47 protein-coding genes and 1 riboswitch (2 of these 48 cut by a window edge) are annotated in these 57,671 nt (G+C 62.2%); of the genes, 27 read left to right on the top strand and 20 right to left on the bottom strand.

What is annotated here, in order from left to right; translation table 11 throughout:
- A protein-coding gene (locus BM364_RS02365) for a DHA2 family efflux MFS transporter permease subunit (RefSeq protein ID WP_092420409.1) crosses the window boundary here: on the bottom strand, positions 1-434 show its 5' end (the start). Its footprint begins 1,048 nt before the window's first position; the window shows 434 of its 1,482 coding nt (coding positions 1-434); the start codon lies at positions 432-434; its stop codon lies off the left edge, out of view.
- A 191-nt stretch (positions 435-625) separates the two neighbouring features.
- On the opposite strand from BM364_RS02365, the gene ilvA reads away from it, so the two are divergent.
- The 3 genes from ilvA to BM364_RS02350 all read left to right on the top strand — a co-directional run bounded on the left by ilvA (position 626) and on the right by BM364_RS02350 (position 4,376).
- Positions 626-2,143, top strand: coding sequence for a threonine ammonia-lyase, biosynthetic (gene ilvA / locus BM364_RS02360; protein ID WP_092420405.1), 1,518 nt, complete (start codon positions 626-628; stop codon positions 2,141-2,143).
- A gap of 166 nt (positions 2,144-2,309) precedes the next feature.
- Complete coding sequence (locus tag BM364_RS02355) at positions 2,310-3,533, top strand: hypothetical protein (RefSeq protein ID WP_092420402.1); 1,224 nt, start codon at positions 2,310-2,312, stop codon at positions 3,531-3,533.
- Between the two features lie 162 nt (positions 3,534-3,695).
- Complete coding sequence (locus BM364_RS02350) at positions 3,696-4,376, top strand: pyrimidine 5'-nucleotidase (protein WP_092420399.1); 681 nt, start codon at positions 3,696-3,698, stop codon at positions 4,374-4,376.
- Here BM364_RS02350 and BM364_RS02345 read toward each other — a convergent pair whose 3' ends face one another.
- Positions 4,377-4,745: a VOC family protein gene (locus BM364_RS02345; RefSeq protein WP_092420397.1), complete on the bottom strand. Its 369-nt coding sequence runs from the start codon at positions 4,743-4,745 to the stop codon at positions 4,377-4,379.
- 239 nt (positions 4,746-4,984) lie between these two features.
- On the opposite strand from BM364_RS02345, the gene BM364_RS02340 reads away from it, so the two are divergent.
- From BM364_RS02340 to BM364_RS02325, 4 genes are all read left to right on the top strand, one after another.
- The gene (locus BM364_RS02340; RefSeq protein WP_092420394.1) at positions 4,985-6,862 is read left to right on the top strand and encodes an ABC transporter ATP-binding protein; all 1,878 of its coding nucleotides are present in this window, start codon (positions 4,985-4,987) and stop codon (positions 6,860-6,862) included.
- A gap of 75 nt (positions 6,863-6,937) precedes the next feature.
- Positions 6,938-9,601: an outer membrane protein assembly factor BamB family protein gene (locus BM364_RS02335; RefSeq protein WP_244542746.1), complete on the top strand. Its 2,664-nt coding sequence runs from the start codon at positions 6,938-6,940 to the stop codon at positions 9,599-9,601.
- 69 nt (positions 9,602-9,670) lie between these two features.
- The gene (locus tag BM364_RS02330) at positions 9,671-10,426 is read left to right on the top strand and encodes a cytochrome c oxidase assembly protein (protein WP_244542745.1); all 756 of its coding nucleotides are present in this window, start codon (positions 9,671-9,673) and stop codon (positions 10,424-10,426) included.
- The gene (locus tag BM364_RS02325; RefSeq protein ID WP_092420389.1) at positions 10,423-10,926 is read left to right on the top strand and encodes a CopD family protein; all 504 of its coding nucleotides are present in this window, start codon (positions 10,423-10,425) and stop codon (positions 10,924-10,926) included. Before BM364_RS02330 ends, BM364_RS02325 begins: the two co-directional genes overlap by 4 nt.
- Here the strand turns inward: BM364_RS02325 and BM364_RS02320 are convergent.
- Positions 10,904-11,461, bottom strand: coding sequence for a DUF2231 domain-containing protein (locus BM364_RS02320; protein ID WP_092420386.1), 558 nt, complete (start codon positions 11,459-11,461; stop codon positions 10,904-10,906). The two genes, BM364_RS02325 and BM364_RS02320, sit on opposite strands and share 23 nt — an antisense overlap.
- Here BM364_RS02320 and coxB point away from each other — a divergent pair.
- Genes coxB through BM364_RS02305 form a run of 3 tightly spaced genes read left to right on the top strand, consistent with a single transcriptional unit; the run spans position 11,444 to position 14,936 of the window.
- Entirely contained in the window at positions 11,444-12,139 is a 696-nt protein-coding gene (gene coxB / locus BM364_RS02315) for a cytochrome c oxidase subunit II (protein ID WP_342028834.1), read from the top strand. The two genes, BM364_RS02320 and coxB, sit on opposite strands and share 18 nt — an antisense overlap.
- Positions 12,136-14,628 carry a cytochrome c oxidase subunit I gene (gene ctaD, locus BM364_RS02310; RefSeq protein ID WP_092420380.1) on the top strand — a complete coding sequence of 831 codons (2,493 nt, stop codon included), beginning with the start codon at positions 12,136-12,138 and terminating at the stop codon, positions 14,626-14,628. Before coxB ends, ctaD begins: the two co-directional genes overlap by 4 nt.
- Positions 14,625-14,936, top strand: a complete 312-nt coding sequence (locus tag BM364_RS02305) for a hypothetical protein (RefSeq protein ID WP_092420377.1) — start codon at positions 14,625-14,627, stop codon at positions 14,934-14,936. The genes ctaD and BM364_RS02305 overlap by 4 nt, the downstream gene beginning before the upstream one ends.
- On the opposite strand, the gene BM364_RS02300 is transcribed toward BM364_RS02305, so the two are convergent.
- Positions 14,933-16,168 carry a TIGR03862 family flavoprotein gene (locus tag BM364_RS02300; protein ID WP_244542744.1) on the bottom strand — a complete coding sequence of 412 codons (1,236 nt, stop codon included), beginning with the start codon at positions 16,166-16,168 and terminating at the stop codon, positions 14,933-14,935. The genes BM364_RS02305 and BM364_RS02300 overlap by 4 nt on opposite strands.
- Before the next feature lie 130 nt (positions 16,169-16,298).
- On the opposite strand from BM364_RS02300, the gene BM364_RS02295 reads away from it, so the two are divergent.
- The 3 genes from BM364_RS02295 (at position 16,299) to BM364_RS02285 (ending at position 20,114) form a co-directional block, all read left to right on the top strand.
- Positions 16,299-17,213 (top strand): ROK family protein, encoded by a 915-nt coding sequence (locus BM364_RS02295; RefSeq protein ID WP_092420374.1) that lies wholly within the window; start codon positions 16,299-16,301, stop codon positions 17,211-17,213.
- Positions 17,210-17,941: a copper homeostasis protein CutC gene (locus tag BM364_RS02290; protein WP_092420371.1), complete on the top strand. Its 732-nt coding sequence runs from the start codon at positions 17,210-17,212 to the stop codon at positions 17,939-17,941. The genes BM364_RS02295 and BM364_RS02290 overlap by 4 nt, the downstream gene beginning before the upstream one ends.
- 169 nt (positions 17,942-18,110) lie before the next feature.
- Positions 18,111-20,114, top strand: a complete 2,004-nt coding sequence (locus BM364_RS02285; protein WP_092420368.1) for a methyl-accepting chemotaxis protein — start codon at positions 18,111-18,113, stop codon at positions 20,112-20,114.
- A 31-nt stretch (positions 20,115-20,145) separates the two neighbouring features.
- Here the strand turns inward: BM364_RS02285 and BM364_RS02280 are convergent, their stop codons facing one another.
- Positions 20,146-21,567, bottom strand: coding sequence for a nucleotide-binding protein (locus tag BM364_RS02280; RefSeq protein ID WP_139232457.1), 1,422 nt, complete (start codon positions 21,565-21,567; stop codon positions 20,146-20,148).
- A 241-nt stretch (positions 21,568-21,808) separates the two neighbouring features.
- Here BM364_RS02280 and BM364_RS02275 point away from each other — a divergent pair, with 241 nt between their 5' ends.
- Together BM364_RS02275 and BM364_RS02270 are read left to right on the top strand one after the other, a co-directional pair.
- Positions 21,809-22,876, top strand: coding sequence for an AbrB family transcriptional regulator (locus BM364_RS02275; protein ID WP_092420362.1), 1,068 nt, complete (start codon positions 21,809-21,811; stop codon positions 22,874-22,876).
- 33 nt (positions 22,877-22,909) lie between these two features.
- Positions 22,910-23,206 (top strand): hypothetical protein, encoded by a 297-nt coding sequence (locus BM364_RS02270; protein WP_092420359.1) that lies wholly within the window; start codon positions 22,910-22,912, stop codon positions 23,204-23,206.
- Here the strand turns inward: BM364_RS02270 and BM364_RS02265 are convergent.
- From BM364_RS02265 to BM364_RS02255, 3 genes are all read right to left on the bottom strand, one after another.
- The gene (locus tag BM364_RS02265) at positions 23,200-24,036 is read right to left on the bottom strand and encodes a transglutaminase family protein (RefSeq protein ID WP_092420356.1); all 837 of its coding nucleotides are present in this window, start codon (positions 24,034-24,036) and stop codon (positions 23,200-23,202) included. The two genes, BM364_RS02270 and BM364_RS02265, sit on opposite strands and share 7 nt — an antisense overlap.
- 3 nt (positions 24,037-24,039) lie before the next feature.
- A complete protein-coding gene (locus BM364_RS02260) occupies positions 24,040-24,990 on the bottom strand; it encodes an alpha-E domain-containing protein (protein WP_244542743.1) in 951 nt (316 codons plus the stop codon).
- Between the two features lie 106 nt (positions 24,991-25,096).
- The gene (locus BM364_RS02255) at positions 25,097-26,521 is read right to left on the bottom strand and encodes a circularly permuted type 2 ATP-grasp protein (RefSeq protein WP_092420350.1); all 1,425 of its coding nucleotides are present in this window, start codon (positions 26,519-26,521) and stop codon (positions 25,097-25,099) included.
- A 221-nt stretch (positions 26,522-26,742) separates the two neighbouring features.
- On the opposite strand from BM364_RS02255, the gene BM364_RS02250 reads away from it, so the two are divergent.
- A complete protein-coding gene (locus BM364_RS02250; protein WP_092420347.1) occupies positions 26,743-27,672 on the top strand; it encodes a 2-hydroxyacid dehydrogenase in 930 nt (309 codons plus the stop codon).
- Positions 27,673-27,804: 132 nt separating this feature from the next.
- Here the strand turns inward: BM364_RS02250 and BM364_RS02245 are convergent, their stop codons facing one another.
- Complete coding sequence (locus BM364_RS02245) at positions 27,805-28,143, bottom strand: cupin domain-containing protein (RefSeq protein WP_092420344.1); 339 nt, start codon at positions 28,141-28,143, stop codon at positions 27,805-27,807.
- Positions 28,144-28,196: 53 nt separating this feature from the next.
- Complete coding sequence (locus BM364_RS02240; protein ID WP_092420341.1) at positions 28,197-28,793, bottom strand: IMPACT family protein; 597 nt, start codon at positions 28,791-28,793, stop codon at positions 28,197-28,199.
- 208 nt (positions 28,794-29,001) lie between these two features.
- Between BM364_RS02240 and BM364_RS02235 the strand changes: the two genes are divergently transcribed.
- Positions 29,002-30,636, top strand: coding sequence for an alpha-glucosidase family protein (locus BM364_RS02235; protein ID WP_092423773.1), 1,635 nt, complete (start codon positions 29,002-29,004; stop codon positions 30,634-30,636).
- Positions 30,637-30,757: 121 nt separating this feature from the next.
- On the opposite strand, the gene BM364_RS02230 is transcribed toward BM364_RS02235, so the two are convergent.
- Complete coding sequence (locus tag BM364_RS02230) at positions 30,758-32,950, bottom strand: heavy metal translocating P-type ATPase (RefSeq protein ID WP_092423771.1); 2,193 nt, start codon at positions 32,948-32,950, stop codon at positions 30,758-30,760.
- 68 nt (positions 32,951-33,018) lie between these two features.
- Here BM364_RS02230 and BM364_RS02225 point away from each other — a divergent pair, with 68 nt between their 5' ends.
- Positions 33,019-33,444 carry a MerR family transcriptional regulator gene (locus tag BM364_RS02225; protein WP_092420338.1) on the top strand — a complete coding sequence of 142 codons (426 nt, stop codon included), beginning with the start codon at positions 33,019-33,021 and terminating at the stop codon, positions 33,442-33,444.
- 115 nt (positions 33,445-33,559) lie between these two features.
- Here the strand turns inward: BM364_RS02225 and BM364_RS02220 are convergent, their stop codons facing one another.
- The 9 genes from BM364_RS02220 to nrdH all read right to left on the bottom strand — a co-directional run bounded on the left by BM364_RS02220 (position 33,560) and on the right by nrdH (position 45,154).
- Positions 33,560-34,225, bottom strand: a complete 666-nt coding sequence (locus BM364_RS02220; protein ID WP_092420335.1) for an epoxyqueuosine reductase QueH — start codon at positions 34,223-34,225, stop codon at positions 33,560-33,562.
- A 185-nt stretch (positions 34,226-34,410) separates the two neighbouring features.
- Entirely contained in the window at positions 34,411-35,322 is a 912-nt protein-coding gene (gene prpB, locus BM364_RS02215) for a methylisocitrate lyase (RefSeq protein ID WP_092420332.1), read from the bottom strand.
- A gap of 156 nt (positions 35,323-35,478) precedes the next feature.
- Positions 35,479-36,621 carry a bifunctional 2-methylcitrate synthase/citrate synthase gene (prpC, locus tag BM364_RS02210; protein ID WP_092420329.1) on the bottom strand — a complete coding sequence of 381 codons (1,143 nt, stop codon included), beginning with the start codon at positions 36,619-36,621 and terminating at the stop codon, positions 35,479-35,481.
- Positions 36,622-36,677: 56 nt separating this feature from the next.
- Positions 36,678-38,192, bottom strand: coding sequence for an MmgE/PrpD family protein (locus BM364_RS02205; RefSeq protein WP_092420326.1), 1,515 nt, complete (start codon positions 38,190-38,192; stop codon positions 36,678-36,680).
- Positions 38,193-38,472: 280 nt separating this feature from the next.
- Positions 38,473-40,725, bottom strand: a complete 2,253-nt coding sequence (metE, locus tag BM364_RS02200; protein WP_092420323.1) for a 5-methyltetrahydropteroyltriglutamate--homocysteine S-methyltransferase — start codon at positions 40,723-40,725, stop codon at positions 38,473-38,475.
- A 166-nt stretch (positions 40,726-40,891) separates the two neighbouring features.
- Positions 40,892-41,084: riboswitch (cobalamin riboswitch) on the bottom strand.
- Between the two features lie 235 nt (positions 41,085-41,319).
- Entirely contained in the window at positions 41,320-42,294 is a 975-nt protein-coding gene (gene nrdF / locus BM364_RS02195; RefSeq protein ID WP_092420320.1) for a class 1b ribonucleoside-diphosphate reductase subunit beta, read from the bottom strand.
- A gap of 16 nt (positions 42,295-42,310) precedes the next feature.
- Positions 42,311-44,485 carry a class 1b ribonucleoside-diphosphate reductase subunit alpha gene (gene nrdE / locus BM364_RS02190; protein ID WP_425284864.1) on the bottom strand — a complete coding sequence of 725 codons (2,175 nt, stop codon included), beginning with the start codon at positions 44,483-44,485 and terminating at the stop codon, positions 42,311-42,313.
- Positions 44,467-44,871 carry a class Ib ribonucleoside-diphosphate reductase assembly flavoprotein NrdI gene (gene nrdI, locus BM364_RS02185; protein WP_092423769.1) on the bottom strand — a complete coding sequence of 135 codons (405 nt, stop codon included), beginning with the start codon at positions 44,869-44,871 and terminating at the stop codon, positions 44,467-44,469. Before nrdI ends, nrdE begins: the two co-directional genes overlap by 19 nt.
- A 61-nt stretch (positions 44,872-44,932) precedes the next feature.
- A complete protein-coding gene (gene nrdH / locus BM364_RS02180) occupies positions 44,933-45,154 on the bottom strand; it encodes a glutaredoxin-like protein NrdH (protein ID WP_092420316.1) in 222 nt (73 codons plus the stop codon).
- 822 nt (positions 45,155-45,976) lie between these two features.
- Between nrdH and BM364_RS02170 the strand changes: the two genes are divergently transcribed.
- The 9 genes from BM364_RS02170 to BM364_RS02130 form a co-directional block, all read left to right on the top strand.
- A complete protein-coding gene (locus BM364_RS02170; protein ID WP_092423765.1) occupies positions 45,977-46,885 on the top strand; it encodes a metal ABC transporter substrate-binding protein in 909 nt (302 codons plus the stop codon).
- Positions 46,882-47,775, top strand: coding sequence for a manganese/iron ABC transporter ATP-binding protein (locus tag BM364_RS02165; RefSeq protein ID WP_092420310.1), 894 nt, complete (start codon positions 46,882-46,884; stop codon positions 47,773-47,775). Before BM364_RS02170 ends, BM364_RS02165 begins: the two co-directional genes overlap by 4 nt.
- Before the next feature lie 36 nt (positions 47,776-47,811).
- Positions 47,812-48,633: an iron/manganese ABC transporter permease subunit SitC gene (sitC, locus tag BM364_RS02160; protein WP_280140641.1), complete on the top strand. Its 822-nt coding sequence runs from the start codon at positions 47,812-47,814 to the stop codon at positions 48,631-48,633.
- Positions 48,630-49,475, top strand: a complete 846-nt coding sequence (locus tag BM364_RS02155; protein WP_092420304.1) for a metal ABC transporter permease — start codon at positions 48,630-48,632, stop codon at positions 49,473-49,475. Before sitC ends, BM364_RS02155 begins: the two co-directional genes overlap by 4 nt.
- Positions 49,476-49,720: 245 nt before the next feature.
- Positions 49,721-50,638 (top strand): cellulose biosynthesis protein BcsN, encoded by a 918-nt coding sequence (bcsN, locus tag BM364_RS02150; RefSeq protein WP_092420301.1) that lies wholly within the window; start codon positions 49,721-49,723, stop codon positions 50,636-50,638.
- 20 nt (positions 50,639-50,658) lie between these two features.
- The gene (gene bcsA / locus BM364_RS02145; protein WP_092420298.1) at positions 50,659-52,827 is read left to right on the top strand and encodes a UDP-forming cellulose synthase catalytic subunit; all 2,169 of its coding nucleotides are present in this window, start codon (positions 50,659-50,661) and stop codon (positions 52,825-52,827) included.
- Positions 52,824-55,067, top strand: a complete 2,244-nt coding sequence (locus BM364_RS02140) for a cellulose biosynthesis cyclic di-GMP-binding regulatory protein BcsB (protein WP_092420295.1) — start codon at positions 52,824-52,826, stop codon at positions 55,065-55,067. The genes bcsA and BM364_RS02140 overlap by 4 nt, the downstream gene beginning before the upstream one ends.
- Positions 55,067-56,119 (top strand): family 8 glycosyl hydrolase, encoded by a 1,053-nt coding sequence (locus BM364_RS02135; RefSeq protein ID WP_092420292.1) that lies wholly within the window; start codon positions 55,067-55,069, stop codon positions 56,117-56,119. The genes BM364_RS02140 and BM364_RS02135 overlap by 1 nt, the downstream gene beginning before the upstream one ends.
- On the top strand, positions 56,116-57,671 hold the 5' portion of the coding sequence (locus BM364_RS02130; RefSeq protein ID WP_092420289.1) for a tetratricopeptide repeat protein. Its footprint extends 700 nt past the window's final position; 1,556 of the gene's 2,256 nt are visible here — the first part of the coding sequence; the start codon lies at positions 56,116-56,118; the stop codon falls past the right edge of the window. Before BM364_RS02135 ends, BM364_RS02130 begins: the two co-directional genes overlap by 4 nt.

Raw genomic sequence — 57,671 nt, 5'->3', positions numbered from 1 at the left:
GAAAACGCCTGCCCGCGCTCTTCCGCCGGAAAGGTCACCGTTGCGATGGCCAGCACCTGCGGCGCCATCATCGCGCCGAAGAGACCCTGGATGACCCGGGCCGCAATCAGCATCTCGATCGAGCCGGAAAGCCCGCACAGGGCCGATGCCGCAGTAAAACCGATGGCACCCCACAGAAACATCTGCGTGCGCCCGACAATGTCGCCCAGCCGGCCGAAAGGCAGCAGACCAAGCGCGAAGGCCAGCACATAGGCTGCAACCACCCACTCGATCTGGCTGTCGCTGGCGCCCAGCCCCTCGCGCATGGAGGGCAGCGCCACATTGACGATGGTGACATCGATCAGGTTCATGAAATTGGCGATAAGCAGCACGAAAAGGGCGATCCAGCGACGAGGATCGGGCTCAGCTTGCGGAGCGGAAGTGGCGGCGGACATGGATTGAACCTTGAAACGAGGCGGGAAGCTGCACGAGCCCGGACGCACCAGGATCGCGAGACATGCCCGGCGGGCGTATCAAACAAGGGAGGTGGCCGCGACCATGTTTGGCGCATGACGTGTTTGCTGACAAGCTCGGTTGACATTTTCTGTCAGCAGGCGTCCACCACCCCTAACCGCGGGAGCCTTCCATGACCGATTATGTGCGCAAGATCCTCACCTCCTCCGTCTACGAGGTGGCCGAGCAGACCCCGCTCGATCCGATGCGGCTGCTGTCCTCGCGCCTGGGGCGGCCGATCCTGCTCAAGCGGGAGGATCTGCAGCCGGTCTTTTCCTTCAAGATTCGCGGCGCGCACAATCGCATGAGCCAGCTTTCGCCCGATGAGCGCGCGGCTGGCGTGATCTGCGCTTCGGCGGGCAATCACGCTCAAGGGGTGGCGCTTTCGGCAACCCGGCTCGGCATCCGCGCCATCGTCGTGATGCCGACGACGACACCGGCGATCAAGAGCGATGCGGTGCGGCGGCTCGGGGGCGAGGTCGTGCTGTTCGGCGACAATTTCGATTCGGCGCGGGTGCATGCGACCGCCCTGGCCGAGCGGCATGGCTATGTGTTCGTGCATCCCTTCGACGATCCCGACGTGATCGCGGGTCAGGGCACGGTGGGGCTCGAGCTGATGCGCCAGCATCCGGGGGAGATCGGGGCCATCTATGTGCCGATCGGCGGAGGCGGGCTGGCAGCGGGGATCGCCAGCTTCGTCAAGTTTTTGAGACCCGAGATCCGGGTGATCGGGGTCGAACCCGAAGAGGCTGCGAGCATGAAGGCAGCCATCGCGGCGGGTCATCCGGTGCCGCTCGACCAGGTTGGGCTTTTTGCCGATGGCGTCGCGGTGCGCCAGGTGGGCGAGGAAACCTTCCGGCTTTGCCGGGATCTGCTCGATGACATCGTCACCGTTTCGGCCGACGAGATCTGCGCTGCGATCAAGGATATCTTCGACGATCAGCGCGCCATTGCCGAGCCGGCGGGCGCCCTCGCCCTTGCCGGATTAAGGCGCGATATCGAAAGCGGCACGGCGCCAGCGGGGCCGCTTATCGCGATCAATTCAGGCGCCAATGTCAATTTCGATCGCCTGCGCTATGTGTCCGAACGCGCCGAAATCGGCGAAAGGGCCGAAGCGCTGCTGGGCGTGACCATTCCCGAACGCCCGGGCAGCTATCGCGCCTTCATCCGCCTGCTCGGCCGCCGTGCGATCACCGAATTCAACTACCGCTACGCTCCGGGCAGCCAAGCCCATATCTTTGTCGGCATCAAGCTTGTCGAGGGCGACCGGGAGAAGCACGAGATCATAGAGACCCTGCGCTTGAACGGGCTTGCCGTCATCGACATGACCGACAACGAGGTTGCCAAGCTGCACGCGCGGCACATGGTGGGCGGACGGGTCAGCGGCCTCTCGGGGGAAATGGTGTTCCGCTTCCAGTTCCCCGAACGGCCCGGAGCCCTTCTCAAGTTTCTCGAAGGGCTCAACGATGGGTGGAACATTTCGCTGTTTCACTACCGCAATCATGGTGCCGATTATGGTCGGGTTCTGGTGGGCGTCGAGGTGCCCGAAAGCACCCGGGCCGACTTCCACGCCCATATTGATGCCATAGGGTTTCCCTATTGGGATGAGACGAAAAATCCCGCCTATCAACTATTTCTCGAAGCGCATTGAACCCATTCGGGTGGGGTGAGTTCGACATGTGGGCGATACATAGGCTCTCTATGCTCGGACGCAATTCCGCCGCTATCAGTTGCAATCCACGCCCAAGGGCAATCACAGGGGGACGGCGCCAGCACATGCCCGGCGCACCTTCACAACATCAAGGAAGACGCAGACCATGATGAGTTCGACCACCAGCCGCAGCCTGATGCTGGCCACTGGCCTTGCCACTCTGGCAATGATGCAGCCGGCCATGGCGCTCGATGCGCAGACCTTCGTCGACCGGATCGCCGCGGTCTATGAGGTGGGTGGCTACAACATCACCTTTGGTCCCGCAACGCTTGAGGGCGACACCGTCACGGTCGATGGCGCCACGGTTTCCCTGCTTGGTCTGGAAGACGAGAGCTGGACGATCGACACCACCCTGACCTTTTCCGGTGTGGCGGAAACCGAGGATGGCGGCTTCACTGCCGAGAGCCTGACCATTCCCGATATCGACACCGAATTCGCCCAGGATCCGGTCGGCCACCTGACCATGACCGATGTCGAGGCAAACGACATCTATCTGCCGCCGGCCGACGCCATCAACAACCTGGCGCTTCTTGAATCCGTGGGTTCGATCACCACCGGGCCCCTGACAGTGACGCGCGACGGCGAAGATTTCTTCTCCATCCAGTCCATCTCGGCCGTCAATGAGTTCACCTATGACGATGCCGACACCCTGATCGACATCGCTTCGACCTTTGATGTCGCCGGCATTTCGGCCAATCTGCAGACCATGGCCGAGGAAGACCCGGAAGCCGGTCCGGTGATCGAAGCGCTCGGGCTAACCCAGATCAATGGCAGCATCTCGCAGATCATGACCTGGGACATGACCGACGGCCACCTGGTTATCGAGGAGTTCCTGTTCGACTTCGACGAAGTCGGCGCGCTCGATATCACGGCCGATATCAGCGGGTTCACCCCGCAGGTGCTCGATAAGGTCGCTGCCATGCAGAGCCCCACGATCGACTTGACGAGCGAAGAAGCGCAGGCCCAGCAGATGATGGTGGGCATGGAACTGCTGCAGGCCCTGACCCTGACCAGCGCCAGCGTGCGCTACGATGACGACTCGCTTGCCGGCAAGCTGCTCGACCTGTTCGCCGCCCAGTCCGGCGCCGACCGCGCCCAGTTCGTCGAAGGCCTCAAGGCCATGGCGCCGCAGATGATCGGCCAGGCCGGCATTCCAGCCCTGACCGACATGGCCATACCCGCCATCAACGCCTTCCTCGACGACCCCCAGAGCTTCGAGATCGCCGTGCGTCCTGCAACCCCGACAACGCTTCTGGTGCTGAGCGCCGCTGCCGCTAACCCGGCCGGATTGATTTCGGCGCTGGGCCTGTCGATCACGGCGAACCAGTAAAATTCTGGCAGGCCCTTCCGGTTGGGAGGGCCTGTTTTTTCGAGATGAAGGCCCGCGCCTCTCCGGGGAGAGGGTTAGGGTCAGGGGCGGCAAGCGCTATCAGTTCGGCGCGCCCGAAGCTTCCCTCATGCATTTCCCGGTTTTTTCTGGCATTCTCCGGCCATGACCAGCCTTAGCCATATTACCGACTGGGTGTTCGATCTCGACAACACCCTTTACCCGCGCGAATGCAATCTGTTTGCCCAGATCGACCGGCTCATCACGAGCTATGTGATGGATGTCACCCGGCTTGAATTCGAAGAGGCGCGGCTCCTTCAGAAGACTTATTACCGGGATTTCGGGACGACGCTGAACGGCCTGATGCATCGGCATGAAATCGACCCCGATCATTTCCTCAACACCGTCCACGCCATCGACTATTCTCCCGTTGCGGCGCATCCGGACCTGATGGCAGCCATTCGCGCCCTGCCCGGCCGCAAGTTCATCCTGACCAACGGCGATACCGGCCATGCCCGCTCGGTGCTCGGACGGCTGGGGGATGCAAACCTTTTCGAGAATGTCTACGACATCCGCTCGATGACCTTCGTGCCCAAGCCGCACCGGCAGGCCTATGAAGGTTTTTTCAAGCATCATGACATCGACCCGCAGCGCGCCATCATGTTCGACGATTTGGAAAAGAACCTCGTCGTGCCGCATGAAATGGGCATGGCAACAGTCCAGGTCGTGGCCGGCGAGGACTTCACCCACGACCAGGTGGAGCCGTGGGAAATCGGGCGCTCGACAGGCCCACATGTGCACTATGTCACGAGCGACCTTGCAGGTTTTCTGCGTAATCTCGACTGACTACATGCTGTTGAGATGAAGGAAATTGCCGTCGGGATCCCTGAACCAGACCATGCGGAAATCGCCGGCTCGGTGAATGCCCTCGCTATATTCCATGCCGTCGAACTGCTCGAACTGGACCCCCTTGTCCCGCAGGCGTGAAACGATGGCTTCGAGATCATCGCCCACGCCCCAGACCACGGCATTGGCCTTGTTGGTTCCGGCGAACTCGGAAACGTAGACCACGAGCGTGGTAGCACCGGTGCGAAACTCAAGCACCTGATCGTTGTCGGCAACCAGATCGAGCTCGAGTACATCGCGGTAGAAACGCTTGGCGCGTTCGATATCCTTGACCGCGACAATGGCGGCGCTGTCTTTGTCTTTGAGCATGGTATCCTCCTCAATGGCGGGCGGAACGCGCGGCGGATGGTGGGGGTTGCTGGGGGTGTCACTTGTCACAGTGCACCCCCTCCTAGCCCCCTCCAGAAGGAGGAGGGATCTGCCGGTGGCTCGAGGCAAACTCGATCTGTCCCCCCCTTCTGGAGGGGGAGGTTAGGTGGGGGTACGACTTCTGCCTAAACACCGCCCCCCCTGTTCCCGGCCACTTAGCCTGACGATAGAATGACGCCATGACCGATCTACCAGGCCGCAGGCCGCCCCCCACGCCGGATGGCGCACCCACATTCAGGCAGCGGCTGGACAATCTCAGGCATCTGGGCCGCTTGATCCAGCAGATCTGGCGCACCAGTCCTGGGCTGACTGCCGCCAGCATCGGGTTGCGGCTGATCGCGGCGCTGCAGCCGATCGCCGTGCTTTATGCGGCAAAGCTCATCGTCGACGAGGTGGTCTATCTCAGCGGGGTCGCAGCGCCGGGGCCGGGCGTGATCGACTGGTGGGAAGCCGGGCTTCTCAACACCATAGCGCTTTACCTGCTGCTCGAACTCGGGCTGGTCCTCGTCAATGACGTGATCGGCCGGGCGACGGGGCTGGTCGATTCCATTCTTTCGGAACTGCATTCCAACCAGGTCAGCGTCGAGCTGATGGCCCACGCCGCGCGCCTTGATCTCATGCATTTCGAAAGCGCCGAATATCAAGACCGGCTGGAGCGCGCCCGCCGGCAGGCAGCGGGGCGCAATGCGCTTTTGAGCCAGCTCTTTGGCCAGGCGCAGGACATGATCACCGTGCTCACGCTGGCCGCGGGTCTCTTCGTTTATGCACCGTGGCTGATCCTGCTCCTGCCGCTTAGCTTCATTCCATCGATCTGGGGCGAAACGCGCTTCAACACCATGGCCTATATGGTCAGCCGCTGGCGCACCCCGGAGCGGCGGGAGCTCGAATATCTGCGTTACATCGGGGCCAGCGCCGAAACAGCCAAGGAAATCAAGCTCTTTGGTCTCGGCAGCTTTCTAATCGAGCGGTTTCGCCGGCTGGCGCAGGGGATTTTCCTTGAAAACCGCCGCATCGCCATTCTGCGCAATAGCTGGGGTGCCGTGTTCGCTGCCATCGCGACCCTTGCCTATTACGCGGCCTATGCCTTTATCGTGTGGCGCACGGTGACGGGTGAATTCACCATCGGCGATCTGGCTTTTCTTTCGGGCTCGTTTCTGCGGCTGAATGGCCTCTTCCAGAAGATCCTCCTTGGCTTCACCCAGATTGCGGGCCAATCTATGTATCTTGACGATCTCTTTTCCTTTTTCGAGATCGAACCCACTGTGCTGGCGCCAGCACAGCCCAAGCCGTTTCCCTCGCCTATCAGGCAAGGAATCCGGTTCGAAAATGTCGGCTTCCGCTATCCCGAGACGGATGGTTGGGTGATCCGCAACCTCAGTTTTACGCTGGCCGCCGGAGAGACGCTGGCGCTGGTGGGCGAAAACGGGGCGGGCAAGACCACGATCGTGAAACTGCTCGCCCGGCTTTATGACCCAAGCGAAGGGCGCATCACGGTGGATGGCACCGACCTCAGGGACATGGCGCCGGGCGATATCCATGCCCATCTCGGTGTCATCTTTCAGGACTTCATCCGCTACAGCTTCACCGCGCGCGACAATATCGGAGTCGGACGGATCGAGGATGGCGCCGATCAGGCCCGGATCGATCTGGCCGCCGAGCAGAGCCTTGCCGATGGCGTGATCCGGCGCCTGCCGCGCGGCTACGATCAGCAGCTGGGCCGCCTCTTCAAGCAGGGGCGCGATCTCTCGGGCGGGGAATGGCAGAAGATTGCCATTGCCCGATCCTACATGCGCGATGCCGAACTGATCATTCTCGATGAACCGACCGCAGCGCTCGATGCCAAAGCCGAAGCCGAAGTTTTCGCCCGCTTCAAGGGGCTGGCAAGCGGCAAGACCGCCGTGATCATCTCCCATCGCTTCTCGACCGTGCGCATGGCCGACCGCATCCTCGTGCTCGAACACGGCGCAATTCTCGAAGCCGGCACGCATGAGGAACTTGTGGCGCGGCAGGGGCGTTATGCCGAGCTTTTCGAATTGCAAGCCGCCGGCTATCGCTAGGCGCGAGAAAAAGGCCACCATGGCGGAACTGTGGCGGCTCCGAGGCGTTGCGCTCCAGACTAACTGGAGGGCGACATGGCCGAACACACCACATCCGCAACACGACATAGGGGGCTAGGCTTTTGGTGGGCCATGTTTGTGGGGGTGGTGTTGCTGGTTTTCGGCCTGCCCATCGCCGCCGGCGGCGCCTGGCTGATCGCCTTGGGCGGCTCCTGGTACTACCTTTTTGCAGGCATCGGCCTTCTTGTTACCGCATGGTACCTCTTTCGCCGTGAAATCCTGGCTTTTTGGGCTTACCTGCTGACCTATGTGGGCACCGTCATCTGGGCACTCTGGGAAGTGGGATTCGATGGCTGGGCCCAAGTGCCACGCCTTATCGCGCCGACCGTCATTCTGCTTTTGATGCTCCTGACCCTGCCGGTCCTTCGCGGCACCTCCCGTCGCATCGGCTCGGGAGCTGTCGCTGCCGCGATCACCGCCTTTGGCGCGATCGGCGCCATGGCCGTGGCGCAAAACAGCGTCAATTCCACCATTGCCCAGGAAACACCCTCCCCCGCACCCGATAGCGCCACGCCGGGCACGGCTGGCGAACCGGCCACTCCGCAACCTCCTGCGGAACAGCCCAACGCCCCGCTCGGCACGCCCGGAACATCGGTGATCGAGCCCGCCCCCGAGACGACGCCTCCTGCCGAGGACGCAACCCCGCTGCCCCCCATCGAGCCTGCGGAAGAAGCTCCCGAAGCCGAGCCTGAAACGCCGGAAGTGCCTGCCGGTCCCACCTATGTCTCGCTCCAGACCGGCGCGGACTGGCCCGCCTATGGCGGCACGCATCGGGCAGCGCGCTATTCCCCGCTGAACCAGATCACTCCCGAAAATGTCGGGCAGCTCGAACAGATCTGGGAATTCCGCACAGGCGATCTGCCCGAGGACGACGAGCCTTTCGGCAACCAGAACACGCCGGTCAAGGTCGGCGACCGGCTCTTCCTTTGCTCGGCGCTGAACAAGATCTCGGCGCTCGATGCGGCAACAGGTGCCGAGCACTGGACCTATGATCCCCAGACCCCGACCGATGCGATCGGCTACAACGCTTCGTGCCGTGGTCTCGTCTATTTCGAAGATCCAACCGCCGAACAGGGTGAACTGTGCGCAACGCGTACGGTCAACCTGACCCATGACGCACGCATGATCGCGCTCGATACCGAGACTGGGCAGCTTTGTCCCGATTTCGGCCAGGGTGGCATCGTCAACCTCATGGTGGGGATCGGCGACAGCGCCCCAGGCTTTTATGCCCCCACTTCTCCCCCGACGCTCGTGCGGGACGTGCTTGTGGTCGGCAGCCAGGTCAGCGACGGACAGCAGCGTGAAGCTCCGTCTGGCGTGATCCGTGGATTCAACGCCGTCACCGGTGAACTGGAATGGGCCTGGGACATGGGCCGTCCCGGCGAAACGGGTCTGCCGCCTGAAGGAGAGGTCTATACGCCGGGTACGCCCAATGTCTGGACAATCATGTCAGGCGATGACGATCTGGGCATGGTTTACCTGCCCATGGGCAATTCGGCCGTCGACTACTGGGGCGGCGACCGCTCGGAGGAAGAAAACACCTATTCCACCGCCATTGTGGCGCTCGATGTGGAAACCGGCGAAGTCGTCTGGCACTACCAGACGGTGCACTACGACGTGTGGGACTACGATCTCGGCGGCCAGGGCAGCCTGGTGGACTTCCCCACCCCTGAGGGTCCTGTCCCGGCGATCATCATGCCTTCCAAGCAGGCACAGTTCTACATTCTCAACCGGGAAACCGGCGAGCCGCTGGTGACGATCGAAGAACGTCCGGCACCCACGGGCGGCGTCGAGCCGGAGCGCCTGTCCCCGACCCAGCCCTATGTCACGGACTTCCCCAATCTGCTCAAGCCCACCATCACCGAAAAGCAGATGTGGGGCGCAACCCCGCTCGACCAGCTCTGGTGCCGGATCCAGTTCCGCCAGGCCGCTTATGACGGCGTCTATACTCCGCCTACGGTCGACCAGCCCTGGATCCAGTTCCCCGGCTATAATGGCGGCGTCGATTGGGGTGGCGTAGCGATCGATGCCGAAAAGGGCATCATGATCTCCAACTACAACAACATGCCAAACTACAACCAGCTCGTGCCGCGCGAAGAAGTCGATGCAGCAGGCGTGTTGCCGATCACCGATCCCGACTATGATTCTTCGGCCGGTGGCGGTTCGCACGGCTCGCTCAGCCCCCAGGCTGGCGCACCCTATGGCATTCGCGTCAATGCCGGCTGGCGCGTGCCGTTCACGGGCCTGCTCTGTTCCCAGCCACCCTATGGCGGGATCGCAGCGATCGATCTCAATACCCGTGAGGTGCTCTGGGACCGTCCTTTCGGCTCGGCGCGCAAGAATGGCCCCTTCGGCATCCCATCCATGCTGCCGGTCGAAATCGGCACACCGAACAATGGTGGCGGCGTGATCACGGCGTCGGGCCTGTTCTTTATCGCTGCAACCACGGATGACCTCTTCCGTGCCATCGATATCGAAACGGGCGAAGAGGTGTGGAGCGTAGCGCTGCCCGCAGGTGGACAAGCAGGCCCCATGACCTATGAGGCCCAGGGTCGCCAGATCGTCGTCATCAATGCCGGTGGCCACGACTTCATGGAAACGCCGATAGGCGACTACTTCATCGCCTACGCCCTGCCTGGCGGCCCCGCCGAGGCTGGCGAAGGCGATCCACAGCCCTAAGAACGAGGGCCGCCATTTTCACGCGAAGATGGCGGCCTTTTCTTTGCCGCCCCCCCGAACGGACTGGATATGGACCCGGTTACAGGCTTTTCCTTCGCCATGAGCTATTGCGGCCAGCCGCCGCTGCCGGACACGATCTGGGCACGCTGGAATTTGGATCCCATCCTGCTGACTGCCCTGGCGGGAGCCGGCGGTCTCGGACTGCATCTGCTGCGTAAAGCGACGGGCAAGCGCAAACTCGCTTTTGCCGCTGCCTGGCTCTTTGCTGCGATGCTCTTTGTTTCCCCTCTTTGCGCCCTGACCGTCGCGCTGTTCTCGGGCCGCGTCACCCATCATGTGCTTTTGACCATGGGCGTGGCGCCGCTACTTGCCCTGGCGCTGCCCGCAAGGTGGGGGCAAACCCGCAATCTCCTGCTGCCGCTTTCCGCATCCACCATCGCGCTCTGGCTCTGGCATAGTCCCGACCTTTATACTGCAGCCTTTGCGCATCCGGCGATCTATTGGGCCATGCAGCTCTCGCTGCTGGCCAGCTTCACCTGGCTCTGGCTCGGTCTCCTGCACAGCAGGGCTACGCTCGCCGCCGGGATTACCGCGCTTACCAGCGCTATCCAGATGGGCTTTCTGGGCGCGCTTCTCGTTTTTGCGCCCGATCCGCTCTATTTGCCGCATCTGACAACCACATTCCCCTTTGGCCTCTCCCCGGTCGATGACCAGCAACTGGGCGGTCTCGTCATGTGGGTACCAGCCAATCTGCCGCTTCTGGCGCTGGTACTCTGGCGGTTGCTGGCTGGGCTTGGGCCTCAAGCAAAGACCAGCGCCCAATGATCGTTGTCTGGCTCAAATTCTTCCATGTCGCCTCGATCGCCCTATGGTCGGCCGGTCTGATCGCCCTGCCATTTCTTTATCGCGAGAGGCCCGGATTGCGCGATGGCGAGCTTTATCGGCTCCACTCGTTCACCCGCGCCTTCTATATCCGCTTCGTTTCCCCCAGCGCCTTTGTCGCGATCGGCACCGGCACCGCGCTGATCCTGCTCCAGGAGACCTATGCCAACTGGTTTTCCGCCAAGCTGCTCGCCGTCGCGGCCATGACGGGCATTCATATCTTTTCCGGTCTCGCGATCCTCAGGATCTTCGAACGCACCGGGCGCTTTCACACCGAGCGCTTCTTCGTGATGCTGCCGGCGACCACTGCGGTCGTGACCGCAATCCTCGTGCTCGTGCTGGGTAAACCGGAGCTGCAATGGCCAGAGCCCCTGACGCAATTGCTTGCACCAGGGGCTCTGCGGGAAATCGCCAGCTCGCTTACTGACGGCTGGATATCATGAGGCCGATGCCATGATCGAGCACCAGCTTGCCCCCATGCCAGCCGGCAAAAGCAGTCGCGAGGCTGCACAGGAAGGAGAGCATGAGTCCGTTGGGCAGAACCTGTTCGGGGAAATTGATGCGCAGCCCGGCATTGGCCGCCGCGATCGCCAGCAGCACCATGGCGGCGACCGCATGGTTCCAGCTTGCGACCCGCACGCGGATGCCCGGCACGGCCAGCAGTTCGAGCGTGCCGGCTATGGCCGCCAGAACGCCGAACACGAAAGCTGCGCCCGCCGACCAGACGCTGACCTCGACCCAAAAGGGATCGGCCGTCCACCAGTAGAAAATATCGAGGCCCAAGGTGGCAATGACAAAGGCGATGGGGAAATGCACCATCATGGCGTGGATCGGATGACCCGCCACGGCAATGGCCGACCCTACATCCTGTTGCGCGACATCGCGGATCTGGGGATTGGGATGATCCGACCGGATTTCGGGCGGGGTTTCCTCGTCGCGGATTTCGGCTTCTTCGCTGGCTTGCGCCGCATCGGTCATCGTTCTGGCCCCCTTGAGAAAAGCGTTGCTCTTTGCGCAACGCTGCCGCTTCTGGCGGGTTGCAGTGGCGATCTGTCGACGCTTGATCCTGCGGGCCCGCGCGCGGCGAATCTGGCGACGCTCTGGTGGATCATGCTGTTCGGCTCGATTCTGCTCTTCGCGCTGGTCATGGTGCTTTTTGCCCTTGCCTATATCCGTACAGGCTGGATTTCGCGCATCACCCCTACCCAGTGGATAGTCGGCGGCGGGCTCGTCCTGCCTATTCCGGTTCTGGTGCTGCTCACCGGCACGGCGCTCGTCCTGGGCGAGCAATTGCTGCCGCATGGGCGGACCCCGGTGACCATCGAAGCGCATGCCGCGCGCTGGAACTGGACCTTCTCCTATCCTGGCGGCACCACCCAAGCTGGAGACGTTCTGCATATGCCTGCTGGTCAGCCGGTCGACATTCTCGTAACCACCGAGGACGTGATCCACGCCTTCTGGGTGCCGCGGCTTGGCGGCAAGATCGACGCCATACCCGGCCACACCAATACCATCCGCCTGGAAGCGGACCGGCCTGGAATCTATTGGGGCCAATGCGCGGAATATTGCGGCATCGGCCACGACATCATGCGTTTCCGCGTCGAGGTGCATAGTGCCGAAGACTTCGCAGCCCGCTTTGGGGGGGAGGCACGATGACCGGCAAACCGAGCCCCGTTCGCCTGCACAAGGATCTTGAGACCATCTGGAAGACGCCGCCCGGCATCGCGCGGCTTTCAAGCGTCAACCACACCATTCTGGGCAAGCGCTTCATGCTCCTGGCGCTGATCTTCTTTGCGATCGGCGGCTTTTTGTCCATGCTGATCCGGGCGCAGCTGGCAACGCCGCACAGCGCCTTTGTCGGCCCCGAAATCTACAACCAGATCTTCACCATGCATGGCACGGTGATGATGTTCCTGTTTGCCATTCCCATGCTCGAGGGCTTTGCCATCTATATGCTGCCCAAGCTGCTGGGCGCGCGCGACCTCGCCTTTCCGCGGGTCACCGCCTATGGCTTCTGGTGCTATTTTTTCGGCGGCAGCATCCTGGTGATCGCCATGCTGGCCGGGGTTGCGCCCGATAGCGGGTGGTTCATGTATACCCCGCTCTCCTCGCGGCCCTACACGGCCGGCATCAATGCCGATGTGTGGCTGCTCGGCATTACCTTTGTGGAGATTTCGGCTGTCACCGCGGCCATCGAAATCTTCGTTTCCATTCTCAAGCTGCGCGCACCGGGCATGTCGCTGGCGCGCATGCCGCTGATGGCCTGGTATATGCTGGTGACGGCCGGCATGATGATCGTCGGCTTTCCACCGTTGATCCTGGGCTCGATCCTGCTCGAACTCGAACGCGCGTTCGACCTGCCGTTTTTCGATCCAACCCGGGGCGGCGATTCCCTCCTCTGGCAGCACCTCTTCTGGCTGTTCGGCCATCCCGAGGTTTATATCATCTTCCTGCCTGCCGCCGGCGTGCTCTCGACCATCATCCCGGTCTTTGCACAGCGCCAGATCCTGGGATATCGCGCCATCATCGCGGCTATCGTCGCCATGGGCTTTCTCAGCTTCGGGCTCTGGGTGCACCATATGTTCACCGTGGGCATCCCCCATCTGGCGCTCGCCTTCTTTTCGGCGGCAAGCGCGCTCGTGGCGATCCCCACCGCGATCCAGATCTTTGCCTGGATCGGGACCCTCGCTTCCGGCCGGCCGCGCTGGGACATTCCCATGCTCTACGTCTTCGGCTTCTTCTTCGTGTTCGTGATCGGGGGCTTGACCGGGGTGATGCTGGCCATGGTGCCCTTCAACACCCAGGCCCATGACAGCTATTTCGTGGTGGCCCATCTTCACTATGTGCTGGTGGGAGGCTTCGTCTTTCCCATGCTGGCCGGCCTTTACCATTGGCTGCCGCATATCACGGGGCGGCAGAGCGTTTACCGGCTCTCGATCCCGGCCTTCTGGCTGATCTTCATCGGGTTCAACGTAACGTTTTTCCTGATGCACCTGACGGGGTTGATGGGCATGCCGCGGCGCATTTCGACCTATCCCTCCAACTGGGGTTGGGACTGGCTGAACCTCCTGTCATCGGTGGGTGGCTTCATTCTCACCATGGGTTTTTCACTGGTACTGGTGGACATGATCCTGCAGTTCCGTTTCGGGCGCCGCTTCCGCCGCGACCCCTGGCGCGCCCAGACCCTCGAATGGGCCATGCCGACGCCACCGACAGATTACAATTTCGCCTCCCTGCCCCGGGTCGACATGCGCGCCGACGCCATCGAACCCGCGCCGCTCGGCCCGGTTCTCGCCAGCGGCGAGGGCTATCTCGGCTTTGCCCGCAACAACCAGCAGGAAACCCTGGCGGTCGACATGATGACGGGCGTGATCGAGCACATCGTGATCCTGCCGCGCCGGACCTATCTGCCGCTCTGGACGGCTCTGGCGACGGGCGGTTTCTTCGTTTCCCTGCTGCTGGGCCACTATTGGCTGGCGCCCTTCTTCGCTCTCCTCGTGACCGGGCTGATTCTTCTCTGGCCCGCCTCGCTTGGGTTCCGCGAAGACCAGGGACCGGTGCCGATCGGTCGCGGGGAAACAGCGCCGTTTGATGCCGAAAGCACCAGCAATGCTGCAATTCTTGCCAATCGCACCGCCCTTGTCACCAATGCGACCCTCTTCTCCTCGCTGCTTTTTGGCGGCCTGTTCCTGATCGTGGTCGCGCCCAATTGGGACAGCGCTCCGGCGCCGCTCGTGCCGGTCTGGCTCTCGATCCTTGCCGTGCTTGCGGCCGTAGCTGGCGGAGCGTCGGCCTTTTTCGCGCGCGCGACCAATCGGGCCGGAGGCGCGGTGACGGGCGGTCTTGCGGGAGCCGTGCTCGCGCAAGGGATTGCCACAGCGGCCTTTCTTGCGATCATGGCGGGCATGGGCAATCCGACCGCGCATGCGAGCATCGCCATCGCCTTCGTCACCCTGGGCTATTGTGCGCTTCATAGTGCCATCGGCGCCGTAATCGCGGGCCACGCGCTCTGGCGCAAGCATCAGGGCTATGTCTCGGCTCGGCGCGCAACCGACCCGGAACTGGCCTTTCTATGGAACGGCTATGCCGGGATAACGGCGGTGTTCGGCGCGGCCATGGCGCTGCTGCTGGGAGGCATTCTATGAGCGCCGGAGATCGCCGTGCCCTCATTCTGTTGATCGCAGGCTTCACCGCCTGGTCCTTCGGCTTCGTGCTGCTTTATGGGCTGCAGGCGCTCGGCTGCGCCTATGATTGGCCTGCCCATCGCGCCATTCTGATCGCGGCCTATATAGTAACGCTGGCTCCACTGGCCTGGCTCTCGCTGATCAAGGTTCGGGCGGAAGGCGAGCCGGCGAGCGTGCTGGCGCTCTCCGCGCTCTGGGCCAATCGGGCAGCGCTGGCGGCCGGAGTGCTCACATTTTTCCCCGCGACCTTTGCCAGCGCCTGTATCTAGTCCGAGGTCTCGAGATAGGCGAGAAGGCCGCGGGCCGCGGCCCGGCCCGTTGCAAGGCACGCGGTTAAAAGATAGCCGCCGGTCGGAGCTTCCCAGTCGAGCATTTCACCGGCCGCGAAAAACCCGGGCATGGCCTTGATCATATAGCGGTCGTCCATGGCATCGAGCGCGAGGCCCCCGGCCGAGGAAATGGCTTCGGCAAGGGGGCGCGGCTGCTTCACCCGGAGCGGCAGGGCTTTGATCGCCCGGGCCAATTGCCCCTCATCGTGCCGGGCGAGATCGCCGGCCATTTCGCGCAGGAGTCCTATTTTGACCGGGTCGAGCCCCGCGCCCTTGCGCAGGCGATTGGAGAGGCTGAGTTTGGCCGGCTGGCGTGACAGATCGGCATGGAGCCGTTCATGGCTGCGGCCGGGCATGAGATCGAGCGTCAACGCCGCGGTGCCCATTTGGGCGAGCCGATCGCGGAGTGCAGCGGAATGGGCGTAAACAAGGCTCCCCTCCATCCCCCATTGGGTGACGACGAACTCGCCCGCCGAGGCACCATCTCCAGCCGTTGCCGTCACCGCCTTGACCGGCATGCCGGCAAACCGCTCGGCAAAGACCGGGCTCCAATCGACCTCGAAACCGCAATTGGCCGGTCGGAACGGCGAGATGGGCACGCCCGCACGCTCAAGGATCGGCACCCAGGCAGCATCCGACCCGAGGCGCGGCCAGCTCGCGCCGCCAAGCGCGAGGAGCACAGCCGAAACATCGTGCTCGACCGGGCCGGCTTGCGTCGCAAAGGTCAGCCTCTCGCCGGAAATACCGGTCCAGCGGTGTCGCGTCCGGATCTCGACGCCCCGTCCGGCCAGCCGCGCAAGCCAGGCGCGCAGCAGTGGCGACCCTTTCATCGACCGGGGAAAAACACGACCCGACGAGCCGACGAAGGTCTCGATCCCCAATCCATCGCACCAGGCCCGGATGTCGGAACCGGTGAAAGCATCAAGCGCGGCGGCCAGCGCCGGACGAGCCAGCCCGAACCGGTCGAGAAGCGCGGCGTGCTCTTCGGCATGGGTGATGTTGAGACCGGACTTGCCCGCCATCAGGAATTTGCGTCCGACGCTGGGCATGGCGTCAAAGACGATGACGCGCTGCCCCGCCTCAGCCAGCACCTCGGCAGCCATGAGGCCTGCCGGTCCACCACCGATAATCGCGACTGGTTTCACCGCAGGGCCTTTGTTTGAGATCATCATGCACCCTTAGCCATTTTCCCGGTCCCGAGGCAAGAAAGCCGGATGTGGGAAAGCGCTGGGGCGACAGGCAGGAACTGGCCGGTGGCGGCAGGAGAAGATAGTCTCGGGCGATATTTTCCATCGGGCTCACATGATCACCTCTTTCGATATCGGCGGCACGACCATCAAGGCGGCAACCGCCAGCGCACCCGACGCGCTCATTCACTTGGGCCGATTGCCCACACCACGCGACGATTTCGAAGCTTTCGCCGCAGCGATAGGAGAACTGGTCGAAAGGGGGGGAGCGGCACCGGGGGCACCGGTCGCCATCTCCATCACCGGTGTCGTCGATCCGGACACTGGGCTCGTGCGCTGCGCCAATATTCCCTGCATTGACGGACGCCGTCTCGCCGATGATCTCGCTTCCCGCCTCAAGGCACAGGTTCATGTCGCCAATGACGGCGATTGCTTTGTTCTGGCCGAAGCGTCTGCCGGCGCCGGACGCGGCCATCGCGTAGTGTTTGGCGTCATTCTGGGCACGGGCGTCGGGGGTGGGCTCGTGGTGGATGGCCGGTTGCATCCCGGCGCTGCAGGACTTGGCGGGGAATGGGGGCACGGCACGATCGTAGCAACAAAAACTGCCAATCGCCCGTTCGAGCTGCCGCATTTTCCCTGCGGCTGCGGTCTCAACGGGTGCCTCGACACGGTGGGCGGAGCGCGCGGGCTCGAACGCCTCCATGCCCATATTCATGGCGACGATCTGGCCAGCACCGCCATTGTCGAGGCCTGGAGCGCGGGGGATGCGGCGGCCGGGGAAACCATCGCCCTCTTTGTCGAACTGGTGGCCCGGCCGCTGGCTCTGGTCGTCAACATCGTTGGCCCCGACATCATCCCGGTCGGCGGCGGACTAGCCAATAGCGCGGCCCTGATCGCAAGGCTCGACGAGGCTGTGCGTCCGCTCATTCTCCGGCGCATCGACCGGCCGCTTGTGGTCCCTGCGCAGTTGACGGCGGATGCCGGCCTGGTTGGCGCTGCGGCGCTGGGCCTGATGGAGCCGGTGTCATGATCCTTCTTGAAGTGTGCGTCGATACGGCTGCCGGGCTCGACGCTGCCCTGGCCGGCGGCGCCGACCGGATCGAGCTTTGCTCAAGTCTCGAACTGGGTGGCCTCACGCCCAGCGCCGGCCTCCTCTCCCTCGCCCGGGAGCGGGGCGCAACGGCCCGCGCCATGATCCGGCCACGGGCGGGCGATTTCGTGTTCTCGCCGGCCGATGCCGAACTGATGCGTGCTGATATCAAGGCTGCACGCGAAGCAGGGATCGAGGGCGTGGTGCTCGGCGCCAGCCGGCCTGATGGCACGCTCGATCTCGATCTCCTGCGCCATCTTGCCGAGACGAGCCAGGGGCTCAAACGCACCCTTCACCGCGCCTTTGATCTCGTTCCCGATATCGAGCAGGCCGTGGATCAGGCCGTGGCACTCGGCTTTGACACGATCCTGACGTCGGGCCGGGCAGCCTCCGCGCTTGAAGGGCTTGCCGATCTCGAAAAGATGCATCGCCACGCTGCTGGCCGCATCGTCGTCATGGCCGGAGCCGGCATCAATGCGCACACCGTGCTCAGGATCCTGCCGCGCGTCGCACTCGAAGCGGTGCATGGATCGTGTTCGGTACCGGCGCAGCCAGGGAGCGAGGCCGCAGCGCGCCTCGGCTTCGTCAGCCCGGACCGGCGCGAGACCGACCGTAAACATGTCGCAGCACTTAAGAAAGCGTTGGCTCACCCTGCTTATGGTGCCTAACATTGAGGCAGGTTTAGAGACCCTTCACCATGCATTAAGTGGAAAACAAGCATATTGCCGCAGTAAGCCTGACGATTTGCAAGCAGAGCGCGCCCTAAGACTCTGAGGCAAGTCAGAAAAGGCAGTAAGTCCGGCCGAATACTTGGTCGGGGTCATTAGGTGATATGGCATGCGTATTCGCAGCAAGGTTTTATCGATCGTCGGCATAATGGGCGTCGTCGCAGCGCTCATCACCGGCATCAGTCTTTATGTGGTGGACGAGTATGACCACCAGATCCAGCGTCTCGACAATTCGTCCAAGCGCGCTCTTTTCGGCGAAAGCATGAACCGTCTGGTGACCGCCGTGGTGATGGAAGCGCGCGGCATCTATGCAGCGCCCGGCACCGAACAGGCTGCCCAGTTCGCCAGTGGCATCATGGCACGGCTCGACGATATTGACCGGGTGATCGCCGAATGGCGTCCGCTTGTCGAAGCGGAAAACGCGGCGACCTTCGAGGACATGGCCAACAAGGCCGTCGCCTTCCGCACCTTCCGCGCCGAAACCGCGCGGCTGGGCCGCGACGTTTCTCCCGCTGACGCCGATGCCCAGGGCAATACCGAAGACAATCGCGCGAACCGCAAGGCCTTCCAGGCCGATATCGACGCCATCGTCGCCGACGATCTTGAAGATTATCGCGCCATTCAGGCCCAGCTCGTGGGTTTCGAGCGCACGATGCAGACCCTGTTGCTCGTGACCGCAGGCCTCGGCATCGCCATCGGCACGGCCGCTGCCGTTTATCTTGGTACTGCGCAGCTGGCGCGCCCGATCGGCAAGCTGACCGCGGCCATGGGCGACCTCGCCGAGGGCAAGTTCGACACCGATGTGCCCGGCGCTGATCGCGCCGACGAAATCGGGGCCATGGCCCAGGCCGTGCAGGTGTTCAAGGACAATGGCATCAAGATGGCGACGATGAGCGCCGCCGAGCAGGCGGAGGCCCTGCGCAGCGCGGCGCGCGCCCGCACCATGGAAGCCTTCCAGCGCGAATTTGCCGAGGTGATCGAGGCCGCCAAGGCGGGCGATTTCAGCCGCACCATCGACACCCGTTATGACGACGAGGACATCACGCGCATCACGGCCAGCTTCAATGCCATGATCGAAAGCGTGCGCATGGGCCTTGCCGATGCCGGGGCCGTGCTCGCCGCACTGGCCGACACCGATCTCAGCCAGCGCATGACCGGCTCGCATCAAGGCGCCTTCCTCGAGCTGCAGACCGACATGAACCGGGTGGCCGACACGCTGACCGACGTGGTGACGCGCCTGCGCACCACCTCGCGCGGGGTCAAGGTCGCGACCGGGGAAATCCTTGCCGGGGCGAACGATCTTTCCGAACGCACGACGCGCCAGGCCGCAACGATCGAGGAAACCTCGGCAACCATGGAAAAGCTTGCCGGCACCGTGACCGACAATGCCAAGCGCGCGCGTCAGGGGAGTACCACTGCAGAGGCAGTCACCCGATCGGCGGTGGATAGCGGCGCGGTGATGAACGAGGCCACTGTTGCCATGGGCCGGATCACCACCGCTTCGGAAAAGATCTCCAACATCATCGGCATGATCGACGACATCGCTTTCCAGACCAATCTTCTGGCGCTCAACGCTTCGGTGGAAGCCGCGCGCGCCGGCGAAGCAGGCAAGGGCTTTGCGGTAGTCGCTGTGGAAGTGCGCCGGCTGGCCCAATCGGCGGCCGAAGCCTCGTCCGAGGTCAAGGCCCTGATCGAGGAAAGCGCGCGCGAAGTCGATGGCGGCGCGCGTCTCGTGGGCGACGCCGCCAATCGCCTCGGCGCCATGCTTGAAGCATTGCGCGCCAACAGCGCCCTGATGTCCGAAATCGCGCGCGAAAGCAGCGAGCAAGCCCATGCAATCGAGGAGATCACGGTCGCGGTGCGGCAGATGGACGAGATGACCCAGCACAATGCGGCGCTGGTGGAAGAAACCAATGCTGCCATCGAGCAAACCGAGGCCCGGGCCAACGAGCTCGACACCATCGTAGAAGGGTTCCGGATCGGTGCCGAGCGGCAGGTCAAGACGCTGTCCACACCCCGTCCGGCAGCCCAGCCATTCAAGGCAAAGACGGCCAAGGCGCAATATCTCACAAGCGGCAACGCCGCCATTGCCGCCGATTGGGACGAGTTCTGACGGCAAGCACCAGCGGCGCCTGCGGGCGCCGCTACTCCGTTACATAGGCCGGCCTTTGCCGACGGACCCGACGCTGGATGGCTGTGGGCATCTGGGCGAGGACCGGGATGATGGGGATGACCCCGGATTGCGCCGCACGAATGGCGTGGGCGGCTTCAGCAAGGTTTTCGGGTTCCGTCCGCCCCCACCGCGCCAGAAGAACGGCCGCCGAAACTTGCGGCATGAGTTCGGCAAGATCTGCGGACCGGCTGGCCGGCGGCATATCGAGAACAACCACATCGAAACTGAACCGGGCGGCACGGAGCACCGAGGCGAGCCGCCGACGGCCGCCGGACGCCGATGGGCGCTCGAGATCGAGCAGCACGCTCACCCGCGAGATGGGATCGCGATGAGTGGCAGCAAGGAAGGTCCCTTCGTCCACCTCTGCCCACTTTTGCCCGGCCGAAGGCACATCGAGGCATCGCCGAAGCCCGCCCGACCCACCATTCGCGTCGATCAGGAGGACCCGTTGACCGGCACGGTCGAGAGCGCGCGCCAGCGCCAGAGCGGTCGTGGTCTTGCCCTCCCCTACTTGAGCCGAAGTGACGGCGATCACCGGGCTTGCCTTCTCCGTCGCAAGCGAGCGCGACAACGTCATGCGGAGGGCCAAGATACCTTCGCAGAAGGGGGAATCCGGCGTTTCGGCGAGAGCATCGGCATGGCTCGCGCCTTCGCTGCAGCGCTTGGCTAGCTGCGGCAGGCCCAGGGTGAAAGGCGCGCCGACGATACGGGCCAAAGCTTGCTTGCTGCGCACGCTGCCAAGAGGCCCTGCCGCAAAAACAAGCCCGAAGAGCACCAGAAGGCTTCCTGCCCCAAGGCCCCATAATGCCGTCTCCATCGCGGCCGGCCCGTATCGCTCCGCCGGTGGCAGGGCTGGAGCGGCGAGGCGAAGCGCTCCGGCCGAACGCGCCTCCTGCTGCAAGCCAAGATGCGCTCCGGCAACGGCATTGGCGATGGCGGCGGCAACGTCCGGACACCCGGCGCGCGCCGTAACTGCAATGATCGGGGCCAGTCCCAGACGTTCCGCCGTGACCGATCGGGTAATTTCTCGCGCCGTTTCCTCCACGCTCGCCATGCCGTCGGCGACGCGTGGAACATGGAAAAATGCCAGCGCCTCATCCCTCAACCGCAGGGCAATCGAGAGATCGTCGCGGTCAAGCAAGCCGATCTGCGCGGCCGCCCGGGCATAGACCACGGGCTGGCGCAACAGCTCAAGCTCGGCCAGCAGGCGCGCGGTGTCCGTGCTCTCGGATGCGCCTGGCTCGAGCAGAAGAAGGGCTGTGGCGCTATAAACCGGCCGCAGCAAGCAAGCTCCGGCAAAGGCGAGGAAGACACTAAGGCTCAGACAGCCAAGAACCGCACGATAATGGCGGACGAGAAAGCCAACGGCAAAATTCTTCCAGACCCCAGCCATATTCTTGACCCGCAGCACTGCCAGACCGGTTTAGACTACGAGATCAGAAAATCTACTTATGGCAAAAATTCTCTCTAATTGTCTTTTATCGCGCTGGACATCTTCAAAACAGCATCTGGAACGTGCATCCTCCTGCAGTAAACAGGTGACGGCCGATCTCGCGCTCTCGCATAGCAAGGGGTGACAAAGCCGGGCTGAGGCGGTAGCTGAACGCTATCCGTTCCGCCCACCCGACAGTTGCATGTCGCTTCCACCTTTCAAATCGCTGCTTTCGCTGGCCATCACGGTTCTGATTGCCGCTGCCGGCGGCGCTCTTGCCACACTGCTCGGCCTGCCGGCCGGCTGGCTGATGGGCGCCGCGCTCGCAGTCACCATCGCAGCCATGGCCGGCGTGCCGGTCGATATTCCCGACTGGCTGCGCAACGTCATCTTCGTGCTGATTGGCATGTCCATGGGCGCAAGCGTTGCTCCGGACAGCCTTTCGCTGCTCTCGAGCTGGCCGATCAGCCTTATCGCTCTTGCCATCGAACTCGTGATCATCGTTGCCGCCACCGGCTGGATGCTGACCCGCATCTTCGGCCTCGATGCCGGGACGGCCTATCTCAGCTCCTTTCCCGGGCACCTGTCTTTCGTCATGGGCATTGCCGCAACGGGTGTCGGCAATGCGCGCCAGATCGTCATCATTCAGGTGATCCGCATCCTGATGCTGACTATTGCCGTGCCACTCGGCGCCACCTTTTTGCCCATCGACCATTTGGAGGTGGTCGCGGCCACCCGGTTCCTTGGCCCGTTTGAACTGATCCTGCTGGCGCTGGGCTGCGTGGCCGCAGGTCTTTTGTTCAATCTGCTGCGCGTGCCGGCCGGTATGGTGCTCGGCGCCATGGCCGCGGCAACGGCTGCCAAGCTCGGCGGGCTCTATACCGCCGACATGCCGCCTCCGCTTGTTCTCATAACCTTCGTTCTGACCGGCGCCATGATCGGGGCGCGTTTTGTCGGCATATCGCGCGCCGAATTCTTTGCTGCGGCAAAGGGTGGGCTGATCGCGACCGCCATGACTGTGGGGATCGTAACCGTGATGGCGCTGGGGGTGACGCAGCTGGTCGACATGCCCTTCGGTCAGGTGTGGCTGGGGCTATCGCCCGGCGCTCTTGAAGGCATGGGTGCGCTCGGCATTGCGCTTGGCTATGATACGGCCTTCATCGCTGCCCACCACGTCATTCGCCTGCTCATGCTCAGCTTCGCCATTCCGGCCGTCGTGCTGATCATCCGCATGCAGGAGCGGCTTGCGGCACAGCAAGGCCACAATTGACGTTCAGATCAAGTCAAACCTGGAGATTCCCTCATGATCCGACATATCGCACCCGTTCTTGGCTTTGCGGTCCTGCTCACTGGCAGCGCCATGGCTGCGCCCTTTTGCGATGGCGCTTTCGAGCGCGGCCATGTCACGATGGGCTTTTCGATCGGCAAGCACACCGATGAGGATCGCAACAGCTTCGACATGATGCATCTGCGCCAGCGCGGGGTCGATGCAACGCGGGTCGAACGCTGGAACGGCTGTATCCGCGCCTTTGTCCGCGTGCCCGGCGGCGGGGAAGAAATGCAGTTCTTCGAGCCTGGCACCTACCGTCAGGTTTACTGAGCCGCAGGGATCACCGCGAGCTTGGCCCGCTGGGCGATTTCGACCACTGGCACCGTGCGCAAGGCAGGCGCCGAATCCTTGTCGAGCCCCACCGCTAAGCGCACATAGCGCTCGGTAGGGCAGATCTGCTGGTGCGGGTCAAAGCCGATCCACCCCAGGCTCTCGTCGAAGGCTTCGGCCCAGGCGTGAAGGTTGCATGGCGCGGGCCCATCGACCAGCCGATAGCCGGTGACGAAGCGCGCGGGAATATCGAGGGCACGCGCGGCCCCGATAAAGAGGTGCGCATAATCGGCAGCGTCCGCCCGAGCGTTGTCCTCGGTTGCACCATCGCCTTGCCGCTGGCTCTGCACCTGCCCGCCATCAGCCTGCATCTGCGTCTGCCCTGGGGCGGCCTCTTCGTCGGGCAGGCCCAGCTTTTCTCCCACGCGCTGCATCAGGCCATGCAACAGGTCCAGCCGATTGCTGCGCGTGGGCTTCAGGCCATCGACAAGCTCCGGCGCTATCTTCGTTAGTGGGGTCAGGCGCCGGTAAAGCGCCGGCACCGGCTCGCCCGGCGGCCGTCCCAAGACGCCATTGGTGTCCCGCGTTGCAACCACGCCGCGTGCTTCAATGGTGATCTCGCCGTCCGGCCGCGGCTGATTGACCAGATGGGCGGTGTTGCCGAAGCCATCGACAAAGCGCCCGGCCTGCCCGATCCCGGCCATCTCGACGCTCCAGCTCTCAACCGTCTGCGCAGGGCCCGAAGGCGGGGTCAAAAGAAGGTGGAACATCGCCTGGCTGGTGCCGGACGGAGCGTTGAGGGTCAAACGATGTTCGATGGTGATCCGCATGGCTCAATAGAAGTTGTAGCTTTCCGAGAGCGTCTCGGAGACAGCATTGTTGCGCGCGATGAACTCGTCAAGAAATTCATGCAAGCCATGGGCGAAGATGTCGTCCATGCTGGTCTTGTCCACCAGCTTGAGCAGGTTCTCCGTTGCTTCGTGACACGCTTCGCGCCGCCCATAGAGTTTGGCGAGCGTATCCAGATTCTGCTGCACGAAATTGGCACAATAGATCAGCGAGCGCGGCATCTCCGGCCGCAGGATCAGGAAGTCGGCGATGTTATGGGCCTTGTAGCGGTCGTGGTAGACATGACCATAAGAACGGTGCGCCGAGGCCGCCCGCAGGATCAGCGTCCATTGCTGGATGTCGATCTCACCCCCGACAAGACTCGAACGCGGCAGCAGCACATAATATTTCATGTCGAGAATACGCGCCGTGTTGTCGGCCCGCTCGACGAAATTGCCTGCCTGCAGGAACGAGAAGCCATCGTCGCGCAACAGCGTGCCGAGCATGGCGCCGCGGAATTCGTGGCTTGACTGGCGCACCCATTGCAAAAGCCCGGCCAGCTTGGCGCCCCGCACGTCCCTTGGCTTGATCTGCGAGAATTCGAGCCAGGTCCCGTTCATGCTTTCCCACATGTCGGTGGTGATCGCCGTGCGCACCGAGCGCGCATTTGTTCGCGCGGCCTCGAGGCACGAGCGGACCGAGGAAGGGTTGGCAGGGTCGAACATCATGAAATAGGAGACGGTATCGACATCGGCTACATCGTGACGCTCGGCAAATGCCTCGTCCATTTCCGCCGCCTGCAGCATCGAGATCAGATGCTCGCTCGCCCCCCCCTCGCGCCGGCTGGTCAGGGACATGCGATAGCCAACCTCGAGCAGGCGGGCCATGTTCTCGGCGCGCTCGACATAGCGGCTGAGCCAGAAAAGGTTCTGGGCGGTGCGTCCGAGCATTCTCATGGGGACACCGCTTCAGGAGCCGGAAGGCCACACACCCTGCCCCTCTCCCCGGAGAAGGTTAGGGTGAGGGGTCCCTGTGCGATACTTCGAGCACTGTTCATCATCATCAATCTTCCAGCACCCAGGTATCCTTGGTCCCCCCGCCCTGCGAGGAATTGACCACCAGCGAGCCCTTTTGCAGCGCGACGCGCGTGAGGCCGCCAGGCGTGATACGCACTTCGTCGCCCCCCACCAGCACATAGGGGCGCAGGTCGACATGGCGCGGGGACACATCGCCATCGACATGGGTCGGACAGGTCGAAAGCGAGAGGGTCGGCTGGACGATGTAGTTGTCGGGACGCGCCTTGATCTTGGCCTTGAACTCCTCGTGCTGGGCTTTTGTGGAGGTGGGACCAACCATCATTCCATAACCACCCGAACCGTGGACTTCCTTGACCACGAGGTCGCCGATGTTTTCGAGCACCCAGGCGCGCTGGTCCTCGTCGGTGCAGTTATAGGTTGGCACATTGTTGAGCAGCGCCTTTTCGCCGAGATAGAACTCGATGATCTCGGGCACGTAGGTATAAACCGCCTTGTCGTCGGCAATGCCGGTGCCCGGCGCGTTGACGAGGGTAACGTTGCCGGCGCGATAGGCGTCGAAAATGCCGGGAACGCCGAGCATGGAATCGGAGCGGAAGGTGAGCGGATCGAGATAATCGTCGTCGATCCGGCGATAGATGACGTCGACGCGCTCAGGGCCGGTGGTCGTGCGCATATAAACCTTGCCGCCATCGACAAAGAGATCATGTCCCTCGCACAGCTGCGCGCCCATGCGGTCGGCAAGAAACGAATGTTCGAAATAGGCTGAATTGTAGATCCCCGGCGTCAAAACGGCGATGACCGGATTACGCCCCGCACTGTCCGGGGCAACGCTCTCGAGCGTCCGCCGCAGGTTTTCGGGGTAGGTTTCAACCGGAGCCACCTTGGTGCGGTGGAAGAGATCGGGCGCGAGCAGCATCATGGCTTCGCGGTCTTCCAGCATGTAGGAGACCCCGGAGGGCGTGCGCAGATTGTCTTCGAGCACGTAGAATTCGTCGGGCCCGACGCGCACGATATCGACGCCGATAATATGGGCATAGACGCCCTTAGCCGGCTCGAGCCCCATCATCTGCGGGCAGAAGGCGGCGTTGTTGAGAATGAGCTTTTCGGGGACACGCCCTGCCTTGAGGATCTCCTGGCGGTGATAGATGTCGTAAAGGAAGGCGTTGAGTGCCTTGACCCGCTGTTCGATGCCGCGTGAGAGCCTGCGCCACTCGTTGGCAGCAATGATGCGGGGAATGACATCGAAGGGAATGACCTTCTCGGTCCCCTCTTCCGAGCCATAAACGGCAAAGGTGATGCCGAGCCTTCGAAAGATTGCTTCCGCATCCGCCTGCATCAGGGCAAGGCCCTTGTCCGGCTGCTCGGCGAGCCATTCGGAAAGCGCCCTGTAGGGCTCGCGGATCGTACCATCCGCATTGTACATTTCGTCAAACGGCGTTTGTTCGCCCATTATTCATCGCTAGTTATACGGCATCCCATCGCCCGATCATTGCTACACAAATGCGCGCTGCCGTCCAGACGGTCATCCGGCAGCGATGCCGCTTTTTCGTGCAGGTTCAGCTTGCGCCTCCATGGGGCAAATGCTCTTATTCGCCTCGCGGTCGATTTGCCCGTCCGCCGCCTTGCCTCTCCCGCCCCAGAAGTTAGTCTGGGCCGGAGAGAGGACAATCCATGACCATCGAAATCCTGCAGACCCAGAAACTGCTCGCCTCCTGCGAAGAGGAGCTTGCCAAGCGCTATACCGTGCACAAGCTGCACGAGATCGCGGACAAGGACGCTTGGCTCGCCGAGAATGGCGCCCGCATCCGCGCTCATGCCGGAGCGGGCGTGCAGGCCGGACTGATGGACACACTGCCCAATCTTGAAATCATTGCCAGCTTCGGGGTGGGCTACGACACGATCGACACCGCCGCTGCCAAGGCGCGCGACATTCGCGTCACCAACACGCCCGATGTTCTCAACGATGCCGTGGCCGAGTTGACCATCGGGCTCATGATCTCCCTTGCCCGGCGCATTCCCCAATCTGACCAGTTCGTGCGGCAGGGCAAATGGCCTGGAGGCAATTTCGGGCTTTTCTCGGAATTGACGGGAAAGACCTTGGGGATTCTGGGTCTCGGTCGCATCGGCAAGGAGATTGCCACCCGCGCACAGGCGATGAAGATGCGCGTCGTCTATCATGGCCGCAACCAGCAGGCAGGCGTGCCGCATATTTTCTATAGCAATCTCGAAGACATGGCGCGCGACAGCGACTGGCTCGTCCTGATCGCCCCCGGCGGCAAGGAAACCGAAGGCATCGTTTCGCGCGAAGTGCTCGAAGCGCTGGGCCCCAAGGGCATGCTCGTCAATGTCGCGCGCGGTACGCTCGTCGATGAACCGGCCATGGTGGAACTGCTCACGAATGGCGGTCTCGGCGGCGCAGCGCTCGACGTCTTTAAAAACGAGCCCGAGGTGCCTGAGGCGCTGCTCGGCCTCGACAATGTCGTGCTCTCCCCCCATCAGGGCAGCGCCACCCACCAGACCCGAGACGCCATGGGTGCCCTGCTCGTTGCCAATCTCGACCGGCATTTTGCCGGCGAGCCGCTGATTTCGGCAGTGGTTTGATTGATCGGGATTGCCGGCCCCTCACCCTAACCCTCTCCCCGAAGGGGCGAGGGGACCGGGCCGGTAGTTGCGAACAAACCTCAACTCAAACTGGATGTCATCCCCTCGCCCCCTTGGCGTGAGGGGGAGGGGCTACTCCAGATCCTCCTGCACGATCCTGCCCGAGGCATGGATGCAGATGATTTCGAGCCGGCCCGACCCCAGATTGGTGAATCTATGCGGCACATGGGCCGGCGCGATGGCGATGTCGCCCTCCCCAAGGTCGAAGACCTCGCCGCCCACAACGGCTTCAGCATGTCCGCGTTTGACGATCCAGGTTTCGGGATAGGGGTGCACATGAAGGACGGGCCCCTGCCCCGGCGCATTGTCGACTGAAAAGAACGAGATCGGCGCTCCGAAATCATCTCCTTCGAACCGGATGGTCCGACTCGCAGATACCGGACGATCAGCGGCGCGCACGATATGAGCCATATCTGTCTCCCCTCGTTTACCCAAACGACGCGCGGACAGATGCAACTTCGACACTAGCTATCGAACCACACCTGCGCGCGCCCACGCGTCAGGTCGCGGACAAGGCGCTCCATTTCGGGCGCACTCTCGCGCGGCAAAGACAGAGACCATCGCGCCCCGGTCCCGTCGAAGTCAGGGTTTTGCATGACGACATCTGGCAGGGCTGAAAGCCGGGCCTGAAGCAATGCGAGATCGCTGAAAACGCACGCGACTGTCGCTGAAACCAGATCCAGAAGCGGCTGCTTTTCCGCGCCGCGCAGGCAAAGAGCAGCGGTGCCGCCATAGGCGCGCATCAATCCGCCGCTGCCCAGAAGCACGCCGCCGAACCAGCGCGTCACGAGCACGACGACGCAATCGAGGCCCTGCCCGTCGATGGCCTGCAGGATTGGCTTGCCCGCCGTGCCGCTCGGCTCGCCATCGTCGTTGAACCGATAGCTCTGCCCCAGCCGCCATGCCCAGCAATTGTGGCTGGCCGTCAGATCCTGGTGCCGGACCAGAAAAGCCTTAGCCGCCTCTTCGCTCTCGATTGCCTCGGCAAAGGCAAGGAAGCGGCTTTTCTTGACGTCCTGGCGGGCCGAAGCAGGGCTGGATAGGGTCTGGCGCGAACTCATCAACGCATTAAGAGCATCGAATAGCGACAAGTCGACCGCCGGCACCGGCCAATCCACAAGCCCTTGGCGCTGCCGCCCCCTGCTCCGGCCCAGTCAAAATCGCATGGCTTGTCTGAACCATGTTCTGCTCCTGCCCAATTAACACCGTCATGGGAACCGGCTAGCTTCCAAGCTGATTTGGCCATGATTGGCTGCAAGGAGCATGACGATGACCGAATGGTGGCGCGGCGGAGTGATCTATCAGGTCTATCCGCGGTCTTTTCAGGACAGCAATGGTGATGGCATCGGCGATCTGCCGGGGATCATCGACCGGCTCGACCATATTGCCAGCCTCGGCGTCGACTGCATCTGGCTTTCGCCCATCAACCAGTCGCCTCAGGCAGACATGGGCTACGACGTTTCCGACTATATGCAGGTCGATCCGCTCTTCGGTTCGCTGCAGGATTTCGACGTCTTGATGCAAAAGGCCCATGCCTTGGGCCTCAAAGTGATCATGGACCAGGTGGTGAGCCACACCTCGGACCAGCATCCCTGGTTTCAGGAATCGGCCTTTTCGCGCGAGAACGCCAAGGCGGACTGGTATGTCTGGGCCGATGCCAAGCCCGATGGCTCGCCTCCCAACAACTGGCTGTCGGTCTTCGGCGGCTCGGCCTGGGAATGGCACACGGCCCGCAAGCAGTATTACCTCCACAATTTCCTGACTGCCCAGCCTGACCTCAACTTCCACAATCCGGCGGTGCAGGATGCAGTGCTCGAGGTCATGCGCTTCTGGCTTGATCGAGGCCTTGATGGCTTCCGCCTCGACACCGTCAATTACTACTTCCACGACGCGCAACTGCGCTCCAATCCGCCGCTGAAATCGCTCAAGGGCAAGCCGGCGGTGAACCCCTACGACATGCAGAGCCACCAGTTCTCCAAGAGCCAGCCCGAGAACGTTGCCTGGCTCAAGCGCGTGCGCAAGCTGCTCGATGCCTATCCAGGCGCGACTACCGTGGGGGAAGTGGGCGACGAGGAGCGCGGGCTCGAGCTGATGAAGCAATATACGTCCGGCACCGAATTGCTGCACATGTGCTACTCGTTCGATTTCCTGGGCCCCAAATTCAGCGCCGAGCATTTCCGCTCCAAAATTGCGCGATTTTTTGCCGAGGACGAGACCGGCTGGCCATGCTGGAGCTTTTCCAACCACGACGTCATCCGTCCCATGACCCGCTGGGCAAGCCACAGCGTCTCACGCGCCGACCTGTCCAAACAGGCGGCCGCACTTGTCCTGTCGGTCAAGGGATCGGTGGGGCTCTACCAGGGCGAAGAACTGGGCCTGCCCGAGGCCGATATTCTCTATGAAGAACTGACCGATCCGCGCGGCATCCGTTTCTGGCCCGAGGACAAGGGCCGCGACGGCTGCCGCACTCCCATGCCGTGGCAGGCGCACGCGCCACATGGGGGGTACACATCCGGCTCGCCCTGGCTGCCGATCAAGCACGCTCATCTCGATCTTGCCGTCGATGCGCAAAACGCCGATCAGAACTCGACGCTGAACTTCTTTCGCAAGTTCATCGCCTGGCGCAAGGCGCAACCGGCCCTGCTGACGGGATCGATCGAGTTCTTCAAGACCGATGAACCTGTCCTCGCCTTCCGCCGCTCGGCCGGCAACAAGGACATCATCTGCGTGTTCAATCTTTCGCCGGAGGAGCGGGTGGTTGCGGTCTCGAAATTGCCCGACATGCTCGAGCCGGTCAGCAACAACGCCACGCTCGAGGGCAAGACCCTTACGCTCGGACCCAATGGCGTCGCCATCGTCGAAACGCCGGCGGGCGAAGGCAGTGTGCGGTTCAAGGCAGGGTGAGATAGTTCCCCACCTAACGTCCCCCTCTAAAAGGGGAGGAACGCATTGGCTCTTGTCGAAAAATCTGAGAGCCACCGGCAGATCCCTCCCCCTCCTGAAGGGGGAGGCAGGTGGGGATACGCTATCCTTTCTGCCCGCGCCAAGCCAGCAATCGCAGCGCGTTGGCTGTCACCAGAAGCGTCGCGCCGGTATCGGCCAGGATCGCGGGCCAGAGGCCCGTGACCCCAAGAATGGTTGTGATCAGGAACACCACCTTGAGCCCCAGGGCGATGGTGATGTTCTGCCAGATGTTCGACATCGCGGCTCGCGAGATGCGGATCAGGTTGGCAACATCCATGACGCGGCCATGGAGCACCGCCGCATCCGCCGTTTCAAGCGCCACATCGGTGCCGCCGCCCATGGCAATCCCGATGTCGGCGGCAGCAAGCGCCGGTGCGTCATTGATGCCGTCGCCCACCTTGGCGACAATTATGCCGTCCGCCTTGAGGCCAGTGACGATCCGCTGCTTGTCCTCGGGCAGGAGTTCGGCGCTCACTTCGATGCCAAGGTCCGACCCAATGGCGCGAGCGGTTCGGACATTATCGCCAGTCAGCATGATGGCATCGGCGCCGAGCGCCCTGAGGGCGGCAAGACCCTTCCGTGCATCGTCCCTGGGTTCGTCGCGCATGGCGACAAGACCAGCGAGGTCAGTTCCGGCCAGCAGTACCGACACGGTTTTCCCCGCGTCATTGAATTGGTCGATCCGGCGCAATACGTCTGGGGAAAGCTGAACGCGTTCGGCGGCAGCCTTGGGCGAGCCCAGGAAAAGCTCAACCCCGTCGAGCGTACCGATCACGCCCTTGCCACCCAGGGCGCCAGCATCGCTTACCGCGGCTGGTACGATGCCGTCAGCCTCTGCTTTTCTTAGGATGGCCACTGCCAGCGGATGGCTCGACCCGACTTCAAGCGACGCTGCGAGGCGCAACACGTCGTTCTCGGAGCGGTCGAGGGCAACCACATCGGTTACCCGTGGACGCCCTTCGGTGAGCGTACCGGTCTTATCGAGAGCCACCATGTCAATCCGGCCCAGCTGCTCGAGCACGACCCCACCCTTCATCAGCAGCCCCTGCCGGGCGCCGGCAGAAAGCGCTGCGGCAATAGCCGCGGGGGTCGAGATGACAAGGGCACAGGGACATCCGATCAGAAGGATCGCCAGCCCCTTGTAGACCCACTCTTCCCAAGGGCTGCCGAGCACCAGCGGAGGCGCGACCGCCACCATTGCGGCCACAAGCATGATCCCGGGGGTGTAGTATTTCGAGAAGCGATCAATGAACCGCTCGGTCGGAGCCTTGGACTCCTGGGCTTGCTCGACCAGGGAAACGATGCGGGTAATAGTGTTGTCCGCAGCCGCCGCTGTAACCCGGATGCGCAGGACGCTGTCCTGATTGACGGTACCGGCGAAGACGGTGTCATCCTGACTCTTGTGGCGCGGAACGGATTCCCCGGTCACCGGCGCCTCATAGACGGCCCCCTCACCTGAAAGCACGACGCCATCGGCAGGCATGCGATCACCCGGACGCACCAGGATGACATCGCCAATGACAAGCGCTTCCGCAGCCACCTCCGCCAGGACGCCATTGCTATCGCGAAAGGCCCGGCGCGGTACGACATCGGCCAGGGCCTTGATACTGGCACGGGCTCGCCCGGTGGCAATTCCTTCAAGCAGTTCGCCAACAAGAAACAGCAGCACGACGATGGCGGCCTCTTCCGTTGCATCGATGAACACCGCCCCAAGGGCGGCAACCGTCATCAATGTCTCGATAGAAAACGGACTGCCATTCATCGACCCCTGCCAGGCACGACGCAGGATCGGAACAAGACCAACCAGCATCGCGAGAACGAACAATTGATCATGCCAAGCCGGCAGAAACCGCTCGAGCCCAAAGGCAGCCGCTACTGCGAGCCCGCAGAGAATCGACAGCTGAGCCTTGGCGGCCTTCCACCATGGCTTGTCATCGTGGGCATGATCGTGCCCATGGAGGTCAGACAACGCATCGGCTTGCCGTGGTCCTGTGCGTGGGTCGATCGGCGCTGCCCCGGGCACTCTCAACGGCCCTTCGAGCGGCGAGAGACTGTAGCCGAGCTCGGTCACTTTGCGCGCCAGAGCCGCAAGGTCGGTGCCGCTGTGCTGGACGGTCATGGTGCCGGCGACGACAGAAACGGAGACATCCTCGACGCCTTCAAGACGCCGCACCGCCTTATCGATCTTGGCTGCGCAACCGGCGCAGTCCATTCCCTCGACATGAAAACGTGCACTGGTCTCGGTGGCGGTCATCTCGTCGGCTCCTTGCAATTCTGAGGATCCGGCGTACATCCTCTAGCGACTAGAGGAGCAAGCGCAAAATGCAGCAGGCGATCACGATCGGCAGCGTCTCACAGGCGAGCGGGGTGAAGGTTCCGACCATCCGTTATTACGAACAGATCGGGTTGCTTCCCGCTCCGTCCCGCACGGAAGGCAATCGCCGCAGCTATGACCATAGGGATCTTGAGCGCCTGACTTTTATCCGCCACTCGCGCGAACTCGGCTTCGAGATCGACGAAATCCGCACGCTTTTGACCCTGCACGATCGGCCGGACCAGTCATGCGAAGACGCTGACGCGATCGCCAGCAAGCACCTTGTGGATGTGAAGCAAAAGATTGCGAGCCTCACAGCGCTGCAGCATGAGCTCGAGCGCATGGTAGAGGGTTGTTCGCATGGCCGGGTCGAGACGTGCAAGGTCATCGACATCCTTGCCGACCACGGCAAATGCCGGTTTCATGGGGAGTAGTCCTCCCCTCACCTCTCGGAGATGGCGCCTCACCCTTTTGCTTCAAGCGAGGCGGTGGCGGGGGCACCGAGCCCTTCGGCCATGAAGGACAGCTGAAGTCCCGGCGCGAGAAGCCTTATTCCGAGACGGTGTCCTTGCCATAATAGTTTTGGCCGAGCACGATGCGCTCGCGGCCGGTCGAAACGCGGTGCTCGTTGGTGTCGCGCAGGGAATAGACGCAGCCGCAATATTCCTGCTGGTAGAATTCTTCGCGCTTGGAAATCTCGATCATGCGCGCCGAGCCGCCGCCCTTGCGCCAGTTGTAGTCCCAGTAGCTGAGCCCCTCATAGGGCGCTGCGGCGCGCACGCCGCAATCGTTGATCTGCTTCATGTTCTTCCAGCGCGAAATGCCGAGCGAGCTCGTCATCACCGGAAAGCCGTTCTCATGGGCATAGAGCGCGGTGCGCTCGAAACGCATGTCGAAGCACATGGTGCAGCGGATGCCGCGTTCGGGCTCGTGCTCCATGCCTTTGGCGCGGGCGAACCAATTGTCGCGATCATAGTCCGCGTCGACAAAGGGCACGCCGTGCTTTTCGGCGAAGCGCACGTTCTCGTCCTTGCGCAGGAGATATTCGCGCTTTGGATGAATATTGGGATTGTAGAAGAAGATCGTGTACTCGACGCCGGACGCGAGCATGGCTTCCATCACTTCGCCCGAACAAGGGGCGCAGCAGGAATGGAGCAGCACTTTCTTTTCGCCGCCGGGCGGGGTGAGGACGGGTCGTTCGAATTCTTCGCTCATGCGCGGTGCCTTAGCAAAGATAGGACCGGATTTCCAGTTTTTTGGGGGCCCATGGGGACCGGGCATCGCTCATCTCCCCACGCCGTCACCACCGGGCTTGTCTCGATGGTCCATGCGGAGGCGAGATGGATTGCCCGGACGAGCCGGGCAATGACGGCGAATAAGGGTTGGAGCTTAAGGAGTCCTCACACCGGCTCTGGCACGATGGTCGCGACGATTGAGGCGTCGAGCGCTTCGTAGTCGGCAAGACCAATGGTGGCGTAAAGCTCGGCGCGGGTTTGCATTTCGGGGACCATGGCCTTGGTCGAACCGTCCGCAGCAAGGGTCGCATAGAGCTTTTCCTGCGCCTTGTTGGCGACGCGGAGGGACGATACCGGCCAGATAACCATGCGGTAGCCCATCTCCTCGAACTCGGCAGCGGTGAAGAACGGGGTCCTGCCGAACTCGGTCATATTGGCGAGGAGCGGCACGCCGGGCATGCGTTGGGCAAATTCGCGGAACATCTCGGCCGTGTTCAGCGCCTCGGGGAAAATCGCATCGGCCCCGGCCTCCATATACATTTTGGCGCGAGCGACAGCGCCATCCATGCCCTCGCTGGCGGCCGCATCGGTGCGGGCGACGACGTAGAGGTGACGGCGGGCCTTGGCGGCGGCGGCGACCTTGGCTGCCATGTCATGGGCCGAGGCGAGCTTCTTGTCGTTTAGATGGCCGCACTTCTTGGGCAAGAGCTGGTCTTCGAGGTGCACCGCGCCGGCTCCGGCATCCTCGAAGGCGCGCACCATATGCATGACATTGAGCGCCTCTCCGTAGCCGGTATCGCCATCGACCAGCACCGGCAGTCCCGAGGCACGCGCGACCTGCTTGATGAAAAAGGAGACTTCATCGACCGTGATGATCCCGAGATCCGGCAGGCCCATCGACGCTGTCATCGCCGCGCCCGAAAGATAAAGCGCCTCGAACCCAGCAGCCTTTGCCTGCAACGCCGCCATGCCGTTATGCGCACCCGGCAGCCGCAAAATCCCGCCGCGTTCGATCAGGTTTCGAAAGCGCAGGCCGGCAGACCCTGTGGGCATGTCGGAGGAAAGAAGATAGGGCATGGCGTGGTCCCTTCAGGGCAAATGCATCGTTTCTATCGTCCCCTCGCCCCTGAGGGGAGAGGGTTAGGGTGAGGGGTTCAGAGCTTCGGTTCAATCAACCGCTGAACCCCTCATCCGGCCCTTCGGGCCACCTTCTCCCCTCAGGGGAGAAGGAAGTCAGCGCTCATCGATCGGCACGAACTCGAGGTCCTCCGGCCCCGTGTATTTCGCCGATGGCCGGATGATCTTGTTGTCCTGGCGCTGCTCAATGACATGGGCCGACCAGCCGGAGGTGCGGGCGATCACGAAGAGCGGCGTGAACATGGCGGTGGGCACACCCATTATGTGATAGGACACCGCGCTGAACCAATCGAGATTGGGAAACATCTTCTTGGTGTCGGCCATCGTGGCTTCGATCCGCTCGGCGATGTCGTACATCCTCGTCGAGCCGGCTTCCCTCGACAGCGTTTCGGCCACGGATTTGATGACCTCGTTGCGCGGATCCGACACCGTGTACACAGGGTGGCCGAAGCCAATGATGACTTCGCGCGCCTCAACGCGGCGGCGGATATCGGCTTCCGCCTCGTCGGGATCGCGGTAGCGCTTCTGGATGTCGAAGGCGACCTCGTTGGCCCCACCATGCTTTGGGCCGCGCAGGGCGCCGATGGCCCCGGCAATGCACGAGAAAATATCCGATCCGGTCCCGGCAATAGTGCGCGCGGTGAAGGTCGAGGCGTTGAACTCGTGCTCGGCATAAAGGATCAGCGAAACATGCATCGCCTTGACGTGGCTGGCGCTTGGCGCCGTGCCATGGAGGAGGCGGAGGAAATGTCCGCCAATGCATTCGTCGTCGGTCTCGAGCGTGATGCGCCGGCCATGCTGGGCGAAATGATACCAGTAGAGCAGCATCGAGCCCTGGCTTGCGATCAGGCGATCGGCAATGTCGCGGGCACCGGCGGGATTGTGGTCATGAGCCTCGGGTAAGGCACAGCCGAGCGCCGAAACGCCGGTACGGAGCACATCCATCGGGTGCGTCGAGGCGGGAAGCAGTTCCAGCGTGCGCTTAACCATATCCGGCAGGCTCCGCAGCGCCTTGAGCTTACTCCGATAGGCTCGCAACTCGCTGCGGGTCGGCAGCGTGCCATGCACCAGAAGATGGGCCACTTCTTCGAACTCGCACTGACGCGCGAGATCAAGGATATCGTAGCCGCGATAATGGAGGTCATTGCCGCTGCGCCCGACGGTGCAGAGCGCAGTATTGCCGGCAACGACGCCCGAGAGAGCCACCGATTTTTTCGGCTTGGGCAGTGTTTCGTTCATTGAAAATCCTCCCGATAAACCGGCCCTCCCCCAGAGGCCGGCAGGGGAAGCGCCTTTCAGCGCTTCCAGTCGAAAATCCCGGTCCGTGGCGCATCGCCAAGGCGTCCGGCTTCGGCCACGAAATTGAGGCCATAGAGTTCCTCCGGCCGCAATTCGACAAGGCGTTCGACGGTGGCAAGGAACCGGTCCTGCTCGGCCGCCGAGACGACACCCTCGGCAAGCGTGCGGAATTTCTTGACATAATCAGGCCGCGCAAAAGGGCGCGCGCCAAACGGGTGCGCATCGGCGATCGCCAGTTCGTCGGTGACGGTCGAGCCATCATCGAGGGTCACGACCACCTTGCCGCCAAACGCCTTTTCGTTGGCATCGTGCGAATGGTAGCGGCGCGTCCATTCGGGGTCTTCGGTCGTCGATATCTTGCGCCAGAGGGCCACGGTTTCGGGACGGTTGGCCCGCTCGGGCGCGTAGGATTTCTCGTGGTTCCAACCACCGTCCTCGAGCGCCACGGCAAAGATATACATGATCGAGTGATCAAGCGTCTCCCGGCTCGCCTTGGGATCCATCTTCTGCGGATCGTTGGCGCCGGTGCCGATCACGTAATGGGTGTGGTGGCTCGTGTGAATGACGATCGACTTGATCTTGCTCAGATCACCGATCTTCGGCCCCATGCGACGCGCGAGATCGATCAGGGCCTGGCTCTGATATTCAGCCGAATGTTCTTTGGTATAAGTGTCCATAATCGCGCGCTTGGCTTCGCCCTTTTCGGGCAGCGGAACCGTGTATTCGGCCTTGGGTCCGGACAGGAGATAGGCGATGAACCCGTCTTCGCCTTCCCAGGCGGGAGACGGCGCCCCCTCTCCGCGCATAACGCGGTCGACGGCCTCGATCGCCATCTTGCCGGCAAAAGCGGGCGCATATGCCTTCCAGCTCGAAATCTCGCCTTTTCGCGACTGGCGCGTGGTGGTCGTTACATGAAGCGCCTGCTGCACGGCCTGGAAAATGGTCTCGGTGGGAAGGCCGAGGGCCGCGCCGATGCCGGCAGCGGCCGAGGGCCCGAGATGAGCGATATGGTCGATCTTGTGTTCATGAAGGCAGATGCCTTTGACGAGATCGACCTGGATTTCATAGCCAACGGCAATCCCGCGGGTCAGTGCTGCGCCCGAGAGCCCGGTATGCTGGGCAACCGCAAGTATGGCCGGGATATTGTCGCCGGGATGGGAATAATCGGCTGCAAGAAAGGTGTCGTGAAAGTCGAGTTCGCGCACGGCAACGCCATTGGCCCAGGCGGCCCATTCGGGCGACACGCGCCGATCGGCCGGAAGGCCGAACACCGTCGCGCCGGGAGCAAAGGGATGCGCCTCGGCCTGACCCCGTGCGCTGACCACCGGACGCCGCGCCACCGAAGCTGCGGCAACCGCGGCATTATCGATGATGCGATTGCCGATCATTTCGACCACATCGGTATCGAGCGGCACGTCGTCGGCGGCCACCTCGGCGATCTTCCAGGCGAGCTGATCCTCGCGCGGCAGGTGCTCGGCGGATTTATAGGTGCGAACGGTATGCGACTTCACGCGACTTCCTCCTCCTGCGACGCAGGAGGGCGCCGCCTTATGCGCACCTTGGCCCAGTTTGCGGTTTTTCCATAGCCCCCAGATCAGGCATTCCCCCTTGCCGGGTCGAGGGGAGGCCTGACCCACCAACCTGCCCCTCTCCCCTGAGGGGAGAGGGCTGGGTGAGGGGTTCAGCTCTGGAGCTTGAACCTTGAGACCAAACCCCTCATCCGGTTTTGCGAACCAACTTCTCCCCTCCGAGGAGAAGGAAGGGGTGAGCGTCACGATTGACCGGCCCGTCCTAAGCTCGCAATGCCTTTGCCGTTTTGACGAGGTTCTCGAGCGAGGCCGTCACTTCCGGCCAGCCGCGCGTCTTGAGCCCGCAATCGGGATTGACCCAGAGCTGGTCGGCCGGGATCCCTTCTGCGGCCTTCTTCATCAGCGCAATCATGTGCCCTTCCCCCGGCACGCGGGGCGAGTGGATATCCCATACGCCCGGCCCGATTTCGTTGGGATATTTGAAGTTGCGGAAGGCTTCGAGCAGTTCCATGTCCGAGCGCGAGGTCTCGACCGAAATCACATCCGCATCCATTTCGGCAATGGCGGGCATGATGTCGTTGAACTCGGCATAGCACATATGGGTATGGATCTGCGTCTCCTCGGCAACGCCCGAAGCGGTGAGGCGGAAGCAGTCGACGGCCCAGCGCAGATAAGCGTTCCAGTCCCGCTGGCGCAGCGGCAGCCCTTCGCGCAGCGCCGGCTCGTCGATCTGGATGATGCCGATGCCGGCCGTTTCGAGATCGAGCACCTCGTCGCGAATGGCAAGGCCGATCTGGCGGCAGGTCTCGGACCGAGGCTGGTCGACGCGCACAAAGCTCCACTGGAGAATGGTCACGGGGCCGGTGAGCATGCCCTTCATCGGACGATCGGTCAGCGAGGCGGCGAAGGCGGACCAGCGCACGGTCATGGGCGCAGGGCGCGACACGTCGCCAAAGATCACCGGCGGCTTGACGCAGCGCGATCCATAGGACTGCACCCAGCCATTTTTGGTGAAGGCAAAACCATCGAGCTGCTCGCCGAAATACTCCACCATGTCATTGCGCTCGAATTCGCCATGCACCAGCACGTCGATATCGAGCTGTTCCTGGATGCGAATGGTCTTTTCGGTCTCTGCCTCGAGGAAAGCGTCATATCCGGCCTGATCGAGCATTCCCTTCTTGAACGCCGCGCGCGCTTCGCGCACGTCGCGCGTCTGCGGAAAGGAGCCGATCGTCGTCGTGGGATAGGCCGGCAGGTTGAATTTTTGCCGCTGCTTGTCGCGGCGCGAGGAGAAGGGCGAGGATCGGCCAAAGGCGATCCGCTCGGCCGAGCGCGCCTTAACCGCAGCCTTGTGGATGCGGGGGCTCGCCTTATACGACGCAACTGCCGCTGCCGAGGCTTCGAAGGCGGCTTTTGCCGCCCCCCTGCCCTGCTTTTGCGCCAGGGTGAGAGTTGTCACTTCATCAAGCTTCTGCTTGGCAAAAGCCAGCCAGGATTTGAGCTCGGCATCGAGATTGGTTTCGCCATCGAGATCGACCGGCGTATGGAGCAACGAGCAGGACGGCGCGATCTGGAGCCGGTCCGGACCACCCCTGTCCCAGGCCCGCGCCACCAGACCGAATGCCGCATCAAGGTTCGTGCGCCAGATATTGCGCCCGTCGACGACGCCCGCAGACAACACCTTGTCTTCCGGCAGCGCCGCAAGAACGGCGTCAAGCTGCTCTGGCGCCCGCACGAGGTCGATGTGAAGCCCGGCAACGGGCAGACCCGCAGCGAGCTCTGCATTGTCGAGCAAGGCGCCAAAATAGGTGGTCAGCATCAGTTTAGGGCCTGCTGCGCCGAGAAGCTCATAGGCGCGGCTGAAGGCGGCCTTCTGCTTGGGCGAGAGATCGAGCACCAGAACCGGCTCATCCACCTGCACCCACTCCGCGCCCGCCGCGGCAAGTTGAGCGAGTAGATCGGCATAAACCGGGATCAGTTCGTCGATCAGATCGAGTGGATCGAGCCCGGGATCCTTGGCCTTGGCAAGGCTGAGAAAGGTCACCGGACCGACAATGACCGGGCGCGTCTCGATGCCGAGCGCCTTGGCCTCATTGTAATGGGCGAGGGGCTTGGCTGCATCAAGCGCAAAGGTCTGATCCTTATGCAGCTCGGGCACGATGAAGTGGTAGTTGGTGTCGAACCACTTCGTCATCTCCATTGCAGGCGCCGTGGTGGTCCCGCGTGCCATGGCGAAATACAGCTCGTCCGCGTCGGCAATCCCGCTAAAGCGCGGCGGAATGGCGCCGACCAGGACCGAGGTGTCGAGCACGTGGTCGTAAAAGGCAAAATCATTCGAAGGGATCACCTCGATGCCGGCATCGCGCTGCAGCATCCAGTGGCGTGCGCGCAGATCCTCGGCGACGGCATGGAGCGCGGTCGCGTCGATGTCTCCCTTCCAATAGCTCTCCTGAGCCTTCTTGAGTTCGCGATGCAGACCGATGCGGGGAAAGCCGAGATTGGCTGAACGGGTCATGATTTTTCCTTGTGCGGGAGCGGGCCCGGCGCAGCTTTGCGCAGGCTGAAATGAAGCAGGACGTCTGGGAGTCGGCCTTGGGCCGGCGTCAGCTTCGCATTCGGAAAATGGAACGAAGGGTCGTCATAAGTCTGGTCCTCTCCCTGATCCGCCCGATCAGAGCCAAGTGGAAATACCGTCCAAGGTAGGTCTCCTGGCTCGCGGATCGAACCGAATGCTCGCCCTTCCCAGCGCCGCGCACCAGTGGACCTGTGAACACCCGTCTCCGCCGACAGTTGCGGGGGCAGCTCCGGACTTGGCCCAAGCCGCACCGGATTCCCTGTTATCCCCTCGCGGGGACCTTGAACGAAAAGAGGATGACGGAGGAGGATAGATAAGTCAATAAGGATATAAAGATGTCTTTATGTGAATAGTGGGCTTAATATCCTGCCATGCCCATCTGGTTCGAGGCTTCGCTATCGCTTCGCACCTCACTACGAGGGCTTCTGGCGGGCCACTGCGCAGTAAGCGTGGTCGGCTACCGCGCACTCGGAACATCTCACCGGAAACAAAAAGGGCGCCATGCGGCGCCCTCTTCAACCCAACTTATGGGTCTCAAAAATCCCAGTCTTCGTCTTCAGTCGCAATGGCCTTGCCGATGACATAGCTCGAGCCTGAGCCCGAGAAGAAGTCGTGGTTCTCGTCGGCGTTTGGCGAGAGGGCTGACAGGATCGCGGCATTGACCTTGCATGCTTCAGGCGGGAACAGGGCTTCGTAGCCGAGGTTCATCAGCGCCTTATTGGCGTTGTAGTGGAGGAACATCTTGACGTCTTCGGCAAGACCAACCCCGTCATAGAGGTCTTCCGTGTAGCGCGCCTCGTTGTCATAGAGCTCAAGCAGGAGATCAAAGGCAAAGTCCTTGATTTCCTGGCGCTTGGCCTCGCTCAGGCGCTCGATTTCGCGCTGGAACTTGTAGCCGATATAGTAGCCATGCACCGACTCGTCCTTGATGATGAGACGGATCAGATCGGCGGTATTGGTGAGCTTTGCCCGGCTTGACCAATACATCGGCAGGTAAAAGCCCGAATAGAACAGGAAGCTTTCGAGGAAAACCGAAGCGACCTTTTTCTTGAGGCTGTCGCCGCTGTCATACTGCTGCATGATCAACGTCGCCTTTTGCTGGAGGAAGGGGTTTTCCTCACTCCAGCGATAGGCGTCGTCGACATCGGGCGTCAGGCAGAGGGTCGAAAAGATCGATGAATAGGAGCGGGCATGAACCGCTTCCATGAAGGAGATGTTGGACAGAACCGCTTCTTCATGCGGGGTCTGCACATCGGCCATCAGCCGGATCGAGCCGACGCCATTCTGGATGGTGTCGAGCAGGGTCAGGCCCGTGAAGACACGGATCGTAAGCTTCTGCTCCTCCGCGTTCAACGTCGCCCAGGAAGGGATGTCGTTGCTGAGCGGCACCTTTTCAGGCAGCCAGAAATTACTGGTCAGGCGGTTCCAGACCTCAAGGTCCTTGTCGTCCTGGACGCGGTTCCAGTTGATGGCGCGCACGCGATTGACCGGCCGGAATTGCATGTTCATTTTGGCAGCCTTCTTGTCAGAGTGCGCAGGAGACACAGCCCTGCACCTCCGTGCCTTCCAGCGCCATCTGACGCAGGCGGATGTAGTAGATGGTCTTGATGCCCTTCTTCCAGGCGTAGATCTGCGCCTTGTTGATATCGCGGGTCGTCGCGGTATCTCGGAAAAAGAGGGTCAGCGACAGCCCCTGGTCGACGTGCTGGGTGGCCGCCGCATAGGTGTCGATGATCTTTTCCGGGCCGATCTCATAGGCGTCCTGGTAATAATCCAGGTTGTCATTGGTCATGAAGGCAGCCGGATAATAGACGCGGCCGATCTTGCCTTCCTTGCGGATCTCGATCTTGGAGACGATCGGGTGGATCGAGGAGGTCGAGTGATTGATGTAGGAGATCGAGCCGGTCGGCGGCACGGCCTGCAGGTTCTGGTTATACATGCCGGTCATCATGACCTTGGCCTTCAGATTCAGCCAGTCTTCCTGGGTCGGGATGTGAATGCCGGCATCTTCGAAGAGCTTCGCCACCTTTTCGGTCGCAGGCTTCCATTCCTTCTCGGTGTACTTATCGAAATAGGTGCCCTTGGCGTATTTCGAGTTCTCAAACCCCTTGAAGGTCTCTTCGCGCTCGGTGGCGATCAGGTTCGAGGCGCGGATGGCGTGATAGGTCACCGTGTAGAAATACATATTGGTGAAATCGACGCCTTCTTCCGAGCCATAGAAGATGCGTTCGCGCGCCAGATAGCCATGAAGGTTCATGGCGCCGAGCCCGATGGCGTGGCTGTCGTCATTGCCCTTGGCGATCGAGGGCACGGACGAGATATTGCTCATGTCCGAAACCGCGGTCAGCGCGCGGATCGAGGTTTCGATGGTTTTGCCGAAGTCAGAGGAATCCATCGCATTGGCGATGTTGAGTGAACCCAGATTGCACGAAATATCCTTGCCCATCTTGGTATAGGACAGGTCTTCCGAGAATTCGCTCGCTTCGCTGACCTGCAGGATTTCCGAGCAGAGATTGCTCATGGTGATGCGGCCGGCGATCGGGTTGGCCTTGTTCACCGTGTCTTCGAACATAATGTAGGGATAGCCGCTCTCGAACTGGATCTCGGCGATCACCTGGAAGAATTCGCGCGCCTTGATCTTCTTCTTCTTGATCCGGCCATCGGCGACCATTTCGCGATATTTTTCGGTGACCGAGATTTCGGTCATCGGCACGCCATAGACCTTCTGCACGTCATAGGGCGAGAACAGGTACATGTCCTCATTGTTCTTGGCGAGTTCGAAGGTGATGTCGGGAATGACGACGCCGAGCGAGAGCGTCTTGATGCGCACCTTTTCATCGGCATTTTCGCGCTTCGTATCGAGAAAGCGCATGATGTCGGGATGGTGGGCATTGAGGTACACCGCACCCGCGCCCTGGCGCGCACCGAGCTGATTGGCATAGGAGAAGCTGTCTTCGAGAAGCTTCATGACCGGAAGCACGCCCGAGGACTGGTTCTCGATATGCTTGATGGGCGCGCCCATCTCGCGAAGATTGGTGAGGCTCAGCGCCACCCCGCCACCGCGCTTAGAAAGCTGCAGCGCCGAATTGATCGAGCGGCCAATCGATTCCATGTTGTCTTCGATGCGCAGGAGAAAGCACGAGACGAGCTCGCCGCGCTGCTGCTTGCCGGCATTGAGGAAGGTCGGGGTCGCGGGCTGGAAACGGCCGGCCATGATCTCGTCGACGAGATCGCGCGCGAGCTGCTCATTGCCCTGCGCCAGGGTCAGCGCCACCATGCAGACGCGATCTTCATAGCGCTCGAGATAGCGCTTACCGTCAAAGGTCTTGAGCGTATAGGACGTATAATATTTGAACGCGCCAAGGAAAGTCGGGAAGCGGAATTTCTTGTCATACGCGTGGTCGTAAAGATCGCGCACGAAATTGAATGAATACTGATCGAGCACGTTCTGCTCGTAATATCCCTCTTCCACGAGATAAGTCAGCTTCTCCCGCAGATTGTGGAAGAAAACGGTGTTCTGGTTGACGTGCTGCAGGAAGTATTGGTGCGCTGCCTGCTTGTCCTTGTCGAACTGGATCTTGCCGCTCTCGTCGTAAAGATTGAGCATGGCATTGAGGGCGTGGAAATCCATCGCCTGATCCTGGCCCTGCCCCTTTGCGGCGGGGCGTTCTTCGGTGCGGTCTAGTGTGAGCGTGTCCAAAACCGTTCGAGTCCTTGCTTGACGTTTGCCACATCCTCATCGGTGCCGAGCATTTCGAACCGATAAAGGAGGGGCACGGCACATTTGGCGCTGACGATCTCGCCCGCTGCACCATAGGCCGCACCAAAATTCGTGTTTCCAGCCGCGATCACCCCTCGGATGAGGCGGCGATTGGCAGGGTTGTTCAAAAAAAGAATGACGGGTTTGGGCACTGTCCCCTTGCCGCCATTGCCACCATAGGTCGGAACCACAAGCACGAAGGGCTCATCGACCTGGGGTGGCTCGCTGCCGGCATCGACCGGCAGCCTTACGCTTGCAAGACCCAGTTTCTGGACGAAACGATGGGTATTTTCCGAAGTGCTGGAATAATAGACGAGAGTGCCCATGGCATCCGGCATCGGTTCATGCGGGGCGCAGGCGGATGTCCCGCGCGCCCAGTCCTCAAAATCAGGCCAAACCACCGATCATGTCGGGACGAAAGCCGGCCCAGTGCTGATCGCCAGCCACTACCACTGGTACCTGGCGATATCCCATTTCCTCGACGCGCGCATAGGCCGCCGCGTCTTCGGAGATGTCGACCACCGTGTAATCGATGCCCTTTCGATCGAGCGCGCGCGTGGTCGCGGTGCACTGAACGCAGGCTGGCTTGGAATAAACGGTGACAGTCATCTTGTCCTCACAGGGATAGGTCTAAAATCAGAGGGTTCAACGCTTCAAAAGTCACGATAAACGCGCATCGATCGCCGCCTGTCCCCATGGGCCACCACCGATACCGGGCTTGTTCCGTCAACAGAATCGAAACAAGCCCTGAACGCTATATATAGTATGAGACAGCAATCCTTACTGCAACGTATATGGTTTGTGACGGTTCCGTCATTCGCGCTTGACTCTCGCTTTCGCCAGCCAACAGGGCTGAAAACCGGCATCTTTTCAGCCTGTCAGATTCGTCTCCGCTCCTGCACGCTTTCCTTCTCGATGTCCGATCAATTTATGACCTTGTGGAAAAGGCTGGGGACTGACCGGGGGGACTGGAGGGATTCGCATAATGCCGGCAAGGACATGGCCAAGCCCGACGGTTTTCCCGCAATTTCTTTCACCCGAGACGGCGGCGAAGCACTGGCTGCCGCGCGGTTTAGAGCAGTGCGCAGGACACACTATATATAGTGTAGGCCTCCAGAAGCGCGCTCTCCCCGGAAGCTTACCCTAGCTCCGTGGTCATTCCCAAGTTGGATGAGGCCTCCGCGCCCTTCGCCCAGTCAAACGCGCCGTTCTGGCCTCGGGCTTCATCCGAGGGGCTTCTTTGGCTTTCCGATGCAGATGCGCCTCCCGCCCAAGCCCTCGGGTCAAGCCCGAGAGACACTCCGCGCGGGAAAAAAGCCGCCAGAAACGCCAAACGCAACCTTCCCTTTTGCGAATCATTCCCACTTGCATCTTTTCTGCGTCGCGCTACATTCCATGCAAATGCAAACCATTCGCAATAAGGTCGTTTCAATGCTCTTTGGTCGTCGGCGTCAGGCTATCGCAACGGTTCTGGCTCTTGGTCTTTCGGTCGCGCTCCCTGCCCTTCCCGTTCTCGCGCAGGATAGGTTCAAGGCCGTGACCAGCTTCACCGTGATCGCCGATATTGCGCGCAATGTTGCTGGCGACGCCGCGACGGTTGAATCCATCACCAAGGCTGGCGCCGAAATCCATAACTACCAGCCCACCCCGGGGGACATTCAGCGCGCACAGGGCGCCCAGCTCGTCTTTTATAACGGCCTTAATCTCGAACTCTGGTTCGAGCGCTTCTTTGCCAATCTGCGCGACGTGCCCTCCGTCACGGTATCGGACGGCGTCGAGCCCATGAGCATCGTCGAGGGCCCCTATGAGGGCAAGCCCAACCCCCATGCCTGGATGTCGCCGAGCGCAGCGATGATCTATGTCGACAATATCCGCGACGCCTTTGCCGAGCACGACCCGGCCAATGCCGAAATCTACGCTGCCAATGCCGAAGCCTATAAGGCCGAAATTACCGCGATGATCGAGCCGATCGAAGCCCAGCTGGCTTCGGTGCCCGAAGACAAGCGCTGGCTTGTGACCTCGGAAGGCGCCTTCTCCTATCTGGCGCGCGACTTTGGTTTGCGCGAGCTCTATCTCTGGCCGATCAATGCCGACCAGCAGGGCACGCCCCAGCAGGTGCGTCACGTGATCGACGCTATGCGCGAAAACCGGATCGGCGTTATCTTTTCCGAAAGCACCATTTCCGCAGCCCCCGCCGAGCAGGTCGCGCGCGAAACCGGCGCGACCTATGGCGGCGTGCTCTATGTCGACAGCCTGACCGAAGCCGATGGCCCCGTGCCAACCTATATCGACCTTCTGCGCGTCACTTCCGAAACCATAGCCAAGGGCCTGACCGAATGAATGCCCCACTTCGCCATGCCGAGGTCGAGACCGGCAGTGGCATTGCCGTCAACGGCGCCACCGTCACCTATCGCAATGGCCTGACCGCCATTCGCGATGCGAGCTTTGCCATCCCCACCGGCACCATTGCCGCGCTTGTGGGTGTCAACGGCTCGGGCAAGTCGACGCTCTTCAAGGCCATCATGGGCTTTGTGCGCCTCGCACGGGGAGACATCACGGTCCTCGGCATGCCGGTCGCGGAAGCCTTGCGCAAGAACCTCGTCGCCTATGTGCCCCAGGCAGAAGAGGTCGACTGGAATTTCCCGGTGCTGGTCGAGGACGTTGTCATGATGGGCCGCTATGGCCACATGAATTTCCTGCGCATGGCCAAAAAGGCGGACCACGAAGCCGTCGAGGCCGCACTCGCCCGCGTCAACATGCTCGACTATCGCAAGCGCCAGATCGGCGAACTGTCGGGCGGACAGAAAAAGCGCGTCTTCCTCGCCCGGGCTCTCGCCCAGGACGGCCGCGTCATTCTCCTTGACGAGCCCTTTACCGGCGTCGACGTCAAGACTGAGGACCAGATCATCGCCCTCCTGCGCGAACTGCGCGACGAAGGCCGGGTGATGCTGGTCTCGACCCACAATCTCGGCTCGGTCCCTGAATTCTGTGATCGCACCATTCTCGTCAAGGGCACGGTGCTCGCCTATGGCCCGACTGAGGAAACCTTCACCCAGGCCAATCTCGAACAGGCCTTTGGCGGCGTCCTGCGCCACTTCATGCTGCACCACAATACGGCAGAGGAGGGCTCGGGCGTGCGCGTCTTTACCGATGACGAACGTCCCCTCCTTTTTGAGGGCGGCAAGGCACGTCGCCATTCACCCGGGGAAACCACCGGGGAGCCGCGTTAAGTGGAACTGCTCCTCGAACCGTTCAGCTATGGCTACATGACAAACGCCATGTGGGTTTCGGCCCTTGTGGGCGGGGTCTGCGCTTTTCTGTCCTGCTATCTTATGCTTAAGGGCTGGTCGCTGATCGGCGACGCGCTCAGCCACTCGATCGTCCCCGGCGTTGCAGGGGCCTATATGCTGGGCCTGCCCTTTGCCCTTGGCGCCTTTTTCTCAGGGGGCCTCGCCGCGGCGGCAATGCTGTTTCTCAACCAGCGCACCAAGCTCAAGGAAGACGCCATTATCGGGCTGATCTTCTCGGCCTTTTTCGGCCTGGGGCTCTTCATGGTCTCGGTGTCCCCGGTTTCGGTCAACATCCAGACCATCGTTCTTGGCAATATCCTTGCCATCACGCCCGAAGATACGCTGCAACTGGCCATCATCGGCTTCGTCTCGCTCGCCGTTCTGCTCGCCAAGTGGAAAGACTTGATGGTGACGTTCTTTGACGAAAACCACGCCCGCTCCATCGGCCTGCGACCGGTCTTGCTGCGCGCCATGTTCTTCGTGCTGCTCTCGGCCTCGACGGTTGCCGCCATGCAAACGGTCGGCGCCTTTCTCGTCATCTGCCTCGTCGTGACCCCGGGCGCCACCGCCTATCTTCTGACCGACAGGTTCCCCCGCCTCCTCGTCATTGCCGTGCTGATCGGCACGGTCACGAGCTTCGTCGGCGCTTATCTGAGTTACTTCCTCGATGGCGCGACGGGCGGCATTATCGTCGTCAGCCAAACCCTGGTCTTTCTCCTCGCCTTCGTCTTTGCCCCCAAGCATGGCCTGCTTGCCGCCCGGCGCCGCGCATCCCAAGCAATCGAGGCAGATCAATGAGCCCGACCGAGCTGCTGCTTCTGCCCTTCCAGTTTCCATTCATGACCAATGCGCTTTTGATCGCGGCACTCGTTGCCGTGCCCATGGCGCTTTTGTCGTGCTTTCTCGTGCTCAAGGGATGGTCGCTGATGGGCGACGCCATTTCACATGCCGTTTTTCCCGGCGTCGTCATCGCCTACATCATCGGCATTCCCTATGCGATCGGGGCGTTCGTCGCCGGCATGTTCGCGGCGGTCGCGACCGGCTTTCTCAAGGACAATAGCCGGATCAAGCAGGACACCGTGATGGGCGTCGTGTTTTCGGGCATGTTCGGCCTCGGCCTCGTGCTTTACGTCCAGATCCAGTCGGACGTGCACCTCGATCACATCCTTTTTGGCGACATGCTCGGCGTCGGCACCGGCGATATCGTTCAGGCCCTCGTCATTGCCCTCCTGACCGCCGGCGTCATCGGGCTCAAGTGGAAGGACTTCCTCCTCCACGCCTTCGATCCCGCCCAGGCCCGCGCTGTGGGCCTGAGGGTCAATTGGCTTCACTATGGACTTCTGGCGCTGATATCCCTCACCATTGTCGGCGCCCTTCAGGCCGTCGGCATCATTCTAGCCATCGCCATGCTGATCGCTCCGGGCGCGATCGCCTTCCTGCTCACCCGCCGCTTTCCCGTCATGCTGGTGCTTGCCACCGCGATTGCGCTTCTGGGATCGCTGCTTGGCGTCTACCTCTCCTTTTTTATTGACAGCGCCCCTGCGCCCACCATCGTGCTGCTGCTCACCATCGCCTTCATTGCGGCCTTTATCCACTCCAGCATCAGGACAGCGCGAATGAAAACGAGCGAAATCGGCTGATCAAAAATCGACGTCTCGCGCTAATTTCGGAAATATGGCGAAAAAGTGATCTGAAACGAGACACAAGCAATTCTACATAATTCTGCAAAGCTCGGTTCAGGACCGGCAAAAAGTTACCGTCCCCCGCAGCTTACCGAGGGGTAAATTTAGCTTTTTATTAACCAGCGCCTGAATAGCTAAGTCTGCCACTCGCTTGTAATTCGTTCTGTGTTGGCCCCTTCCGATGTGACCGACAGTGATCTGACATGCAGAAAAATGGGACAGCAAGGCGCGATTGGCGCACACTTGGACGCTTGGGACTGGGCGCTGTCCTTTGTGCGGGCCTTCTTGCCGGTTGTGCCACCACTACGGATATGCCGGCTTCCGAAGCCGAGAGCGTCCGGCCCACCAAGGCCATGATCCTGCCGCCCCCGGGCGGTCCAGCCATCGTCAATGTGGTCTCGACCACCTTTCCCAACGCCGTGCGTCAGGACATCTGGCTTGCAACCGAGGCACGCAGCACCGGCGAAAACAAGATCAGCATCATCCGCTTCACCGGACGCGGTGGCGATGGCAGCGATGCGGCGCTCCAGGATATTCCCTTCACCCAGGTCAATCTGACCGAAGAGGCGCTTGCCGCCTGGCCAGATTCCGGCATGTCCGTTTCGCCCTATTATGTCCAGAACGCCTATGGCCCCTTCGGCTACGCCATTGCCAAGCCCGCCAATGGCGACACCTGCCTTTACGCCTGGCAGCGCATCGAGCCCCTGCTCAAGCCTTCCGGCGCCATAGACCGCGCCACGGTGATCATCCGCGTCCAGATGTGCCGCCGCGGGGTTAGCGAACAGGCCGTTCTCGACATCATGTATCGCCTGCGGCTCAATCTCGATGTGTTCCCGCCTATGCGCGCACCGGCCAATATAGGGGCCATCGCCGCACCCATCAAACCGGTTGGTGTCGGCGGCTTCGCAGAGGTCATCCCCAGCCAGCGGCCGGCCGCTCCACCAGTGGTGCGCGCCCAGCCTGTCGTTCAGGCGGTAGCGGCCCCTGCGCCCCCAGCCCTGCCGGTGCCTCCGCCGGGTGCACCCATTGTGCCCAGCCCCACTGGCGCCAGCGCGGGAAGCCCGCTCGTGCCCACACCCACCGGCGGCGGTCCCATCGTTCCCTCTCCGAACCGCAGTTAAGACGCAGCAAGGCTAGCTGGATGAGCAAGGCATTCACACTCCTGATCTGGTTCCTGGTGTCGGTGCTGGTCGTGGTCCTCGTGACCATTCCGGTGAGCCTGCAGACTCATCTCGTCATGGCCGCGATCCTGCTTGGCGCCATGATGCTGATCAAGCTCCTTCGCCTTGAAGGCAATTGGCGCCTGCTGCTGCTCACCTTCGGCACCATCATCGTTCTGCGCTACGCCTATTGGCGCACCACCAGCACATTGCCGCCCTTTGACCAATGGGCGGACTTCATCCCCGGCCTGATCCTCTACCTGGCCGAGATGTACTGCATCATGATGCTGTTCCTCAGCCTTTTCGTCGTCATCCGGCCCATGCCCAAGCATGTCTCGACCCGCCTGCCCAAGGACGAGCCCGTGCCCACGGTCGATATCTTCATCCCGACCTATAATGAAGATTACGAACTTCTGGCCGGCACGCTCGCGGCTGCCCGCAGCCTTGATTATCCCGAAGATCGCTTCACCGTCTGGCTCCTGGACGATGGCTCGACCGACGCCAAGCGTAACGACCCCGATCCTGACAAGGCCGCCGAGGCCCAGGAACGCCACGAGCAGCTCCAGCAGCTCTGTGCCGAACTCGGCTGCCGCTATCTCACCCGCGCGCGTAACGAGCACGCCAAGGCCGGCAATCTCAACAATGGCATCGCCAACTCGACCGGTGAATATATAGCCGTCTTTGACGCCGACCACGCCCCTGCCCGCGATTTCCTTCAGGAAACCGTGCCCTTCTTCGGCCGCGACAACCAGCTGTTCCTGGTTCAGACCCCGCACTTCTTCCTCAACCCCGATCCACTCGAGCGCAATCTGCGCACTTTCGAAGTCATGCCCTCGGAAAACGAGATGTTCTACGGGGTCATCCAGCGTGGGCTTGACCGCTGGAATGCCGCCTTCTTCTGCGGCTCGGCCGCCCTTCTCCGCCGCGAAGCGCTGATGACCACCAATGGCTTTTCCGGCCGCTCCATCACCGAGGACTGCGAAACCGCCATCGAACTCCATAGCCGCGGCTGGAACTCGATCTATGTCGACAAGCCGCTCGTCGCGGGTTTGCAGCCGGTCACCTTTGCCAGCTTCATCGGCCAGCGCACACGCTGGGCCCAGGGCATGATGCAGATCCTCTTGTTCAGCTTCCCGCCCTTCAAGCGCGGCCTGACCATGGCACAGCGCCTGTGCTATACGTCCTCGACGCTGTTCTGGCTGTTTCCGCTGCCGCGGATGATCTTCCTCTTCGCCCCGTTCTTCTATCTCTTCCTTGACCTTCAGGTCTTCACCGCCTCGGGCGGCGAATTTGCCGCCTACACCCTGACCTATGTGGTGGTGAATCTGGTGATGCAGAATTCGCTCTTCGGGCGCTGGCGCTGGCCCTGGATCTCCGAGCTCTACGAATACATTCAGTCCGTCCACCTCCTGGGTGCGCTGTTTTCGGTGGTGCGCAATCCCTACAAGCCCAGCTTCAAGGTGACAGCCAAGGACGAGAGCGTCGAATCCTCCCGCCTTTCCGAACTTGCCCGCCCCTTCTACCTGATCTTCCTGCTGCTGATCCTTGCCGTCGTCATGACCATCTACAAAATCGGCGCGCAGCCCTATCAGGCCGAAGTGACAATGGTTGTGGGTGGCTGGAACATCTTCAACCTGATCCTTGCCGGTTGTGCCCTCGGGGTCGTCTCCGAACGCCGTGAAAGCTGGGGCACGCGCCGCGTCACCGTCGAGCGCCGTTGCGAGGTCCGCGGCGCCGATGGCGAATGGGTCCGGGGCAATCTGGTCAACGTCTCGAGCGGCGGCGTCGCCATCCGCCTGCCCAATGGCGCCGCCGGGCTCGGCCGCGGCATGCCCATCACCATGCGTTTCGCACCCCTCGCCAATCTCGAAAACACCGAAATGCCGGTCTTCATCCGCTCCGTGACCACTGAGGGCAAGGGCGTCGTCTTTGGCTGCCGCTACATGCCCGAGCGGGGCCATCACTACCGCCTGATCGCCGATTTGATCTACGCAAATTCGGGCAATTGGCAGGCGCGCCAGTCCGCTCGTCAGGTCAATATCGGCATCGTGCAGGGGACGGTGCGTTTTCTCGGCATTGCGCTTTATCAAACCGGCCGTGGCCTCGGCTATCTCCTGCGCTTCGGCTCCGGCAGGGGTGCAGGCCAATGATCAAGCCGGCCCTCCTCTCTTCCGTAGCCCTTCTTGTGGTGCTGACCCCGGCGCTCGGCCAACCCGCACCCTTCGACATGTCGCCCGAAAGCGGCCTTGTTCGGCCGGCCGAGCCTGACACCCAGCCCGATGCGACAACCGCACCCGATACGCCCGCGCCACCCGCCGAGCCCGAGTTTTCGCGCCCGCTCCTCCCCGCTCCCACCCTCCGCCTTGCCGGCGAGGAAGCGCGTCAGGGGGTCGTCGTCTACCTCACCGAGCAACAGGCAGCCGCCGCGGCAAGGCTTGAATTTTCCTATCTCAACGCCCTGGTCGTTGCCCCTGAAGCCTCCTCGCTGCGCGTCCGCATCAATCAGACCGAGATCGACAGCCGGCCGATCGCCTCCTCTTCGGCGCCCTCGCTGGTTTCCGTCGAAGTTCCCGCAGGCGCTCTCCGCGCCGGCCCCAATGTCATCGACTTCCGCGCCAGCCAGCGCCATCGCACCGACTGCACGGTGGAATCGACCTATCAGCTCTGGACCGAAATCCCCGGATCCGAAGCGCGGCTCGTCTTTTCCGGCGATCAGCTCGAACGCATCGGACAGTTGAGCGAACTCGGTGCCGTCGGCGTCGACAGCGATGGCCAGACCACCCTGCGCGTCGTCAGCGCCGGCCTTGCCGATGCCGCTGCACAATCCGTAGCTCTCGAAATTGCCCAGCAGGTGGGCCTTGCGCTGCGCACCCCGCACCTGACCGTCACCCTCGTTGACGCGCTCTCTGAGACCTATGAGTCGGGCGTGCTCGACCTCGTTCTGATGCCTGCCGATGCCCTGCCCGACAGCGTCGCCGCTGCCCGCCCGCAGGCCAGCGCAGCCCCCATGGCGGCCATGGTTCCGGTGACGAGCGGCGCCAACACGCTTGTGCTTTCCGGCCCCGACTGGAATTCCATCGCCCGCGCCGGTGATGCGCTGGCTGCTTCGGCGCCGGCCGACGGACGCCCGCGTTACGATCTGCCTTTGCCCGTGCCCATGATGGCTGGCGGACAAAGCGCCAGCCTTGCCAGCCTCGGGCTCGATCGCGTCGAGTTCAATGGCAGACGCTATGCCGTCGATCTGCAGTTCGAACTGCCTTCCGATTTCTACGGCTATCGTTATGGCGAGCTCAATCTCCGGCTCGATGCCGCCTATGCCAGCGACGTGCTGCCCGGCAGCGAGATCGACATCTACATCAATGGCGAGATTGCCTCGGCAACCCCGCTCCTGCGCACCGATGGCGGCGCGCTCGATGACACCAATATCCGCATCCCGATGACGAGCCTGCGGCCCGGCCGCAACGAAGCGACCGTAACGGTCAATCTCCAGACCCGTTCGGATGCTGTCTGCGGCGCCGGCTGGACCGGTTCGGCACCCACCCGCTTCATCCTCTCCAATGCCAGCAGTTTCAGCCTGCCCGATTATGCCCGTGCCACCGCCGTGCCGGATTTGCTGGTCATGACCGGATCGGGCTGGCCCTATGCAGATGCGGGCGCTGTGCCGATCGCGCTGGGCCAGGGCATGGAGTCGCTTGCTTCGGCCATGATGTTTGCGGCCCGCATCGCCACTGCCTCCGGCCGCACCATCGATTTCAGCGTCATGCCGCAAGCCGATCTGCCGCCTGAGGGCAACGCCATGCTGGTCATGCCCATGGATACCCTCTCCCCGCTCAATGCCAGCCGTGTCGATATCGTCACCGCCCCCTCTGCTACAGGCGCGGCCGCAGGTGACCTGCGCAATCAGTTCGGCAACAGCGAACCCACCGGCCCGATCTCCTACGTCACCGACTGGCTGCGCGACGCCGTGGGGCTCGAAGTCTCCGACCTCCGGCTCTGGCCCGGCACCGACGCCGATTACACGCCGCCTCCGGGTGCCGTCACCGTCTCACAGGTGCTCCAGTCCGAGGGCGGCGTCTGGACCACCCTCACCGCTGCATCCGAAAGCGCGCTTCGCACCGGCACCGAACGGCTGATCGACACCGATAAATGGCGCCAGATCACCGGCCGCATCAGCGCCCTTGCGCCCAATAGCGACACCCTGACCACCATTGCGCCGCAAAATGTTGCCATCCGCACGGACGGAACCTTGTCTCCGCTCAACCTGCGGCTGATTGCGGCCAACTGGTTCTCGGGCAACATTGTCTACTTCACCCTGGCCATTCTGCTCGGTGCGGTTACTCTCATGCTGATCACCGCGCGCTTGCTGACCCGCATCGGAAGAAGGCACTGATGCAAAAACTGTCCTTTGCCGCACTTGCTCTTGGCTGCCTCATGACACTGCCGGTCCAGGCCGTTCCGGTTATCACTGCCGATGAATGGCAAAGCTATCTCGATGCCTATGTCACCGAGGAAGGCCGGGTTGTCGACACGGCCAACGGCAATATCAGCCACAGCGAAAGCCAGGGCTATGGCTTGATTCTGTCGGCGCTTGCCGAAAATCGGGAGAGCTTTGATCGCATTCTCGGTTTCACCCGCTCAGAACTGCTCGTGCGCGAAGATGGGCTCGCCGCCTGGCTCTGGGATCCGGAAAAGGATCCCCATGTCAGTGATTTCAACAACGCCACCGATGGCGACATACTGATCGCCTACGGCCTGCTGATGGCCGGAGAAACCTGGAACGAGCCCGGTCTTGTCGAAGAGGCGAGAGCCATGGTGACCACGATCGGCCGCACCATGCTGGTCGAGGCCGATGGCCTGCCCGCCATCCGCTCCGGCGGAACCGGCTTCGACGGCGATGACTCCACCGGCTATCTGCCCGTGCTCAATCCCTCCTACTGGATATTCGAGACCTTCACCGCCTTCCGCCAGCTCGATCCCGCGATCGATTGGATGGCTGTCAGCCAGACCGGCCTCGACATCCTGCGCCGCGCCAGCACCACCACAGCGGGCATTCCCGGGGACTGGATCACTCTCGAAAACGGCGGCATAGCTCCAGCGCCGAACTTTCCCGCAGAATTTGGATATAACGGCATTCGCATCCCGCTCTATCTCATGCGGGCCGGCATGGACCCGGCTTATCTCGAACCTTTCCGCGCCAAGGCCTCTTCAGCCGGTCTCTTCAAGATCGATCTGACAAGCGGGGAAGCCATCGAGCCCATCGACGAGCCAGGCTACCGACTGATCCAGGCTGCCATGGAATGCACCGCAACGGGCCGCCCCGTGCCCGAGGATCTGCGCCGCTTCGCCCCTACGAGCTATTACGCCGCCACCCTGCAATTGTTGATGCTCGATCACCTGCGCCGCCAGCGCGGCAGTTGCCTGACGGGAGCTGCCACACCATGAAGCGCACCTCTGCCCTTTTGTTGACCACCAGCGTCATGGGCCTGATCCTGGGCACCTTTATCGGCCAGCAGGGCGCCCAGCCCGTGCACGCTCAGAGCCAACCCGCAGCGCCCGCGCCTTTTGCAGCAGCGCCCATGCCTGCACCGCTTGCCGTCGATCCCGTGGTTGTGTCGCGCACCGGCAATGGCGCCTTCATGGTCACTCAGAACGATGTGCCCGTGCCGGCCTCCCCCGCACCGCCCGTTGCCACGACGCTTGCTACCCAACCCGCAACCCCGGTGCTGACGGCCCAGGCGAATACGCCGCAATCGGCGCCCGCGGGCGAACCCGACGAAACCGCCCTGCGCTATTTTGCCCAACAGGGCGACACCGTGCGCCTCCAGCGCGAGATCGAGCGCCTGCGCGCGCTTTATCCCAACTGGCAGCCACCCGCCGATCCCCTCGCTACAGATTTCGAGCCGGATCAGGACATTATCGCCATCTGGGACATGGTCACCGCCGGCGACTATAGCGGGGCCCGCGCTGCCATCGCCAGCAAGCAGGAGGCCGATCCCACTTTCGTGCCGACCGCCGATCTGCTGGAAACCATTTCGCGCGGCGAGGCTGGAACGCGCCTGCGCACCGCCTCCGATAGCGGAGATTACCAGGCGGTGATTTCCCTTGCCGCCAATGCGCCGCAACTGCTGACCTGCGCCAGCGTCGACAATCTCTGGCGCCTCGGCGAAGCCTTTATCCGCACTGGCAACACCCAGCGCGGTATCGACGCCTATGTCTATGTGCTGACCAATTGCACCGACACGGCCGAACGCTTTGCCACCCTGCAAAAAGCGCTGGAACTGCTCGACCGCGAGCAGATTGAACCACTTCTCGCGCTTGAGCGTCCCGCCGCTGATGGCACCGGTGAATTTGCCGCGCTCAAACTCGACCTAGCGCGCCGCTCCATCGCTGCAGCGCTTGAAGACGGTGGCGAGGCCCCGAGCGAGGAGGACGTGACCCTTCTTGCCGCCGCTGCCCGGCAAAGCGAAAACGCCGATGATCTCCGGCTCCTCGGCTATTTCGAACTTGACCGTGACAAGCCGCAGGAGGCCCGGCGCTATTTCGAGAGCGCATTCGACGCCGATCGCTCTGCTCAATCCGCTGAAGGGCTCGGTGTGTCCCTTCTCCAGCTCGAAGACCCCACAGCCGCCGAAGATGCGCTCGCCCCATTTCTGGGCGAAAGCGACACGATCGACCAGGTTTATGGCGATGCCGCAGCCGCCATGCTGGCGCTCGAGCCGCGGCGCGCCGTTTCCGCCAGCGTGCTCAGCCGCGTCGTGGCCGCAGCCAATGAGAGCCGCGATGCCAGTATCGCTCAGGAGCTGGGCTGGTATGCCTATGCCTATAACCAGCCGCAAACTGCGGTCGAATGGTTCGAAACCGCTCTCGCCTGGCAGAGCGATCTCGAACCCGCTGCCTATGGCCTGATGATCGCTGCAAATGTGCTTGGCGATTCCACGCGGGTAGAAGAAATCCGTCGTCTCTGGGGTGGGCGTTCCGTGCGCATCGCCCAGTT

The sequence above is a fragment of the Devosia crocina genome, assembly GCF_900116545.1.
Lineage (GTDB): Bacteria > Pseudomonadota > Alphaproteobacteria > Rhizobiales > Devosiaceae > Devosia > Devosia crocina.
Note: the sequence above shows the minus strand (reverse complement) of the source record. Positions and strands in the feature narration are given on the sequence as shown.

What these genes read in the sequence shown, in the direction of transcription:
- ilvA (WP_092420405.1), top strand. Translation starts at nt 626, where the DNA reads ATGACCGATTATGTGCGCAAGATCCTCACCTCCTCCGTCTACGAGGTG.
- BM364_RS02355 (WP_092420402.1), top strand. Translation starts at nt 2,310, where the DNA reads ATGATGAGTTCGACCACCAGCCGCAGCCTGATGCTGGCCACTGGCCTT.
- BM364_RS02350 (WP_092420399.1), top strand. Translation starts at nt 3,696, where the DNA reads ATGACCAGCCTTAGCCATATTACCGACTGGGTGTTCGATCTCGACAAC.
- BM364_RS02345 (WP_092420397.1), bottom strand. Translation starts at nt 4,745, where the DNA reads ATGCTCAAAGACAAAGACAGCGCCGCCATTGTCGCGGTCAAGGATATC.
- BM364_RS02340 (WP_092420394.1), top strand. Translation starts at nt 4,985, where the DNA reads ATGACCGATCTACCAGGCCGCAGGCCGCCCCCCACGCCGGATGGCGCA.
- BM364_RS02335 (WP_244542746.1), top strand. Translation starts at nt 6,938, where the DNA reads ATGGCCGAACACACCACATCCGCAACACGACATAGGGGGCTAGGCTTT.
- BM364_RS02330 (WP_244542745.1), top strand. Translation starts at nt 9,671, where the DNA reads ATGGACCCGGTTACAGGCTTTTCCTTCGCCATGAGCTATTGCGGCCAG.
- BM364_RS02325 (WP_092420389.1), top strand. Translation starts at nt 10,423, where the DNA reads ATGATCGTTGTCTGGCTCAAATTCTTCCATGTCGCCTCGATCGCCCTA.
- BM364_RS02320 (WP_092420386.1), bottom strand. Translation starts at nt 11,461, where the DNA reads ATGACCGATGCGGCGCAAGCCAGCGAAGAAGCCGAAATCCGCGACGAG.
- ctaD (WP_092420380.1), top strand. Translation starts at nt 12,136, where the DNA reads ATGACCGGCAAACCGAGCCCCGTTCGCCTGCACAAGGATCTTGAGACC.
- BM364_RS02305 (WP_092420377.1), top strand. Translation starts at nt 14,625, where the DNA reads ATGAGCGCCGGAGATCGCCGTGCCCTCATTCTGTTGATCGCAGGCTTC.
- BM364_RS02300 (WP_244542744.1), bottom strand. Translation starts at nt 16,168, where the DNA reads ATGATGATCTCAAACAAAGGCCCTGCGGTGAAACCAGTCGCGATTATC.
- BM364_RS02295 (WP_092420374.1), top strand. Translation starts at nt 16,299, where the DNA reads ATGATCACCTCTTTCGATATCGGCGGCACGACCATCAAGGCGGCAACC.
- BM364_RS02290 (WP_092420371.1), top strand. Translation starts at nt 17,210, where the DNA reads ATGATCCTTCTTGAAGTGTGCGTCGATACGGCTGCCGGGCTCGACGCT.
- BM364_RS02285 (WP_092420368.1), top strand. Translation starts at nt 18,111, where the DNA reads ATGCGTATTCGCAGCAAGGTTTTATCGATCGTCGGCATAATGGGCGTC.
- BM364_RS02280 (WP_139232457.1), bottom strand. Translation starts at nt 21,567, where the DNA reads ATGGCTGGGGTCTGGAAGAATTTTGCCGTTGGCTTTCTCGTCCGCCAT.
- BM364_RS02275 (WP_092420362.1), top strand. Translation starts at nt 21,809, where the DNA reads ATGTCGCTTCCACCTTTCAAATCGCTGCTTTCGCTGGCCATCACGGTT.
- BM364_RS02270 (WP_092420359.1), top strand. Translation starts at nt 22,910, where the DNA reads ATGATCCGACATATCGCACCCGTTCTTGGCTTTGCGGTCCTGCTCACT.
- BM364_RS02265 (WP_092420356.1), bottom strand. Translation starts at nt 24,036, where the DNA reads ATGCGGATCACCATCGAACATCGTTTGACCCTCAACGCTCCGTCCGGC.
- BM364_RS02260 (WP_244542743.1), bottom strand. Translation starts at nt 24,990, where the DNA reads ATGAGAATGCTCGGACGCACCGCCCAGAACCTTTTCTGGCTCAGCCGC.
- BM364_RS02255 (WP_092420350.1), bottom strand. Translation starts at nt 26,521, where the DNA reads ATGGGCGAACAAACGCCGTTTGACGAAATGTACAATGCGGATGGTACG.
- BM364_RS02250 (WP_092420347.1), top strand. Translation starts at nt 26,743, where the DNA reads ATGACCATCGAAATCCTGCAGACCCAGAAACTGCTCGCCTCCTGCGAA.
- BM364_RS02245 (WP_092420344.1), bottom strand. Translation starts at nt 28,143, where the DNA reads ATGGCTCATATCGTGCGCGCCGCTGATCGTCCGGTATCTGCGAGTCGG.
- BM364_RS02240 (WP_092420341.1), bottom strand. Translation starts at nt 28,793, where the DNA reads ATGAGTTCGCGCCAGACCCTATCCAGCCCTGCTTCGGCCCGCCAGGAC.
- BM364_RS02235 (WP_092423773.1), top strand. Translation starts at nt 29,002, where the DNA reads ATGACCGAATGGTGGCGCGGCGGAGTGATCTATCAGGTCTATCCGCGG.
- BM364_RS02230 (WP_092423771.1), bottom strand. Translation starts at nt 32,950, where the DNA reads ATGACCGCCACCGAGACCAGTGCACGTTTTCATGTCGAGGGAATGGAC.
- BM364_RS02225 (WP_092420338.1), top strand. Translation starts at nt 33,019, where the DNA reads ATGCAGCAGGCGATCACGATCGGCAGCGTCTCACAGGCGAGCGGGGTG.
- BM364_RS02220 (WP_092420335.1), bottom strand. Translation starts at nt 34,225, where the DNA reads ATGAGCGAAGAATTCGAACGACCCGTCCTCACCCCGCCCGGCGGCGAA.
- prpB (WP_092420332.1), bottom strand. Translation starts at nt 35,322, where the DNA reads ATGCCCTATCTTCTTTCCTCCGACATGCCCACAGGGTCTGCCGGCCTG.
- prpC (WP_092420329.1), bottom strand. Translation starts at nt 36,621, where the DNA reads ATGAACGAAACACTGCCCAAGCCGAAAAAATCGGTGGCTCTCTCGGGC.
- metE (WP_092420323.1), bottom strand. Translation starts at nt 40,725, where the DNA reads ATGACCCGTTCAGCCAATCTCGGCTTTCCCCGCATCGGTCTGCATCGC.
- nrdF (WP_092420320.1), bottom strand. Translation starts at nt 42,294, where the DNA reads ATGAACATGCAATTCCGGCCGGTCAATCGCGTGCGCGCCATCAACTGG.
- nrdI (WP_092423769.1), bottom strand. Translation starts at nt 44,871, where the DNA reads ATGGGCACTCTCGTCTATTATTCCAGCACTTCGGAAAATACCCATCGT.
- nrdH (WP_092420316.1), bottom strand. Translation starts at nt 45,154, where the DNA reads ATGACTGTCACCGTTTATTCCAAGCCAGCCTGCGTTCAGTGCACCGCG.
- BM364_RS02170 (WP_092423765.1), top strand. Translation starts at nt 45,977, where the DNA reads ATGCTCTTTGGTCGTCGGCGTCAGGCTATCGCAACGGTTCTGGCTCTT.
- BM364_RS02165 (WP_092420310.1), top strand. Translation starts at nt 46,882, where the DNA reads ATGAATGCCCCACTTCGCCATGCCGAGGTCGAGACCGGCAGTGGCATT.
- sitC (WP_280140641.1), top strand. Translation starts at nt 47,812, where the DNA reads ATGACAAACGCCATGTGGGTTTCGGCCCTTGTGGGCGGGGTCTGCGCT.
- BM364_RS02155 (WP_092420304.1), top strand. Translation starts at nt 48,630, where the DNA reads ATGAGCCCGACCGAGCTGCTGCTTCTGCCCTTCCAGTTTCCATTCATG.
- bcsN (WP_092420301.1), top strand. Translation starts at nt 49,721, where the DNA reads ATGCAGAAAAATGGGACAGCAAGGCGCGATTGGCGCACACTTGGACGC.
- bcsA (WP_092420298.1), top strand. Translation starts at nt 50,659, where the DNA reads ATGAGCAAGGCATTCACACTCCTGATCTGGTTCCTGGTGTCGGTGCTG.
- BM364_RS02140 (WP_092420295.1), top strand. Translation starts at nt 52,824, where the DNA reads ATGATCAAGCCGGCCCTCCTCTCTTCCGTAGCCCTTCTTGTGGTGCTG.
- BM364_RS02135 (WP_092420292.1), top strand. Translation starts at nt 55,067, where the DNA reads ATGCAAAAACTGTCCTTTGCCGCACTTGCTCTTGGCTGCCTCATGACA.